Here is a 57,671-nt window from a genome sequence, read left to right on the forward strand (position 1 = left end):
CCCAAAAAAAGAAACAGACTATCTAGTTCTAGAGCAACTTCATTATCTTTCCTAAAAAAAGATGAGGTACCCTATATTTGTTCTCCTCCTATTTTTTGGATTACCGCTTTGGGCACAATCCTTAAAAGCCTATGAAAAGGCCGCTCAGGCCGCCCTAGATGGGGCCGATTACTACAATGCTATTTATTATTATGAGGCGGTCTTGCAAAGCAAACCCCAGGCTGATATTTATTGGACTGAGTTTGTTTAAAAATTTCGTTTTAGGAAAATAAGTATAAAGGCTAAATAGTGTAGACTCGCCCAGTTGTCGGCTTTTCTTTCAAAACGAATGAGTAAAATTTTGAATGCGTCAATCCATGCGTTAGTTCGCTCAACAGAAAAGCGTTCTTTGTAAAGTTCCTCATCTATAATATCTTGATAATAAGCTTTTTTCTATTTCTTTTGTTGTGGTCAATATTAGGGATAATGCCCATTTTTTGGTCAGTTTTCTCTAAGTTTTTTGCTATCAAACCCTGCATCAGCATTCATAAATAAACCATCAGGAGAGATGTCTGAAAGCTGCAGATCGGCAAGCATTTTTGGAAATGACTCTCGATTTCAAACAAATCATTATGGTTTCCCGCAAAAGGCGGAGACATAGCGATTGGCAGCCCATTTTTATCTGTGAGAAAGAGAGCATTTGTGGTTTTGGACTTTTTTCGGCCCTGATAACCCACAGCTTCGCCCCTCTTTTCGCTGGGGTATGACTTCCGTCAAGCTGTATACTAGATAAATCTAAACAAGATTTTTCATGGGCTAGAAATTGGATCCACACTTTTTGCCAAATACCAGACTCGGACCAGCTATTGAAGTAGTAATATACTGTTTGCCAGCAAATTAGAACTTCGTCAAAAAAAGATTGTATCGGTAATTCTCTCCACTGACAACCTGTTTTAAGCCTATAAATTATCGCTTTAACAATTTGCCACAGAGGCGCTTTGGTTTTTCGAGCCAATTTTTTTTCGGGAAAAAATGCTAATATTTTTTCCGTAATAAATTCTTTTGATAAATTCACAACCATGTTGCAAAGCCTTTTTTTGTTTTTGTCGTAATCAACAATAATAAGCGCTTTGCAGCATTTTTTTTTGCCTTAGTCTAGCTGCTGACTAAAAAATTTAAACAAGCTCTATATATATTTTGTTTACATTTGGGCCAAACAAGACCCTATAAGATGCAGGCCACTAAAGTTTTAAGTCGAGAACAAATTCTAGCTGACGATATGATTTTACATAGTTATGCCGATTTGATGCTTGGCCAACTTCCTCAGATTATAGATGAATTTTATGATCGGATGCTGAGCCAATCTGAGTTTAAGCATTTTTTTAGCTCCGAGCAGCAAATCAAACAGCTCAAAGCCTTACATCAAAGTTATTGGACCGACTTCTGGAGCCTAGACTTTGATGAAGCCTATCAGGAAAAGCGAAAAAATATTGGTTTGGTGCATGCGCGTATTGGTTTGCCGCTTAAATTTTATTTTGAGGGCATGGTGTTATTTGGCCACCTTTTTCGAGAAGTTTTTAGAACCCTAAAGCTAAAAGATTTTGACCTTTTAGAGGCTTTTCATATGCGTATCGAGCAGGAAATCGCCATCATTGTAGATAGCTACAACCAGCGAAAAGAGGCTGTTTTGGAAGAGGAAAATCTTCAGTTGGCGGCACCACTCTCTCAGATTTGGGACGATATTCTATTTTTGCCTTTGGTGGGTATTTTGCACAAAAAGCGGCTCAAGGAAGTCATTAAACAGGCCTTGCACAAGGTTTCTGAGGTTTCGGCCAAGGTCTTTATTTTAGATATCAAAGGCTTACATCATTTGCAATTGGATGAAGCCAAGGGCTTGTTGCAATTGCTCAAAGCTGTTCAGCTGATGGGTTGTAAACCTTTGGTCTCGGGCATTAGCCCAATTATGGCCCAAACCTTATTGGAGTTAGATATTCAGCTGAAAAAAATAAATGCCCAAAGCAGTATGAAAGAGGCTTTAAGTAAGGCTTATGCCTTTAAAAATCTAAAATTGGTTAATTTGCAGGAGTTAGCGATTTAAACTGTTCTTGCGCCCACCAAAAAATGAGCTCATCGAGCTGTTTGATTTACCCTGGAGCAATTTTAGAATTGAAAACGGCCCAAATCCAACTTTGGGTCTATCTTAAAAAAACTGCTCATCCCCCCTTATCAAAGATTTAGAAAACTGCATCAAAAAGGGGTAGACATTGCTGTATTTCGTTAACTTATTGTAGTTTTACACTCTTTTTTTAGGGGCCTCCGCAGCAAGCTGCGGCGCTACGCTACAGGGCTCGCAAGTCTGCTCGGCCCTGCACAAAATTCGCTGCGCTCATTTTGTTGGGTCTGCGGCTTCGCCGCCCCCTTCCGCATCGCTAGGCCGGCTCGACAAATAGCCCTAAAGGGCAAAAAGGGCCTTTGGCCCAAGGCTAGCTCATTAACTACAGATTTATGTCTATTACTAAAGAAAATTTTGGCCCTCTTGGCCTCTCCCCTCAATATATTAAGGCCCTAGAAGATTTGGGTTTTGAACAACCCACCGGCATCCAAGAAAAAGCAATTCCACTCATTCGTGGAGGGCAACACCTCATTGGCATTGCCCAAACCGGAACCGGAAAAACAGCAGCTTATCTCCTGCCTTCTTTGCAAAAACTGCAATATCATCAGCCCGATTTTATTCGGGCCATTATTATGGTGCCTACCAAAGAATTGGTTTTGCAGGTTTTAGAACAACAACAAGAGCTAGCCAAATATACCGACATTAAAATGGTGGGCCTTTATGGCGGCGTGGGCTGGCAAAAACAAGCCAAACAACTAGAAGCAGGCACCGATATGGTAGTTTGCACCCCCCGCCGCCTCTTCGAACTCTACGAAAGAATGAATTTGGACCTCAGAAAGGTAGAAATTCTGATCCTAGATGAAGCCGACCGCATGCTCGATATGGGCTTCCGTTCTCAAATCAATACCCTTTTGGACCTCCTGCCCCGAAAAAAACAAAATTTGCTTTTTTCGGCCACCTTCTCGCCAGAAGTGGAAGAGCTCAGCTGGAACTTTATGGATTTTCCCCATAAAGTAGAAATTACCCCAGAAGCCACCCCCGTAGAAACCGTAGAACAACGACTCTACTATACCTCGAACTTTGGAACAAAACTCAACCTTTTGGTCCACCTTTTCCAAAAAGAAGAGAACTTTAATCGAGTCATCATTTTTGTCCGCTCCAAACGTAGCGCCAACAAAGTTTTTGAGGCCTTAAAACGCGCCAAACTAGAAGGCGAAATGCGCCTGATCCACTCCAATAAGGGCCAAAATAGCCGAATCAATGCCTTTAAGGAGTTTAAAGAAGGGCTGTTGCGCATTCTTGTGAGTACCGATGTCATGGCCCGAGGTATTGATATTCCAGAAGTGAGCCATGTCATTAACTTTGAGGTGCCCCGCCTACATGAAGATTATGTCCACCGCATTGGCCGCACAGGAAGAGCCTTTCATACAGGAACAGCCATTAGCTTTGCCCAAGCGGCAGAGCAATATCACATTCAGAAAATCCAAAAGAAAATCCGAATGGCTATTCCAGTTTATGAGCTGCCTAGCAATTTGGAGATTCCAGAAACCCCCTTTGACGAACGGCAAGAAATTGCCAAGGAAATAGACCACCAAAAAAGAAAGGATGACCCCAATTTCCAGGGGGCCTTTCATGATAAAAAGGATTACAAACAGAAGCAAAAACAAAAAAGCGGCAAACGCAAACGGCAGTTTAATGGTAAGGCCAAAAGCTATATTCAAAAAACTACGCCCAAAAAGAAAACGACCTCTAAGCGCAATCGCCACAAAAAGTAATGCATTTTGGACCAGCAGAATATCCGGCTACAGGCTTGGGCGGTCCTCTTGGGGGCCTTGCTTCTAGCTGCCAAGTTTATCGCCTACTTTTACACCAACTCTAGTAGTATCTTAACCGATGCCCTAGAGAGTATTATCAACGTAGTGGCAGGAGCGCTGGGGCTATATAGCCTCATTCTAGCCGCCCGCCCCAAAGATGAAAACCATCCTTATGGGCATGGAAAAGTAGAGTTTATTTCTGCTGGGGTCGAGGGCACCCTTATCGTTTTGGCGGGCATACTTATTATTGGCCAAGGAAGTTACCGCCTTTTTGCTGGCAACTACCAACTGCAGCCTATTGATTTGGGGCTATATATTACGGCCTTTGCTGGAGCCGTCAACTACTTTTTGGGCCATTTGGCCGAAAAGCAAGGCAAAAAAACACATTCTTTGGCGCTGGTGGCCAGTGGACAACACCTAAAATCAGATGCCTACTCTACCCTAGGGCTTATTTTGGGCCTTATTCTCATCATGGTTTTGCAATATCAGGCTGCAGATAGCTTCTGGATACAATTAACCGATAATATCGTCGCTATTCTATTTGGGGGGCTCATTGCCTATACGGGCTATCATATTATCAGAAAATCTTTGGCCGGTATTATGGATGAGCTAGATTATGAGCTGGTCCATAAAATTGTACAAGATTTACAAGATAACCGAAAAGAAAACTGGATTGATGTGCACAACCTGCGCATCATTAAGTATGGGAGCGACCTACATATTGACTGTCACCTCTCGGTGCCTTGGTACTTCGATATCCGAGAAGGGCATGATGAAGTAGAAGCCCTAGAAGAACTCTTGCGCGAAAAATTATCTTCGCCTGTAGAGCTTTTTGTGCATTTAGATGCCTGCCGCCCCAGTTCTTGCCCCCTTTGCAGCAAAAAAGACTGCCCCAAACGAAGGTCCAAATTTGAGGGGCAGCTGGCCTGGACCGCAGACAATATTTTGCTCAATAAAATGCATGGCCGCTAGTCTGCCGCCCCCTAAGCAGGCGAAGCCTGCAACGGCTGAGGGATGGAAACTGGGGCGGCGAAGCCGCAGACCCAAGTTTTTGAGCGCAGCGAAAAAACTGCAGGGCCGAGCAGACCTGCGAGCCAGGACAGAGCCCGACCCGACCGAAGGGAGGGGCAGCCCCAAAAAAATAGCTAGATATAAACAATAAGTTAAGGCTTCACTTTTAGAACAATTGGGCATTGTGTATCTTGGGAGTACCCACCCTATAAATTTAGCCCAAAATGTTTAGAATCCTAATCTTGAGCCTCTTTGGCTGCTTTGCCCTTAATTTATCTTGGGCGCAGACGGTTCCTACAGATAGCCTGCCTGCTGTAGATAGCTTTAATCTTCAGCAGATTGATCGCCTTTTTGAGCATTTAGAAGAAAATTGGTCCTCATTGTCGGCAGAAAAGCAAGAAAATTTGCTCCAAGAAGCCGCTTTATATCTAGAAAGAGGGCTTTTGTCTCCTCAGAGCCATGCGCAAAAATATAGCTGGATCCAGCAGTATAAACGGATTCGAGACCGAGCTATGTTTAAGCAGCAAGCCTTGGCCCAACTATCGGATAGTCTGCAGCAGTATTCTTTAGCTGATTTGCAGGCCAATTTGCCCGATAAAACCGCTTGCCTAGAGTATTTCTGGGGCGATTTTATGGTGTATGTTTTTTATGTGGACCAGGAAACTGCGCAGTTTCTTCGCCTAGGCCTAGCCTCTGATCAATTGGCTGAAGAGCTAGAACAATTTAGGCAACAATTAAGCGACCCAAAACAACTAGAGTTAGGCGAAGCAGAACTAATCGACCCTTTTATTCAGCAATCTTCAGCTTTGTATGAGCAGCTTTTGGCCCCCTTAACGAGCTTGCTGCCTAGCAACAAAAAACTACTGATTATTCCTGATGGTCCCTTATTACAGCTTCCTTTTGAGGCTTTACTTCATCGGCCAGCGGGCAAAAGACGCTTTGGCGATCTGCCCTATTTGATAAAAGATAAAGCCATTTTTTACCACTATAGCAGTAGCCTTTTTTTAGAACAACAGAAAGACCTGCCCAAAAAAGGCGGCCAAATGTTGGCTATTGCAGGATCTTACACAGAAGGGCAAGGCCGAAAACTAGAAAGTTTGCCCAAAACACGCCTAGAAATTGGGCGACTCGCTCGGCAGTTTGAGGGCCGTTTTTTACTGGATAGCCTAGCTACCGAAGCTAATTTTAAGGCCAATATTAAACGTTATGCCGTGATTCATTTGGCTATGCACAGCCTGCAAAATAAAGCAGAACCGCTGCAGTCTGGGCTCGCTTTTTCTAATGTGCCGCAAAAGGAGGAAGACAATCTGCTGATGGCCAGTGAAATTATGAATTTGCCCATTTCTGCCGATTTGGTGGTCCTTTCTGCCTGCGAAACAGCCGTGGGCCGCTTCCAACAAGGAAATGCAACGGCCTCTTTGGCTAGGGCCTTTATGTATGCTGGCACTCCTGCCGCTCTTGTTAGTCTTTGGCAGGTAAATGACGAGAGCACGGCTATCCTTATGGAGGATTATTACCGACAAATTGCGGCTGGGGCAGATAAAAGCAGTGCCTTGCAAAGGGCCAAATTAAAATACCTTTCGGCCAGTAAAAATAGCTTGGCTGGCCACCCCATTTTTTGGGCCGCTTTTGTCCAAATTGGTATTGATCAACCGCTCTACTTAGCCGAAAAAACCATCGGAAACGCCCTGCTTTTTTTGGCCAGCATTTTTGCTGGGGGCATTGGCTTAATTCTAATTTTGTTGGTGATCTTTCGCTGGCGACGACATGCTGATGCAGAAGGAATTTACCGAAAATAACTAGCTTTTGGGGCCCGCGGCCGGCTAGCCTTCGGCTAGGTCGGCCGCCGCTATGCTGCGCGGCTCGCAGGTCTGCTCGGCCCTTCACAAAACTTCGCTAACGCTCGTTTTGCTCGGTCTGGCCTTCGGCCACCGCTGCGCAGCGCTGGGCCAGCTGGACCAAAAAAGGAGGAGCGATTTCTCGCTCCTCCCTGCTTGACAACTATTGTATTGTCCTCTTGCTATAACTAATACACTAAACCAAGGGTTCTTTTGCAGCCGTCCAGGCCTTAATTCCGCCACTAAAGTTTTTAATATTCTTAAAACCCATTTGGACCAAAATACTGTAGCCAATAGCGGCACGATCTCCAGCCTGACAATGTAGAATAATCGCTTCATTGCGGTCTACATCTTTGGCTAGTTCATAAAGTTTGCCCAAAAAGAAATGTTCTGCGCCTTCAATATGACCTTCTTTGTATTCTTTGGCCGAGCGAATATCAAAAATGCGATACTCTTCTTTTAGTGCTTTCACTTCTGCTAGCTCAATAATATCGGGCTGCTGTAGCTCTTGCGGATAGGCCGCAGTAGCAGGCAAAAATCCTTTGAAATTATCTAGGCCGATGCGCATAAGTTTTCGGCGGAGCTCATCAATTTGGTCCTCAGCGGCCAAAAGCATAAAGTCCTTATCATAATCGAGGAACCAGCCGGCCCAAGTAGAAAAGGCATTATTATGCGGAATATTTAGCGTGCCGGGAATAAAACCCTCTTTTTCGACCTCTGTTCTGGGGCGAGCATCAATTAGAGGGATGCCTGCTTGCATAGCGGCGGCTACCGTCTGCCAATCGAGTTCTTGAGCGGGGGCCAATTTGGTTAGTAAGGGGCGCTCTACTCTATTGAGCAACTTCATTTTGGCAAAATACTTTGGCGGCTCGGGTTGGTCCTCTAGCAGATAATCGGTAAAAGCTTTATCGTCATCGGCTAATTGACAGGCCCAGTTACGGATTTTCTCATAGCCTACGGTACTGCTAGGCACGGCCCCAAGGGCCTTACCACAGGCAGATCCGGCGCCATGTCCGGGCCAAAGCTGAATAAAATCGGGTAATTCTTTAAATCGGCGGACAGAAGCCAGCATTTGCTTGGCCCCTTCATCTTGGGTACCTTTAATCCCTGCGGCTTTTTCCAACAAATCGGGTCGTCCGATATCGCCAACAAAGACAAAATCTCCAGTAAAGAGCATAACGGGTTCTTCTGTTGCGGGTGTATCGGTGAGTAAGAAGCTGATACTTTCTGGAGTATGGCCAGGCGTATGCCAAACCTCAAACTTGAGATTGCCCAACCAAAATTCGTCGCCATCTTTTAAGCCTTCATGCGGAAACTCATATTCCCAGCCCTCGCCACCTTCAGCGGAGAGATACATTTTGGCCCCAGTTAGTTCGGCCAATTCTCGGCTACCGGCCAAAAAGTCTGCATGAATATGTGTTTCTAGGATATGCGTAATCGTAAAGCCCTCTTGCTTGGCAATATCTAGATAAGTATCTACATCCCGTTTAGGATCGATTACGGCGGCCACACCTGCTTTTTGGCAAGCGATCATATAGCTAGCTTGAGCTAGACTTTTATCATAAATGTGCTTAAAAAACATAGTTCGGAATATTTGGAGGATTGGCTCCTCTGGGTTGGGAAAAAATAATTGGAGTGACAAATTTGGTCCTCTACGTTTTGCAGGCCCGAAGGGCCGCAGGCTGAGCTGCCTGGCGGGTGGCCCGAAGGGCCAGACCAAGCCAGCTTGCTGGCGAAGGGCCGAGCAGACTTGCGAGCCCAGAGGGGAGCGACCCAGCCGAAGGCTGGGGCAGCCCCTAAAAAATAATCTCTTAGAGCGACTTCTTAGCGAGGTAGAAATCTACTTTTTCGCAAGAAGTATCGGCGATGCGAGCGTCCATTTCAGCCAAAGTTTTGGGTGGAGGAACGATAACCTTATCGCCTTTGCGCCAGTCTAGGGGCATAGCCACCTTATGTTCGTCAGAAACCTGTAGGGCTTCTAGTGCGCGGAGAATTTCGTCCATATTGCGGCCCACATTGAGCGGGTAATACATAATGAGGCGAATTTTTTTGCTCGGATCGATGAAGAAAACGGCGCGTACGGCAGCGGTTTCGCTTTCATTGGGCTGAAGCATACCGTAGAGCTTAGAGACCTTCATGTCGATATCGGCGATGATGGGAAAATTGAGGTAGACGCCAGTATTATTGCGTACATTATTTACCCAAGCGAGGTGAGCGTGAAGGCTATCGATGCTCAGGCCAACGAGCTCGGTATTCAGTGCTTTAAACTCCTCTTGGCGGATAGCGAAGCCACTCATTTCGGTGGTACAAACGGGGGTAAAATCGGCGGGGTGAGAAAAGAGAACGGTCCATTTGCCCTCTGCATACTCAGAGAATTTCATGGGGCCAGTAGTGGTTTGCGCTACGAAATCGGGCGCTTGGTCGCCGATACGGGGCATAGGGTTGAAGTTTACTTCAGTGGGATTTTCCATAATTGGTATTTTTATTTGATAAGTTGTACAAATTAAATTTGTTCTGAGAACAAAAGATAAGAACTAAATCTGAGCAACAAAAAAACATATTAGCTATAATAAATAATTAACGAATTATAATTTAGCTTTCCGTCCTTGTTGATACAAAGATAAGGCAAGCGATCTATAACTAAAAATGATAAAACTTATAGGCTGTATAATAAAAACTAATAACTATCTTTTGGCCTATGGCTTTCCGTCCTTGTTGATACAAAGATAGGGCAAGGAGTCCATAACTAAAAATGATAAAAACTATAGGCAATATAACAAAAACTAATAGTATGAAATTACAGCAGCTACGATACATCATTGCCGTAGATCGGCAGAAGCAATTTAGCAAGGCGGCGGAGGAACTAGATTTGAGTCAGGCCACTTTGAGCAGCATGATTGGAAAATTGGAAAAGGAATTGGGGGTGATGATATTTGACCGCAAGACACAGCCATTGGTTACGACGGATTGCGGCAAGGAGTTGATTATGGCGGCTCGGCGTATTTTGTCGGAGGCCGATAATTTTTATGATTTGGCCCGAAATGTCAAGCAAAAAGTGGCGGGGCAGCTACGTTTGGGGATTATTCCGACCATTAGTAGTAGTTTGCTACCTATTTTTCTGCGGCCTTTTTTGCTCAAGTATCCAGAGGTAGAGCTAGAGGTTATAGAGGCGCCCACGGCTAGTTTGACCGAGGCGCTCAAGCGGGGCGAATTAGATTTGGCTATTTTGAGTACGCCATTGAAGGATAGCAGCATAGAGGATTGGGTGCTCTATTATGAATTGCTTTTGGTTTATGGCAGTGCGGAGGAGCAGATTAAGCGGTATACGACTCCAGATATTTTGTTGGAGCGGCCGCTTTGGTTATTGGAAGAGGGCAATTGTTTGCGGGAGCAGATGTTGGACCTTTGTCAGTTGCGGCAAAAGGCTAGTCCTTGGCCCAACTTAAAACTGGGGGCCAACTCTTTTGATTGTTTATTGCCTTTGGTGGACCAGATGGGGGGGCTCACCTTGGTTCCGGAGCTTTATCTCCAACAACTTTCTGAAGAGCGGCAGCGGCGTTTGGCTTATTTTGAGCGGCCCGTTCCTGTTCGGGAAATTAGTTTGGCTTTTTATCGGCCCTATGCAAAACTGCGTTTGATGGAAGTTTTGCATAAGGAGATCAAGGAATTGGTGAAGCCCCTGCTCAAGAGCCAGCAGTATAAGAATAACGAAATGCGCATTACTATGCCTGAGTAATTGCAACTTTAGGATTCAACTCATAAAAAATAAAGAAGATGAAACAACTCTTATTGCTCTGTTTGCTGCTGAGCGCTCCCCTTTTTGGGCAATCCTACAGCCTATTCGAAACGCCAAATCAGCATGATTATCTAATCGAATTAGAGTGGGGAGAACAAGTCTGGATCAAAGAACAACCCCAAGGTAAAAGGCAGCTATTTCATCTAAATGGGCAGCCTGTTTTCAAGCAAACATTTGATCAAATTTGGCCTAGTAACTTCAAAGGATATCTAGAGTTGCAAGATGGGGATAAGTTTTATATTGGTAGTTTGGAGGGCGAACTTTGGCCCTTGGCTCGTACAATAGACGAACTAGGGCCTGAGATTAAAGCACTTGATTTTTCTGCAAAAAGCTTAGGTCCTGTTGATTATAGAGAGATTTCATTCCTTTTAGGTTTACCCAGCCAACTACTAGAGCAAGAACAAATTGAATTGCTGAATATTTCCATAAAAAATAGTCGACTTCATCGAGAAATTGGACAGCTAAAGAACTTGCGGATCCTCAGTTTAACTTACGGAAGGCTTCAACAACTGCATAAAGCTCTTGGGCAATTGACTAAATTGGAAGAATTATGCCTTAGCTTCAATATGTTTCATAACATCCCTGAAGAATTGGCTTTAGCTCCCAAACTGCATACGCTTTACCTAGATCAGTCGCCTATAGACAGTTTGCCTGATGACCTTTCTGTTTTGAGCAAAATTAAACGCTTGAGTTTGGCGAGGCGTAGCTGCACTAAACTTGCCCCCTTGGCCCAACTCAAGCAGCTCAAAGCTCTAAATTTAGAATATACTAATCCGTATAAATACCGTCAAATTGAGCATCATCCCAAAGCCTTTGAAGCTTTGGCCCAACTTAGCGAGTTAGAATATCTAAATTTAGGCGCTAGTGTCGAGGACAGCATCAGCCTAGATTTTTTAATCCCCCTTCAACAGCTGCGCTATCTCAACCTCTCCTCAATCAAGAGCAAAAAAATACTTGCCGATTCCCTTTGGCCCCAACTAGAACAGCTCATTTTAGATAAAACGAATTTACAATGGGATAATCAAGCTTGGAAAAAGCTGTTTTATTTTAGTGCAAATGCTGGCTACACGCCCAAAAAACTCCCCAAGGCAGCAATAGAAAAACTTCCTCATCAACTCCTTATATTAGAGTTGCAAAGTAGAATCTTTTCTTCTCAGGATGCCCAAGCCCTAAGCCAATTTAAAGACCTAGAATACCTCGATTTAGAGCAGAGCCAAATAGAGGCCTTGCCCGAAGACTTTGGCCAACTCAGCAAACTGTGCCAGTTAAATCTAGACCAATGTCAACTCAAACGTCTGCCGAGCTCTTTTGGTCAACTACAAATGCTATCTGGCCTACAGCTTTCCAAAAACCAACTGAAAGAACTGCCAGCCAACTTTTACGAACTCCAGAAGTTGCAATATCTCAATCTCGAAGGGAATCAGTTGAGCAGCTTGGCTCCTGAAATTGGCCAGTTTAAGGAACTGAAGCTACTGATCCTGGCCCATAATCAACTCAAAGAATTACCCAGTACAATAAGCAATTGTAAGAAAATTACCTACCTAAATATTCAGGATAATTTAGTTCGTCAAATTCAGTTTAATCTTGAAAAAATGAAGCAGTTGACCCTCCTCAACCTAAGCGACAACCTACTTCAAGCGTTACCCTCATCTATATTTCAAGCAAAAAAACTGCAGTTTTTACAGCTTGACAACAATAGAGATCTGCAGCAACTGAGCCCCAAAATTGGCCAACTTCAAAACCTAAAAACACTTTGGTTAAATCACTGTAGTATTCAAAAAATCCCCGAAAATATAGGGCAGTTAACACAACTACAAGAACTATATTTGAGCAACAATCAGCTCCAAGATCTGCCCATAACTATTGGGCAGCTAACACAACTACAAAAATTGCATTTAAATAACAATCAGCTCCAAAGTTTGCCCGAAAACATTGGCCAACTAAAGGCCTTAAAGACGTTGACGCTCAACAATAACCAGCTTAAAAGTCTACCAAAAAGTATCGTTCAATTAACTTTGTTAACGGATCTTGAGCTCCGTAACAATAAAGAATTCAAGGCTTTTCCAAAAGGATTTGAGCAACTGCAACCCAAGCTGCAGTTGCTACCTCTATTCGGAACTGGACTAAGCAAAGAGGAAAAATTACGCTGGGAGAAAAAATGGAGATACCAACAATACAACCTTTATTGATAAGACTTTTTTTGGGGCCTCCGCTGCGGCCTGCGGCCTTGCGGCGCTACGTTTCGCAGCTCGCTGTTCGCTCGGCCCTTCGCCGCTTTCAGCGGCTCGGTCTGGCCTGCGGCCACTGCTGCACATCGCTAGGCCAAAAAAAACTGGCCTGCGGCCAGCGGGCAAAACCAAACTAACCGCCTGAACGCAAAAAGGGCGCTTGTCTGTTACAGACAAGCGCCCTTTTCCTTGGACCAAATAGCTGCTTAGCAGCTATATTCCGAGTAATCGCCCAAGCTCAAAGCTTGTGCTTGGCCCTTGTATTTTACATGAGCGCCTAGCATCGTATCTCTCAAAACGGCATCTTCCACCTGAGAGTTTTCTTGAATCAAGCTATTTTGGACAATAGAATTGCGGATAAGGCTGCCCTTGCCAATAGAAGCATGTGGACCAACTACCGCATTTTCCAAAACTACGCCCTCCCCAATAAAGCAAGGGGGAATTACTACGCTATTAGATTGCTGCAAGTCGCTAGCAATTTGGGCCGCATCCTCCTTAATCTCTAATACACGTTGATTAGCATGAACTACCGCTTTTTTGTTGCCACAATCTAGCCACTCATCAATGCGGCTAGTAGAAAACTGGAGGCCCTTATTTTTCATATTTTCCAAGGCATTGGTCAATTGGTACTCGCCTCGGTCCATAATATTATTATCGACTAGATACTGGAGTTCTTTCTCCAAGTTTTTGGCACTTTGGAAGTAGTAAATGCCTACAATGGCCAAATCAGAAACGAAAGTGCTGGGCTTCTCGACAAAGTCGGTAACATAGCCATCTTGGTCCAATTTTACTACGCCATAAGCAGAGGGATCGGCTACTTTTTTGACCCAAATCAGGCCATCTTCTTCCATATTGAGTTTAAAATTTGATTGGAAGAGCGTATCGGCAAAAGCGACAATAACGGGCCCTTGCAAACTTTCTTTGGCGCAGAGAATAGCGTGAGCGGTGCCCAACTTTTCTGTTTGCTGATAGATGCTTCCCTTAGCGCCAAGGCTTTGGGCTAGGGCTTTGAGGTCATCTTCTACCTGCTCACCAAAGTCGCCAATAATGAAAGCAATTTCGTCAATGGGTTCTGGGCAAGCTTTGGCCAAATCTTCTACCAAGCGGGCCACAATGGGCTTTCCGGCTACAGCAACCAAAGGTTTGGGGACAGTAATAGAGTGTGGACGCAGGCGGGTTCCTCTTCCCGCCATGGGTATAATGAGTTTCATTTTTGCTTAATTTATTTCCTAGAATAGATCAGTTGAAGATAATGAAAGGACTTTATATTGGGCCAGCGGCCGGAGCCGAATAGCCATAAGTGCGCTATATGGTTGAGCTGGCCCAGCGATGCGCAGCAGTGCCGCGAAGCGGCAGACCGAGGCCGCAGGCCGAAGGGCCGAGCAGGCTTGCGAGCTGTGGAGCGTAGCGGCGGGCGCAGCCCGCGGGCCCCAAAAAAACATAAAAATTTCCGGCTTAATATAGTAAGTTTTTCAGGGAACCAAAAAGTATTTATTGGCGGCCTGTGCTACCAAAACCGCCTGTACCTCTTTCGCTTTGCTCGAGGCTTTCTACGGTTTGCCAGCTAATTTTTTGGTAGGCGGCCACCACCAACTGGGCAATGCGTTCGCCGGGGGCAATTTCGATTTCGTCCTTAGACAAATTGACAAGGATGACGCCAATTTCGCCACGATAATCGCTATCAATGGTGCCGGGGGCATTGGGAATAGAAAGGCCTTTTTTGAGGGCCAGACCAGAGCGGGGGCGCACTTGGGCCTCATAGCCTTGGGGCAATTCTATAAACAAGCCCGTAGGCACTACAGTACGCTCTAGGCTGCCTAGGCGGATAGGCGTTTTGATATTGGCTCGGAGGTCCATGCCTGCGCTACCCAAAGTTTTGTAGCTAGGCAAAGGAAAATTCGAGTGATTGATAATTTTTACTTGCATAAATTAGGCAGATTTGGGTCGGAAGATAGACAACAGCCATTGTCGATCTTTTAAGAAGACGAGGCCCAAGAACAAAAGGCAGCAAAGGGCCGAAAAAATGTATTGGATGGGGCCAGTGGGCAAAACATAGGCCTGAAGTCCCCAAAATAGACAAACGCTGCCGAGGGCTGCAAAGATATAAAAAAAGATGCTTTGCAGGGGGTAGGGAATTGGGTAGTGCTTTTGGCCCAAAAAATAGGCCGTCATGCTCATGGCAAAATAGCAGGCCAAAGTGGCCCAAGCCGAGGCCCAATAGCCCAAAATGGGAATGAGCAAAAAGTTGAGTGTGAGCGTAATTCCCGCCCCCAAAACGGCAATATAGGCGCCATATTGCGTACGGTCAGAGAGTTTGAACCAGATCGCAAAATTGTAATAGAGGCCCAAAAAGAGATTGGCCATCAGCAGGATGGGCACCACCCCAATCCCCGCTCGAAAATCTTGGCCCAAAAAGTACTGAATGAGGTCCATAAAACAGACCAAGCCCACAAAGGCCAGAGCGCCTACCAAAGTAAACAAGCGGGCCACCTGAGCATAAATGGCTTTATCTTGCTTGGCGGCGGCCTGTCTGAAAAAGAAAGGCTCGGCGGCATAATTAAAGGCTTGAGTAAAGAGATTCATAAAAACGGCCAGCTTATAGGCGGCAGAATAGACTCCCATTTGGGCCAATCGCTCGTCTATGGTACCTGGCAATAGGACCTTAAGCAAACTTCGGTCGGCCAATTCGTTAATCATGCTGGCAAAGCCTGCAAGAATGAGCGGCAGCGCGTAGCGCATCATCTTTTGCCAAAGTTGGGGATCAAAGTAAGGCTGTCCCTTGGGTTTTTGCAGCAAAAAGCGGTACTGCGGCAAAAGGAAGAGAAAACAGATCAGATTGGCCAATAAATTGGCGACAAACAAATAGCCAATGCCCAAATTGGGGTCAAACCAATAGGCGCTGCCGAGGCTACCCGACTGGGCCAAAGTTGGGCCAAGTTCCAGAAAGAAGAGCAAGGCGCCCAGATAAATCAGGAGATTTAAGATCTTCAGGGCCGCAAAGGGAATGGCTTTGCCTGCCAGACGCAAGCGGGCAAAAGGCAGGGCCATCAGGGCATCAAAGCCAATAATGCCCAGCATGAGGTAGACATAATGTGTAAATTCTGGATAAGCCAGCCAGCGGGCCAGGCTTGGCCCCAGAAGCGCTAAACTACCCAAAATAATGCTTGTATGAAAAAGGACCGAAAAAGCGGCTGTACGAAACACCTGATTTCTATTTTCGGCCTTGGCGCCAAAGCGAAAAAGGGCTGTTTCCATGCGGTGCGTAAGCAGGACCAAAAGAAAGGCCGCCCAAACATAGAGGTCCGTTTGTATGGCAAAATCGACCCGCTCAAACTTATAGGTTAGATAAGGCGTAAGGATAACAAAGGACAAAAGGCGGCTCAGGATGCTACTCAGGCCATAGATGACCGTTTGGCCCGCTAATTTTTTTAGTAAACTCAATTTGCTGTTGTTTGAGGGCCAAAGATAAAGAAGTTGTTGGAGATCTGTAGTCCTTTTTGGGTAAACAAAAAGGCGGAGTGGCAAAAGCCACTCCGCCCCTAGTAGAAAAACAAGGCGTTTATTGATTAGCCTTTTTTTCCATTAGCTGCTTAAGAATATTGGTTTTTTCATCTTTGGTCTGCATCACATACTCGATATCGCTACCTTTAGCGCTAATAGTAGCACTCTTTAGCAGTTCTGTATCATTTTGGCTACTTCCAAATGGATTGCGTTGAGCATTCATAAAGTTTGCATACTGTTGGAAATCTCTGAAGTCAACAGCCATCCAGCCTTCACTAAGCTTTTTAAATTTAGCTGACTCGAGTTGGTCGCCACTAGCCAAACCTTTTTCTACTTGCTCTAATAGAGCAGTACTATTGGAGAAAATGGCAAAATTATCTTTGAGCAAAAGCGTACCTGCCTCAGGCATATTCTCTGAGTAGATGCGGTTGTCTTTTTTAGTCAAAGGCAAACCATTCTTTTTGGCCAGTTGCATTAGTTTATCAATAATGGCCTGATCCTTAAGCTCTACAATAGTTAGTGAAGGAAGCTCACGGAAGTTGCTGCCCTTATTTTCATAAGAAGCCACAACCATATTCCCAGTCAATCCGTCCAGCATCTCCTTAGTATTTAGGCCCATTTTGGCCATTTGCATATCCGCCATAGCGCTCAATCCACGGCCCTCTAAATAGTTGTATAGCTCCTCTGTATTCAAAGAAAGAGCAAGGGCACCAATGTAATCTGTTTTGGGAATAAACTGACGGAAATCCTTGCTCACTCCTTTGGCAAAAAGTTTCCCAAACTCTTTTTCTAGCTTTTCATTGAAGTTCCCCTTGGCGTTCATGACCATTTTACCATTTTCAAAGTTCATGCTTAGGGCCAGATTGTTATCATCTAGTTTTTTGCTATCTAGGCCGACAAAAGCCAAGCCCATTACAGTCTGTTGATTACTAGGGTCTTTTTTGGCTATATCATAAAGGCCAGTACTATTCACCCAAAGGTTAATATCATTGCCTTTGCTCAACAAACTTTTGAGGTCGGCATTATTGGCCATAGATTTTTCGGGTTTGCTTCCAAAAAAGTTAGTTAGGCGAGTAGACAAATCGCCTTCCCCCCAACAAACCACTAGAAAAGCCCCATCAAAACCGACAGCAACCTCTTTTCCAGCTTTAGATTTTGTTGAATTGAGGATCGTATAGCTCTCTTTTTTTTCTGTAGATAGTGTTTTGCTTGCCGCCACAAATTCTTCAAATTTCTTTGCATTAGCAATAGGCAACATCAGAGTCCCCATAGGGTCTTCTCCATCTAGAGAAAGGTAGCCATAAGCACTTTTCTTAACATCCAAGCCCTTAGAAGCGGGGTCCTGAATCAACTCTTTGAGAATTTGAGCATCTTCCTCCTCAGATTCAGCCTTAGACTTTTCAATCGAAGCCAAAAGCTGATCTGGCCCGGCCTTGTCTAAAAGCTGTTTCCAGTTTACAGAAAACACAGCATTTTCTGAGGCCGGAATTCGGCTCAGGCTGTCTTGGTCCACTTTGCCGCCTCCGCAAGAAATAACAAAAAAGCCAAGGCTAAAGGCCAAAATAAATAAGGATAGTGATTGTTTCATAATGATTAGTATTGAGGTTTAAAAGTTCTGCTCGAACTTCTACAGATAAGATATGGGGGATACCCCTTTTACCCCTCAAAGATAGGGAAGTTGTCTGATATATACCCTTATTTTATAGCAAACAAAAAAGGCGAGCTGCTAAATGCAGCTCGCCTTCAGAATTAGTTGACTTGATTGATCAACTGCTCTAAGCCATTTGTTTTTTTATCTTTTGCCAAAAGCAAAAGCTCCATTTGGCGGCCTTGGGCCGAGAAGCTAATTCGCTCAATAGCCTTAGATAAAGCCGAACTATTATTGGCCTTAAACATATCCATATAGGGTTTGACATTTACAACATCTAGAGCCAAAGCCCCCTGATTCAATTTTTCATACTGCTTTTTAGGCAAGAGCTCACTTTTTGCCAGCCCCTCGTTAATAGCTGTCCCCAAAAAGAAATAGTTGGTAATGATCAGGTAGTTATCATGCTGAATTAGCATAACATCCAGAAACCAAGAATACTGAGCCTTGATAAAGTGCTGATCTCGCTCGACCGAAAAGTTGTTCGTAGCAAGCTGGTCCACCAACTTATCTAAATGCGCCTTATCCTTAAACTCTATAATGAGTAGAGAGCTAGGAAGCTTGTCTACAAAGGCTTCGTCAATCTCATAAGAAAGCCAAGCTACATTCCCCGTCATGGCCTCCAATAAGTTGGCCCCGCTAATACTGGTTCCCACTAAAAATTCATCAATAAGAGGACGAAGCTCTCTTGCGGCTAAATACTCACTCAGTTGCTCACTGTCCGTAGAAAGGGCAATGCCCCCAGCATAATCCTTGGCGGGAATAAAATTCCGAAAGCCTTCACCAATGCCCTCATTAAATACTGGCCCAAAAAGCTGCTCTAGCTTTTCACTGTAGTCCCCTCCTAGCTGAGCCGCCAGTTTGCCCTGGTCAAAGTTTAGGCTAATCCCCAAACTGTTGTCTGCAAACTCCTCGGCAGTAACGCCCAAAAGCCCTAAAATCATGAGATCGTCTTGCATGCTTGGACTATCTTCCCAGCTCTCATAAACACCCTTACTGCTCAGCCAAACCTTAACATCATCGCCTTTAGAGAAGAGTTTTTTCAAACTCGCATTATCAGCCATGCTGCTGGCTGGCTTTTGCTCAAAAAACTGCTTTAGATGAGCATTCAACTTAGACACCGCCCCCCAAGAAAGCACAAGATGGTCCTCATCAAAGCCTACTGCATAATTTAGCGGCTCACTGCTCTCCAATAAATGGTAAGCTTCCTTTTTCTTGAGCGAAAAACGATCGCTATCTTCAATATAAGCTTTCAATTTCTCCACCTTGGCCAAGGGAATTATCAGAGTCCAAAGCTGCTGCCCCTCAGGCAAAGAAATATAGCCGTAAGCAGGCTGCCCCTTGGCAAAACCAATGCTCTCTGGCTTCGTTTTTAGCTTTTTTATAAAGGCCTCTGTTTTACTCTTCCCTTTGCCCGCTTTCATCAGAAAGTCCTCATCTAGCTTGCTCATCAAGCCCTGCCAGTTTAGAGAAAAAACGACTTTCTCCGAGGCCGAAATACGAGCCAAGCTGTCTTGCTGCAGTTTTCCATCACCACAAGAAATAACAAAGATTCCAAGGGTAAATGCCAAAAAAATTAACGATAATTGCTGTTTCATTATAAATAATATTGAGGTGTAAAGAGATAGCTAGCATACCTCTTCAGATAAAAAATAATGGGGCTTACGTATTCCCCACTTATGTAACTGTTACAAACATATAGAAAATGAATCTTAGATGCCACCTTTTTGTCTACTTAATTGCTTTTTTTTGTATAACATCCTGTTCTAGCCCTCAAAATTCAGCGGGAGAAAATAGTACAGAAGCTAGCAGCAATCAGCCTCAGAGCGCAAAAGAGGGCTGCTACCACAGCATTGAAAAAAATTGGGAAGAAAGATTAAATATTGCCGTTTCCGATGACCGAATCTCTGGTTCTGGCTACCGCATCAACCAAAAATTCAATGACCGTTTCCAAATCGACATCCAAGGCAAAAAGATGAAAGATGGAAATTATGATGTAGAGATTATTTGCCAGTCTAAACGCCGAACCAATGAAAAGGAAACCCAATATGAAACTTGGTCCTTCCAAGGCAATAGCCTCAAAATTATTAACCGAAATACCAAGGATTTTATCGGCGACCTCAGCCTGCAAAAGGTAAATTGTGGCGCCAATAGCGCCAAAGACCCCCAATTATACGATGAGTTTCTAGGCTACAATGAAGGCTATGCCGTGGTGGCCAAAGATGGCAAATATGGCCTAGTCAATAAGGAGGGCAAACTCACGATTCCCTGCGCCTATATGGCCCTGGGCGCCGTTTCTGAAGGCACTATTATGTACTATGATGAACAAAAAGGACGTCACGGCATTCTCGATGTCAATGGCAATATTCTCATCGAACCCATTTATGATGTGATCACGCCCGTAGGCCAAGGCCTGCTCGGCTTTGTCTATGAGGGCAAATGGGGCTTTCTCAATACAAAGGGAGAAATTGTTATCGCCCCCAAGTTCTTCAATGTCAATTTTTTCCAACCCAACCCCCTCGAGCTCCCCTTCAATGAAGGCCTGGCCAATGTGGCTATCGAAGACGCAAAATGGGGCTATATCAACCCCAAAGGAGAAGTAGCGATCCCTTACCAATTTATGTTTGCTGGCCCCTTCAGAGGCGGTAAGGCTAAGGTGATGCGCCAAGGCGAAAATAAATGGATTTACATTGATAAGTCTGGACAATGTGTAGAAAATTGTAACTAGACTTTTTATTTTTTGGGGCCCGCGGCCAGCTTTGCTGGCCGCCGCTATGCTTCGCCGCTCGCAGGTCTGCTCGGCCCTGCAGCCGCCTGCGGCGGCTTGGGTCTGCCCCTGCGGGCCACGGCTGCGCAGCGCTGGGCCAAGCCCGCCCCCGGCCAAGGCTTTCCACCTAATCTATTAACTGCTCAATTATGCCCATAGAACTCATCCGCAAAAAGCAATTGCTCGGCCATAAAGGGGCCATTTATTCTCTTTTGCTGGCCCCCGATAAACAAAGCGTTTTTTCCGCCGCTGGCGATGGCTATCTGGTCCAATGGCCCCTCTTCCCCCTAGGCGATGGCCAAGTTTTGGCCCAACTAGAAGCCCCTATCTTTTCTATGGCCCTGCTCCAAGAAAATCGTATCCTTTTAGGCGACCAACATGGAGATATTCACCTTATTGACTATCCCAACAAACAGTTGCTCCAACAAAGAAGAGGACATGAAAAAGGCGTCTTTGCCTTGCTCCCTTGGTCTAGCTCTTCTTTTCTTAGCGCTGGGGCAGATGGCCAACTCTCTCGCTGGTCCATCCCCAAGTTTCGGCCAGAGGCGAGCTGGAAACTCAGCCACAAAAGCCTAAGGGCGCTCTTACTCACAACAGATCAATCTACTTTGGTAGCCGCAGGTAGCCAAGGCCATCTCTTTTTTCTAGATGCCCAAGATTTTAGCCTCCAAAAGGAAATTCCCCAAGCCCATCAATCCTCTATTTTTTCTCTGGCCCAAACGCAAGATTATCTGCTCTCTGCTGGCCGAGATGCCTTTTTTAGGGTCTGGACCCAAAAGGAAAAGGAAGAAATTCCCAGCCATGCCGCTCACCTATTTACGGTAAATGACTTGGCCATTTCGCCCAATGGCCGCTACCTGGCCAGCGCCAGCCGAGACAAAACCCTCAAAATATGGTCCCTGCCCGATTTTAAACTGCTCAAGGTGATCGATGCCCCCCGTGGCGGCCATATCAATTCGGTAAATGCCCTGCTTTGGGCCAATGACCAGCTCCTGCTCTCGGCCTCCGATGACCGCAGCATTATTGTTTGGGAGTTGGTAGAAATTGCAGCGGATTAAAAGCGGCAAAGCCGCTATGGCCGAAGGCCAAACGGCAAAGGCCAAATGAAAGCCCTGCCACTTCTATCCTTTGATTTAATTTCCTGCTATTCTGCTTTATTTTTCTCCCCCATAGCTACGGCTATGCCTTTAAAAAATGCCTTGACTAACCTGAAATTTTTATCAAAAGATGGCCGAAGCGCAGGACTTCCATTTGGCCTAGCGATGTGTAGTAGTGCGGCGAAGCCGCAGACCAAGGCCGTCAGGCCGCAGGGCCGAGCAGACCTGCGAGCTGCGAAACGTAGCGCCGCAAGGCCGCAGGCCGCAGCGGAGGCCCCAAAAAAAAAGAGACCAACTAGAGCAGTTTCTAGTTCGTCCCTTTCTTATGAGGTTATTCCGTTAACTAGCGCATTTCAATATGCACCACCACCTGAGCGTGATCAGACTGCCAATTGGGAATGCGTTCCTCCGAGATCGTTTCGTCCAATAAATGGTCGTTGAAGGTGCGGACCATCGTCACTCGGCCAATGTGATTGGGGTTCTCTCGGACCAGCTCTTGGCTCACCATAATATGGTCCAAGGCCTCATGATGCCCATTGTGCAAATGCGTATAATAGGTATCGGTATAAGAATTTCGGGCCTGAATATCTTTGGCATGATAAAGCAAAACATCCCAAATTTTGTGCTTCTTGTACATGGGCAAATAGCGGAAGGGCGCCTCGCCAGAAATGATTCGGGTGGTTACAGAAGTATGCGTATCGTTGAGGTCGCCAATTACCACCACTGGCGAATCTCGGTTTTCCAAAACCTCCATCAAAACAGTACGTACGGCTGCCGACTCTGCCGCCCGCAAGAGCAAGGATCGGGCTTGGCCTTTGGCCTGCGCCAAGGGATCATCTCGGTCCTCTCCATCTTCTAGCATGGGGCGTTTGGACTTAAGGTGGGCCACCACAACATGAAAATCTTGGCCATCAGCATATTCTATCTGGCATTTGAGCAAAGGGCGAGAAAACTCCTTGAAGGGAATCAGCAAACCGTCTACCTCCAACTGCTCGGGAAACTCCCGGATCACTTCATAATCCTTAATTGGGTAGCGGCTGGCAATAGCCACGGCGGGAGAACCGCCCTTGCGATCACTCATCACAATATGATAATCTCGGTAATAGGGATTGGAGCGGATGACCGTTTTTAGGGCCTCCTCTGAAAAGACCTCTTGAAAGCCAATAATATCGGCCTTCATGCTATTGAGTTGATGGCTAATCCAAGCCTGCTTTTTCTCAAACTCTTCATAGGTATACCTACGGTTATAATAGGGCCGCTCGGGCAATTGTAAGTTGAGCAGATTAAAACTGCCGATTTTTAGTTCTTTACTCATGGCGATATTTTGAAGGGCAAATTAGGCCCATTTATAAACATATAAGCGGTAACTAAGGTAAGCAAAAATTGGCAACAAAGGCAAAGGATAAGCCTGCCAAGCAATTAACCAATTGAGCAAGGCCAAAAGATAGCTCAGTAGTAAGAGGCCGTGAAGGAGGGTAAAAAACTTATTCGTCTTGATTTTCTTCAGGCCAAAAAGCAGGGGCAAATAGAGCGGCGAGAGCCACAAAATATTGAGATTCCACTGGGTGGCTGCATGATCGGTGCCCCACCACATAAAGCAGAGAAAAGCGCCCGCTAAGCCTACAACGGCCAGCAGCAAACGGTCGGCGATATAGGCATAATTGGGAAAGATAAAGGCGATGGCAAAAAACAAAGCTGCCAAAAGACTAAAAAGCAAAAGCGGGTAATGGTCCTTGAGGCTAGGCTCATGCACTGAAGGCCAAGGCAACAACTCTTTTTTCTTGCCCAAAAAAGGCCCCGCTGGCGTTTGGCTATTAGTAAGGTGTTGGGCCAAATAATCGGGCAAAAACATTTGTTCGCTCACGGAGGGACATTTATCTGCGCCTCGGCCCAAGATGACCTTGATGCCCAGATCTAGCCAAGGAGAGGGAGCCGTATACTCCGCCAAATAGCTTCGGAAAGAGCGGCTGCTATCGGCCTGAGGCAATTGAAACTCTTCGGCATAAAGGAGCTGGCCCAAATCACGGATTTGCGTAGCGCAATTATCATAAAAAAAGTCGTACATATAATAGCGGTCTGGAGAATTGAAGCGAGCTTCTAGGGCATCAAATAAGAGCTGCTTTTTTTCTGCCGAAAGCAAAATTTCTTGCTCATAAACGCCTCTTTTCTCATAGACATAGGTTTGCATGAAGGGAGCAAAAGGGGCCCGACTCAGGGCATACTCCAACTTTCCCCGAATAAATTTTGCGGTAAAATTGGGCGTATTAAAATCAAAGGTCCCATAATTATAGACCAGCTCAATCCCATTAGCAGGGTCACTGAGGTGCAGAGCCGAATGCCCAAACAGGCTATAGACCTCTGTACCTGGCGAGCAGGTGATTAGGCTAAATTTGGCCGATTCCGAGAGGGGGCGAGCCGCAAAACTCAGGCTGGAAAAAAGGAAGCAAAAAAGAAGCAAAAAAAATATGCGCATAAGAATCCTTATTTATTTGGGGAGAAAATCTTGGCCAATGCTCCAGCCGCCCGTCCAAGCTGCCTGAAAATTAAAACCGCCCGTAATTGCATCAATATTGAGCAATTCGCCAGCAATATAGAGGCCCTTAAAGGCTTTTGTTTCAAAGGTTTTAAAATTCATTTGGTCTAGGTTGACGCCTCCAGCGGTGACAAACTCATCTTTGAAGGTCGATTTGCCCGCTACTTTTATTTCGCAGGCCGTTAGTTCTTCTTCTAGGGCCAGGAGTTCTTTTTTCGACAAATTGGCCCAGCTTTTATCTTCCTTAATCCCGGCCGCATAGAGCAATCGCCGCCAAAGGCGGTTTGGAATTTCGCTAAAGGGACTCGTTTTACTCAGTTGTTTTCTGGCCCAATCCTTTTTGAGCAATTGCAATTCTTTGGCTAGGGCTTGGCGCTCCCAGCCCAACCAATTTACCCGCAAATTAAAACGATAATCTATAGCAAATAACTTTCTTGCGCCCCAGGCCGATAGGCGAAGAATACCGGGACCACTCAGCCCCCAATGTGTAATCAAAAGCGGGCCGCGAGCCTTTAAATTCTTTTGGCCCAATACCTCTACTTCGGCCTGAGGAACCGATAGGCCTGGCAAGCCCTTGAGGCGAAAATCTTTGGAATTAAAGGTAAACAGAGAGGGCACCGCCGGAACGATATCCAGCCCCATTTCGGCCAAGATCGCCCAAACAGGCGCACTACTGCCCGCGGCCAAAACCAATTTATCGGCCTTGTACTCGGCCCCGCCTTTGGTCGCTAAAAAATATCCGCCTTCTTCCAAAGGCTTAATTTGGCTCACTCGCTGCTGCAAATGTAGTTGCACCCCAGCCGCCTCAGCCGCCTGCATCAGGCAATCTACAATAGATTGTGAGCTATTGGATTGAGGAAAAACCCGACCGTCTTTTTCAATTTTCAGCGGCACGCCCCGCTTTTCAAACCAATCCATCGTATCGCCACAAGCAAAGCGATGAAAAGGCCCCAGCAAGGCTTTTTCGCCTCTAGGGTAATGCTTCACCAGCTCCTTGGGCGTCCAGCAAGCATGCGTCAAATTGCAACGCCCCCCCCCAGAAATCTTTACTTTTTGCAAAAAACGCTGCCCCGCCTCCAAAATATGCACCTCCGCCTCTGGGCAGTTTTCTGCAATCTGTATGGCCGAAAAAAAACCAGCAGCCCCGCCGCCAACTATATATACTTTCATTTTGTCATTTTGGCCAAAAATACAAGCTTCCCAAAGATTGCCCTAAGATTAAGGCTTTTTTTACTGTTTTTTTGGGGCGTTACTCCTTTCAGTCGTCGAACTGCGGTCTAAAGACCTTGTTGTCGCTTTGGAGCTTGCTGCTGTTTTGGGGCCTCCTGCCTTCGGCAGGCGCTACGTTTCGCAGCTCGCTATTCGCTCGGCCCTGCGCAAAAATTCGCTTTGCTCATTTTGCTTGGTCTGCCCTTCGGCCACTGCTGCACATCGCTAGGCCATAAAAACTGGCCTTTGGCCAGCGGGCGGCTCGCTTCGCTCGCTCAAGAGTCGATAAAAAGCGGCAGTTCTGCGAGCGAATTGGCCAATTCCTATTTTTAAGGCTTTTTTAAGTCCAACTAGATGTCAGTACATTTGTTTTCTAACTACTAACTTAGTTCTTTTGTGAACTCATTTAAAGGCCCAAAGGCCTATTTCGTCATTACGAACTCATTAAACGTGAAAGTATATCTAACTGCAGCGCTTGTATTTATAAGTGCTTTGGGCCTAGAGGCTCAGCAAATCTTAAGTCTAGAAGATGCTATTCAAAAAGCACTCGAGCAAAGTTATACGGCCAAAATTGCCGCCACTAACCAAAAAATTGCCGCTGTACAAAACCATTGGGGCGAGGCGGGGCGCTACCCGCAAATTACCGCTAGCCTGAGCAATGCCAATAGCTACAGTAATATACAAAACCCCACCTCTTTCCTTAGTGGCGCCCAGTTGTTGGGCACTGGTGGAACCGCAGCGGTAGATTTGCAATGGGCCCTTTATCAGGGGGGGCGCATTCGGCTAACAAAAGACCGTTTGGGCCTAGAAGAAGAGCTAGCCAAATCAGAGGCCAACCGCAGCTTGGAGAATATTAGCCAGCAGGTGGCCAAGGCCTATTTTAATGCGCAAATTCAACAAGAGCGACTCAAGTCGCAGCAAGAACTCTTGGCCCTTTCTCAAGATAAGATTAGCTATATTGAAGCGCGTAGAGAATATGGGCAAGCCACAGAATTTGACCTCCTCCAAATTCGAGATGCCTACCTCAATGACTCTATTCAATGGATGCTGCAACGCACCACTTTTCAAAATGCCCAACAAAATCTAGCCTTGGCCATGGGCCAAGATTGGGCCTCGGCCAAGGAGATTGTCCTGCCCTCAGAATTGAGCTATGAGCTCCCTACTTATACCTTTGACTCCCTCCTAGAAGTGGCCCTCCAAGCCAATAGAGAAATTGCTAGCGAACGCATTCGCCAGCAAACCTCAGCTATTGATATTTCTATTCAGGAGGCGGCCCTTTTGCCTACGGTAAGTTTGGGCGCCAATATTAGCGAACAGCTCAACCTGACGCAAATCAATGGTAAGCAACCCCAAATTTCTGACGATTGGCAGGGAGGTACCACACTCTCTGGCGCACTCAATATCAACCTCAGCTATAATATATATAATGGCGGTAAGCAAAAAAGAGCTATTGAATTGGCCAAACTTCGACAAGAAATTAGCCGCTTGAGCATTCTTCAATTAGAACAGCAGCTGGGCCAAAACCTAAAAACGGTCCTGGCCCTCTATGAAAATCAACGACAAACTTATGCACTTAGCCAGCAATTATTGGCCAACTCTAGCCGAAACCTAGAGATTGCCAGTGAGCGCTTTAAAGCCAATACCCTCAATTTCTTTGACTACCGGACCATTCAGATCAACTATATCAATGCCTACAATAATGTGCAAAATGCCTTCTTGAGCGCCAAACAAACAGAGTTTGACTTGCTCTTGCTTTCAGGGCAGCTCTTGCGCTAAATCAGGCTTTAGGGCAAAAAACAAGGGCGAGCCGCAAATTTGCGGCTCGCCCTCTCTTTTGGAGCCCAAAAACTGTTAAAAAGACTTAAAATTTGGCCTTAATTTTCTCGACTAGTTGATTTTTAATTAAACCCAAAATAAGGGTCTAAAAATAAAATAAAAATCATTAAACTAGATTTAGTTAAAACATTTTCAGCAAAATATCTATTTTCTATTTTTAGTCGAAAGTTGAGAAATCGGGTTTAGAATTGTAAAATTTTTATAATACCTTTGTACTGTCAGCAGTAAAAAAGCTAGACAATCACCAAAAATCAAGTCAAATTCTAATCCTATGAACGATCTATTTAAAAAGGCCATGCAAGCGGGTCTTGGTTTGGCCGTTGTCACTACCGAAAAGGTCAAAGATATTGTTGATGACCTTGTAGAAAAAGGCAAACAATACCAAGAAGAGCAAGACGTTATGGACCAGGAAGCTCCTGCAGCTCCCCAAGAAGGGGAAAGCGAAGTTGTAGAGGGGGAAGCTGTTGCCGATGAGGCTCAGCCTGGCCAAGCTCATAACCGCCTAGAAGAACTAGAGGGCCGTTTGCGCAAGCTAGTAGAAAATGCTATTGAGCGTTTTAACTTCATTAAGGGCGATGAGCATGAGCGCATTGAAAAGCGCATTGAGCGTCTAGAAGAGCGCCTAAGTGAACTAGTAAAAGCCAATACCGAATTGGCTGAGGAATGCGAGAGCAGCGAGCGTGTATAACAACAGCTGCATCACCAAAAATCAGTGGGGTCAGCTTCGGTTGGCCCTTTTTATTTACTATTAGAGTTTAATTTGTTATGATGGAGAAAATTGTCCGCAAGACTCTCTACACTGCTGTAGGGATTGTAGCGAGCACCACCGAGCGTTTGCAAAATGTAGTTGATGAGCTAGTCTCTAAGGGAAAACTATCTGAGGAAGAAGGCAAAAAGGTAGTAGAAGATGTAGTAAAAACTACAGAATACAGCCGAGAAAACTACGAGGGACGATTTAGAAATATGATTGATGGCGTCTTGGCCAAATTGAATTTGCCCCAGGGCGATGCTTATGAAAAGCTAGAACGCCGAGTGAAGTCGCTGGAGGTAAAACTGGGTTTGTTGGCCAAAGAGCTAGAGGCGCAGCGCAAGGCAGCCAAAGCAGAAGGAGACAAAGAGCAGTAAGCTGCAGTTTGCAAAAAATATAAAAGAAGGGCTATCGGATTTTTCCGATAGCCCTTTTGGTTTAGAAGGCAGTTTGGCCCTTATCGGGCAGCAACAATTGCATATTTTGTGGGTAGTTAATCTTAATGTGGATCTCCTCTTCTACAATACTGTTATTGAGTAATATCTGTTTATCAATTTTTGGCATATAGAGCGTTTGGCCCTTAATCTGCCAATCGTAGCGGCCCAAAACCAATAACTTTTTGAGCACATTGCCATGCTCCTCTCCTACTTTTACATAGGTATAAAGGCGGATATAATCCTCTCGCCAAGCTTCGGCCTCTAGGGTGTACTCTGTTTTTACCTCCAGCTGATCAGTTGGGTTGATAAAGGTTTGTATGATAGTGCGCTCATTTTGCCCAAATAAATATATGGGAAAGAGCAGGGCTATAAAGTAAATTAAAAAGTTTTTCATGATTGGGGAAATTTGAAATTAAAAAATGGGGGTTGTGACAGCTTTACCGTCTATATATAATACGTAAGTCAGTCCAAATAAGTTACTCTTTAGACTATGTTTAAATAAAAAAGGGCCTTAGGGGCTGGCTGGCAATTGGCCCAGCGCTGCGCAGCCGTGGCCGCAGGCCAGACCCAGGAGCGAAGCGACGCAGGGCCGAGCAGACTTGCGAGCGGCGAAGCATAGCGGCGGCCAGCAAAGCTGGCCGCGGGCCCCAAAAAAAGAAAAAAGAAAGGGCTTAGAAACTTGGGCTGATGGAAATATCTAGGCGCTCGCCCATTCCTCTGCTGGTATAAGGCAGTAGCAGCAGGCTATCGGTCTCTTGATTGGGCCAATTGAAATAGAGTTGTAAATGACAATCAGTTTCGATAGGGATCCAGACCGCCTGTTTATCTCCAGCGGCCAAGTTGGGCAATGCGTTTTGGCTACAGCCCTCCAATTGTAGATGCTCGAGTTTTTCGGTTCCATTATTTAGCAGGACCAGATAGATATAATCGGTTCTTTGCAGGGCCCAGCTCCCATAAAGCAGCAGGGGCAGCAGATGCAAAATGCCCAAACAGTAGCTCCAATTGGCCTGAACTGCGCTGAGCTTTTCTCTTTTATGTTGGCGGAAGGCCCAAAACATCAGGGGGATTTGGAAGAGGAGAAAAAGCAGGATACCCCAGATTTGTAGGCTGATGAGCTCGCCGGTCCATTGGGCCAAATAATCCCAGCAAAAGTAGCAAGACAGCCCTAGGCTAAAGAGCGGAAAAAGGAGGAAGAATCTAAAAAGCATAGCAAAAGGCTTGTTAAGTTTAGATTAAATCTAGGGAGCTAGATCCAATAGAAAAGGGCGGTAGATAGGGCATTTGCGGTTTAGCTAAATTTTAAGGGAGCCCAAAAGCTTGGCCCAGAGCTAGCTGGGGCTTTTTGCCCTAGTAGTTTTTTGTAAATTTAGCTAAGGTCGGGCAGAAATCTGGCCCAATGAAACGCTTTTCTTAACCTTTTTTTTCATTTTCTTAAGATGCGACTACTTTTCGGTTTTCTTCTTTGTTCTGCGCTATTCTCGGCCCTAAAGGCCCAAGAATTTGGCTTTGTTGGAGCCAAAGAGCAAACTGCCCATGATTTTCAGACCTTTGAGTCTTTGATGACGGCCCTCAAGCAGGCCGATCAGGTGAAAAAACTGGACCTTTATTATAAACTAGACTACAGCCAGCTGCCCCAGGCCATTGCCGAACTGCAAGAGCTGCGCATTTTGTATTTGGGCCATAACAACCTAGAGCATTTGCCGCCCACCTTTAGAAAACTACAAAAGCTAGAAGAGCTCGATTTGGGGCAAAATCCTGCTCTTTCTATACAGGAAATCTGGCCCGAAGTGCGAGAACTAAAAAATTTGCGCCGCCTGTTTATTCATCGAATTCAAATTGAGCAACTGCCCCAAGACTTTGGGCAGCTTCAGCAGCTAGAGTGGCTCAGCTTAGAGGGAAATCATCGTCTGACGGTAGAAAGTCTATCGGCCCTAGACCAATGCAAGCGGCTCAAAACACTCAATCTGGCCTGGTGCAATTTGCAAACCCTCCCTAGTAATTTGGCCAATTTTCAGCAGCTCGAAGAACTCTACCTCAACGAAAACAAACTAAATAGTATTCCCCAAGGCCTACTAGCCCTCAAGCAGCTCAAGGTACTCGACCTTAGCGATAATGAACTGCCCCTTGAAGATATAGAGACCATAAAAACAGCCCTACCCCAAACCAAGATTTATTTCTAAGTTGCACTATCTCTTCTCTTTAAGAGGCGGTAGGCAAAAGGCTTAGCGCCTTTTTCTTTGCCCAGAAAAACGATATGATTAAAACTGCTTACCACTACGACGATCTTATGATCTTACCCGCTTTAGAGGCCCATCTAAATAGCCGGACAGACTGCATTCCCCATTATGCTTCTGGCCAGTTGCCATTTTTTGCCGCCCCTATGTCTACCGTGGTGGCCCAACAAAATTATCAGTTTTTTCTAGAACAAGGCCTCAATGTCTGCTTTCCCCGATACCAAAATTTACCCCCCAATTTTTTTGACCTACAAAAGCAGTATAAGGGTCGGCTTTTTCTAGCCATGGACCTCGAAGAGTTTAATAAGGAGTTTTTGGTGCTCGGCAAAAAACTCAACCGACAACATGCCATCCTCATCGATACCGCCAATGGCCACCTCCAAAGAGTCTATGAACTCTGCCTGGCCGCCAAAAAAGAATATGGCCAACAGATGCTCCTTATGGCCGGAAATATTGGCCACCCCCAAACCTTCGAACGCCTAGCCGAAACCGGCGTCGATTATCTGCGCCTAGGCATTGGCGGTGGCCGAAACTGCAACACCAGCAGCTTTACCGGCGTGCATTACCCGCTGGCCTCTCTCATTATCGAAAGCCGAAAATTGGCCCAACAACTGCCCAAAGCCCCCAAAATTATTGCCGATGGCGGTATCGGCTCTTATGCCAATGCCATTATGGCCCTCGCCTGCGGAGCCGATTATGTCATGATGGGCAGCCTCATCAACCAAGCCCTAGAATCTGCCGGCCAAAATTATCTCTTCAAACAAATTCCCCTCTCTCAAAAATTGGCCAAACTCGCCTTCCGCCTAGGCCTCCCCCTCTACAAAGAATATAAAGCCCTGCACAGCCGCCCCGCCTCCGCCCAACAAGGCCTAATCGGAAGAAGAGCCGTAGAAGGCCGCCGAAGCCTCCAAAAAGTACAATACCAACTGCCCGATTTTCTCTTCAATTTAGGCAGCTACCTGCAATCCGCCATGAGCTATACCGGCAAAATCCATCTAGAAGACTTTATCGGACAAGTAGAACTGATTACCGACCAAAGATGAGGTTTTGGGGCCTCCGCAGCAAAGCTGCGGCGCTACGCTTTGGGGCTCGCTATTCGCTCGGCCCTGCCTCGCCTTCGGCTCCTTGGTCTGGCGCTGCGCGCCACCCCGCCGCATCGCTAGGCCGCTCATCCCCAAAGCGCTGCTTTTGGCTTTCCGCTTCGGCAAACTATGCACCAAAAATAGTTTGGTCCAAGGAAAAGCTAAAGCCCAAAAAGTCATAAAAAAAACAAAAAACCTACTATTGCCAAAATATAAGTTTAACTTAGCTCTCTGCGAACAAGTGTTCGTAGCTAAGCAGTTGATAGCAAAGCCATCAACTAAACAACACCATCAACCCCCTATTTTGGGACAATAAAAGCTAGTTTATTCATGAATTATTCAGAAGAATCACTGAAACTTCACAGCTTACTGAAAGGAAAAATTGGCATCCGCAATCAAATGGATGTGCGCACCAGTGAGCACCTTTCTTTGGTCTACTCTCCCGGAGTAGCCGCCCCTTGTATCGAAATTGCCAAAGATCCCGAGAAAGTTTGGGAATATACCCTAAAGAGTAATACCGTAGCCATCGTTTCTGATGGATCTGCTGTTTTGGGCCTCGGAAACATTGGCGCAGAGGCGTCTATCCCCGTTATGGAAGGTAAGGCCATGCTCTTTCGCCAATTTGGCCATATTAACGCCTTCCCCATTTGCCTCAATACCCAAGATGTAGATGAAATCGTGGAAACCGTCCGCCGAATCGCTCCCGTTTTTGGTGGCATCAACCTAGAAGATATTGCCGCCCCGCGCAGCTTTGAGGTGGAAGAACGCCTACAAGATTTGGGCATTCCCGTTTTTCATGACGACCAACACGGTACCGCCATTGTTGTTTTGGGCGCCCTAATTAACGCCGCCAAATTGGTAGACAAACCCCTAGAGGAATTGTCTGTAGTTATTAACGGTGCTGGCGCCGCTGGGGTGGCTATCGCTCGCCTTTTGCGCTGTATCGATAATGAAAATAATACGGCTTGTATCCCCGTCAAAGAAATTATTCTTTGCGATAGTAAAGGGATCATTAGCCGCGATAGAGATAATCTCAATAGCTCTAAGCAAGCTACCCTGGGCTATACCAACCCCAACAACAAATCGGGCTCTATTAAAGATGCTATCGTAGATGCCGACGTATTTATTGGCGTAAGTGTGGGCAATATCCTCACCGCCGATGATATCAGAACCATGGCTAAAGATCCTATTATCTTTGCCTTGGCCAACCCTACGCCCGAAATTATGCCCGAAGAAGCCTATAAAGGTGGAGCCGCTGTAGTGGGCACAGGCCGTTCTGACCTCCCTAACCAGGTCAATAATGTACTCGGTTTTCCCGGTATTTTCCGCGGAGCCCTAGATGCTCGTGCCAAGGTCATTTCTCCAAAAATGAAGTTGGCCACTGCCTATGCCATTGCCGACTGTGTGCATCCGCCCAGCCGCGATATGATTATTCCGCCAGCTCTAAATGAGGTGGTTGCCTATAAGGTGGCCAAAGCCGTTAAGGAAGCCGCCCTAGCCGAAATGGGCCTACCCGATGAGATGACTGGATACAATGGCTAAGCTGTATAGCTTTTGCCTAAATGAAAAAGACCCAATTGCCGCAGCAGTTGGGTCTTTTTGTCATAAAAAAAGTGGCCCTCTTGCCCAGAGCCACTTTTATTATTTTGCCTTTATTTCAGAAATTGTGCGAACAGTTTGCTGTAATTTCTTTCTTTTAAAACGAGCCCTTCTAAAAAACTGCTGCTTAATAGACCAAAAAAAATTGAAAAATGATTAAAAAAATTTTACCCCTCTTCTTTGGGCTCTTGGCCCTTTCGCTTTCTGCTCAGCATTGTCCAGACTGCCAAGCGCTCAAGGAAGCCGCCTGGAAAAAAGGCTGGGATGGCCAGGCTTTCCAAAAATCGAGTTTGCATCGACTAAAAGATATGGATGTACTCTCTTATGCATTGGAGCTGGAGCTTTTGGACCCTAACAAAAGATTTTTGAAAGGCAAGGCCCTTTTGCGCATTCAACTTTTACGAAAGGGCCTAAAAGAAATAGAACTGGACCTACAAGGCCTAAAGGTCCAAAAGGTAAAGGTGAATGGTAAAAAACGTGCTTTTACCCATAATGATCCCCTCTTGCTCATTCGCTTGCCCAAAAAATATAGCCTAAAAAAACCCATTGAGGTAGAAGTACAGTATGAAGGGGCTCCCCAAGAAGACAAAAGCTGGGGCGGCTTTTACTTTGAGCAAGGCTTTGCCTACAATATGGGCGTAGGCTTTGCCGACAACCCCCATAATTATGGGCGAATATGGTTTCCTTGCGTCGATAACTTTCAAGATAAATCAACTTATAGTATTTCGTTAATCACAAAAGACAGCCTTGCGGGCTATGCTAATGGTCTTTTAGTGGAAGACCGTCTATTAGCCAATGGATTAAGAAAAAGAAGTTGGGAACAAAAAGAAGCTATTCCTAGCTATTTGGCGGCTATTGCCGTGGCCAACTACAGCGATATAACTCAAACTTTTGCAGGCATAAATTCGACCATACCCATTGCGTTAGTCGTTCCAAAGGAAGACAGTCAAAAGGCGGTGGCTTCTTTTATTCATTTGCCGCAGGCGCTTTCGGCTTTTGAGTATTGGTTTGGTCCCTACCGCTGGTCCAAGGTGGGTTTTTGCATGGTTCCCTTTAAGGCGGGGGCCATGGAGCACGCTAGTTTGATTGCCTACCCCCTCTATGCGGTAGACGGGAGCTTGAAGCAAGAGCGTTTGATGGCCCATGAGCTTTCTCATCATTGGTGGGGCAATTTGGTCACCTGCGCCAAGGCTGAAGATATGTGGATTAACGAGGGTTTTGCTAGCTACTGCGAGTTTCTGTTTAAGGAGGCCTGTTATGGGCGAAAAGCGGCCTTGCCCATTTTGCAAAAAAACCTAGCCATCAGTTTGTATCAGGCGCCAAAGCGAGAGGGGGGCCATCGGCCAGTGGCGGCGGTGCCTTGGGCGCATACCTATGGCAGCCATGTCTATAAAAAGGGGAGTTTGGTGGCCCATAACTTAAGGCATTATTTGGGCGACAGTCTGTTTCGGCAAGGGATGCAGGCCGTTATGGATAGCTTTGCCTACAAAAACTTATCGACTGAAGAGTTTTGCCAATTTTTGAGTAAAGAGTTGGGGCGAGACATGCAGCCTTTTTTCAAAAATTGGTTGTGGCAGGCAGGTTGGCCCAGTTTGCATATTGTGGAGGAAGAAATTGGGGCCAATAGCATCCGGCTGAGTATTGAGCAGCAGCTTATAGGAAGAGATAGCCTCTATGAAAACCTTCCGCTAAAGGTTCGTTTATTTTTGGCCAATGGCGAATATGTAGACCGTGAAATTCTGCTTAGGGAAAAGCAGCAGCAGTTTCATTGGAAAGCGCTAGTTGCCCCTGTTGTTTATGCTTGGATCAACCCTGATCAAAGTTTGGTGCAGGCTCGTTTTGAGCATTTTTTTAAAGATTGGAACAGTCAGCAGCAGGAGCTGAGTTTGCTTCAAATAAAAGACTTTCGTTTTAATCGGCCTTGTTTAGCTGCCGAGCAATTGCATTTGGCCTATTATCCCGTAGCCGAGGGCGAAGCCTACTGGCAAATCAGAGGACGGATAAAAGGGGCTAGCGTTCCGGCCGAGCTGGCCCTAAAACAGCCCAATCCATCGGCTCGGCTCTATTATCGTACTGCTGCGGGCCAAGACTGGCTACTTTATCCACATTCTGGGAAAAGCCAGGCGGGCTACTACTATATAGAGCAAGTTCTTTTGGGGGATTATAAGTGGGTAGACTAAAATCTGCGGTTTTGCAGGGCCGAAGGCCCGCAGGCCCAGCGATGTGCAGCAGTGGCCGCAGGCCAGACCGAGCAAAAAACTTGTTTTTTGCGAAGGGCCGAGCGAAGAGCGAGCTGCGAAACGTAGCGGCGGCCAGCTTGCTGGCCGCGGGCCCCAAATCTTTATTAGATTCGTCTATAAAAAAGAGCGCTTGGACCCAAAAATCCAAGAAGAAGTTTGATAAGGCTGAAATTATTTTGGCCCTTTTGATTTAACTTGCGTTTAGCAGATAGTCGCCCCAAGATTTCATCATCAAAATTATTAAAGCATGCAATCCCTGCCTTATTTGGGCCTAGCTCTCCTTTTGTTCTGTTTTAGCAGCCAGTTGTGGAGCCAGGAAAAAGTCAGTTTATCGGGTTATCTTCGAGATGCCGAAACTGGTGAAGAATTGTTATTTGCCAATGTGGCTATTCCTGCCGAAGCCATGGGCGTGAGCACGAATGAGTATGGCTATTATGCTCTGAGTTTGCCCAAGGGGCAATATGTAGTTTCTTATTCTTATGTGGGTTATCAGACTGTTTTGGACACCATTGATTTGCAAGCGGATTTGGTTAAAGACATAGAACTTTTGCCAGAATCGACCACCGTAGATGCGGTTGTGGTGACCGATGAGCGGACCGATGAGAACGTAAAAAGTACCGATATGAGCGTACTTTCCTTGGATATGAAAGAGGCCAAAAAGGTGCCTGTTATTTTTGGGGAGCAAGACATTGTCAAAACGCTTCAGTTGATGCCTGGGGTGAGCCCTAGCAGTGAGGGCGGCAGTGGTTTTTTTGTGCGTGGGGGGAATGCGGATCAGAACCTAATTTTGCTTGATGATGCTCCTGTTTATAATGCGGCCCATCTTTTGGGCTTTTTCTCGGTCTTCAATTCGGATGCCCTCAAGGATGTGAAGTTGTATAAAGGAGGCGTGCCGGCTGAGTTTGGTGGACGGGCCTCCTCGGTGATGGATGTACATATGAAAAACGGAAACAGCAAAACCTTTTCGGGTTCTGGAGGTTTGGGCCTCATTTCTTCTCGGCTGACCTTAGAGGGGCCAATCGTAAAAGACAAAGGCTCTTTTATTGTGTCTGGTCGCCGCACCTATGCCGATTTGATGTTTCAATTGGTGGCTGATGATTTTGATGGCGGCTCGCTTTATTTTTATGATTTGAACGTTAAGGCCAACTATAAATTGGGGCAAAAGGACCGCCTCTATTTGTCGGGCTATTTTGGTCGAGATGTCTTTGGCTTTGATGGTTCGGGTTTAGATTGGGGGAATACCACCCTGACGCTTCGTTGGAACCACCTCTTTAATGAAAAGCTCTTTGCCAATACTACTTTTGTTTATAGTGAGTATGATTATGGCTTTGCCGTGCGCACCGACAACTTTGATATTGATTTATCGGCTGGAATTAACAACCTTAATCTCAAGCAAGATTATAGCTACTACCTCAACCCCAATAATAACATCAAATTTGGCTGGCAGTCGCTTTACTATAACTTCCGTCCAGGAAGCTTTGAGGCCACCGATTCAGAGACCGATGATGTTTTGGCTAACTCAAAGTTAGACCAACAGTTTGCCCTAGAAAATGCGGCTTACATTAGCAATCAGCATAAAATTACTAAGAAACTGAGCATGAACTACGGTTTGCGCCTCACTTCTTTTTCCAATATTGGCGCCGCCACCGTAAAAACCTACAATGCAGCCAATGAGGCCATTGATAGCGTGAGCTATGGCGCTGGGGAGTTTTTTAATACTTACTTTGGGCTAGAACCTCGGGTGAATGCGGTTTATTTGCTAGACGATAAGAGCTCGATCAAGGCCTCTTATAACCGCATTTATCAATATCTGCACATTTTGTCTAATGCCAGCTCTGGCACACCCACCGATATTTGGGCGCCTTCTACCCAATTGATCAAGCCACAGTATGCCGACCAAGTTGCGCTGGGCTATTTCCGAAATTTCCTCGATAATAAGCTGGAGTTTAGCGTAGAGGGCTACTACAAAAATTTGGGCAATCAGGTAGATTATGAAGATGGGGCCGAAACCTTTCTGAATGAAGACCTAGAGGCCGAATTGGTCTTTGGCCAAGGCCGCGCCTATGGGATGGAGGTCTTTTTGCGCAAACGCCAAGGCAAATTTACCGGCTGGGTTTCTTATACCCTCTCCAAATCAGAACGCCAATTTGCCGATATCAATAATGGAAACTGGTTCTCGGCCCGACAAGACCGCCGACACGATATTTCTGTCGTTGGTGTCTATGATATTACTAAAAAATGGTCACTTTCGGCCGCCTGGGTCTACTATACCGGCGATGCCATTACCTTCCCTTCTGGAAAATATGAGGTGGATGGCCAAATTGTCAATCTCTTTTCTAGCCGAAATGGCGACCGTATGCCCGATTATCATCGCCTAGATATTGGCGCCACTTATGTCTTCCGAGATAGCAAAAAATGGTATTCTGATATCAACTTTTCGGTCTACAATGCCTACAACCGAAAAAATGCCTACAGCATTTCTTTCCAAGAAAATGAGGCTGGCACAGGCACCGAAGCCGTTCGCCTAGCCCTCTTTGGCATTGTCCCTTCTATTAGCTGGAACTTCAAATTTTAATCTTATGCGCAGTTTATCATATTGCTTTTTATGCCTTTTGGCCCTTTCTTTTACCGCCTGCCAAGATGTGATTGTCCTTGATCTGGATGAAGCCGCACAGCAGACCATTGTGGAGGCCAATATCCTGAGCGATGCCCAAAGAGCAGAGGTTCGCCTTTCTAAATCTGGTAGTTTTTACCAAAGTAACGACTTTGAGATGGTCAATGGGGCCAGCATTACGCTTTCGCTCAATGGCCAAAATTATAGCTTCCAAACCGATAATAATGGCTACTATTGGGCCGATAGCCTACAAATTCAGGCCGGCGATTCTGCCTTTATGAGCATTAGCCTGCCCGATGGCCGCCAAATTTCGGCCGCAGCTGCCTGCCCCAATTCGGTCCTGCTCGATAGCCTGAGCTATGAGGAGTTTGCCTTTCCCTTTGGCGGCCAAATTGGCTACCGCCTCTATTACCATTTTCAAGATCCCGCCGATACAGCCAATTTCTACCGCACGAAGGTCTGGACCAATGGCGAAATAGAGGATAATTATATCCTCATTGAAGACGAACTCCGCGATGGCGATTATCTCGATTTGCCCTTTTTTGGCTCTCCCTTCGAGGCTGAAGATAGCATAGAACTCGAGCTCATTTCGGTCAATAAGGCCTATTACGATTACTTTGAACAGGTCGCGGAGATCAGCGAATCTGGCGCCTCGGCTAGCGTACCCTACAACCCCAAAGGCAATTGGGATGACCCCAGCGTTTTGGGCTATTTTGGCATTATTCACCGTCACCAACTCCAAATTGAAATGCCGCAATAATTCTTTTTTAAAAGGATTTGGGGCCTCCGCCTCGCTTTGCTCGTCGGCGCTACGCTGCGGGGCTCGCAAGCCTGCTCGGCCCTTCGCAAAAAACAAGTTTTTTGCTCGGTCTGGCCTAACGGCCACCCGCTCCGCATCGCTAGGCCTTTCGGGCTCGAAAAAAAAGGCTGCTGTGCTCATGCACAGCAGCCTTCCCTTATTTCAGCCTAAATAATATTAGTGCGCATGGCCCAACATCAGCAGACTAACCGCCATAACGGCCATTCCCGCCAACATTCCATAAATAGCCAAATGATGCGCGCCATAATCTCGAGCAGAAGGCAGCAATTGGTCCAATGAAATAAAGACCATAATTCCCGCTACCCCAGCCAATAAAATAGACATCACCGTCTCGTCTAAAGCATCGCCAAAAAGGGCAAAAATGAGAATCGCGCCAACTGGCTCTACCACTCCAGACAAAAAAGAATACCAAAAGGCCTTAGACTTACTGCCCGTGGCATAATAAACCGGCATAGAAACCGCAATCCCCTCCGGAATGTTATGCAAGGCAATGGCCAAACCAATGGTTAAACCCAAACTCGGGTCCTCTAAAGCCGCTACAAAAGTAGCCATGCCCTCCGGAAAATTGTGTAGGGCCAAGGCCAAAGCCGTGAGCAAGCCTACTCGCATTAGTTTACCGTTTTTGCTATTTTGCCGCTCCAATTGCCCCGGCTCCTGCTCATCTAGCTCCTCTTCAGTCATCAACTCATGAGGGTTTTCCTCATGCGGAATCATCTTATCAATTAGGGCCACCAATAACATCCCGCCAAAAAAAGCCAGCACGCCCCAATGTCGACTATGACTGTGGTCCAAATGGGCCAAAGCATGCGGAAAAATCTCCATAAAGGAAACATAGAGCATCACGCCTGCCGCAAAACCCATAGACATGGTCAAAAAATTAAAATTGCGCCCCTTAACTAAAAAAGCTATAGCGCTTCCAATACCTGTAGACAAACCCGCCAATACAGTCAGGCCAAAAGCAGCCCAAAAATGTTCGTGCATTATGTATAATGATTTATAAGAAAGTATTTATTTTAGTGTTGTCTAAAAATAAAATTTGCTAAATCTAAGGAGAAAAACTGAACTTTCTTGCAATTAGGTTGCAAATTTAGGCAAAAGGCAGGGATTATTGCAGACTTTTAAGTCTAGACTTAGACTAAAAAGCGATAAAGTCTCCCTAATAAAAAACAGTGCAATTATATTCACAGCTAGCGTCCTTCATGCTGTAGAAGCCCTCTTGGCCCCAAGCCCCCATTTTGATTTGTAGCGCTAAACCCGCAGAAAAAATTCAGGACAAGACATATCTATGCAAAAAAAAGAGAAAGGAGGAGCTCCTTTCTCTTTTTTTACATGCGGCCTCTAGCGATTTAGAGATCGCTATTATTATGGGCCAAGTTTTCAATTTCAGTAGCCACCTTTTGAGGGATATAAAGGATAAACTTCATTTCTTCCTCTAGGGCTTGGCCTCTAAGTTTAACCACCTTTTGGCCCTTGGGCATAATGATTTTATAGGCGGTGCCCATATCTTCTAGGGCAATTTCGTAGCGGCCTACGGCCACCAAACGGTCCAAAATTACTTGTTGGCAATTTTCTACCGCTACAATTGTTTGTAGACGAGCAAAATCTTTGTCCCAAACCTGAAGTTCTACTTGGCCCGGAAGGCTAGCCAAAAGCTCCAAACGCCCCTCTAGGGCAATAGAACGAACCAAAGTTTTTTGGGCCTGAGCGGCCATTTGCCCTACAAACACAAACTGAAGGGCCAAGATGCTAAGTATAAAGTATAACTTTTTCATAGGGCATATAATTTTATAGGGAATGGGAAATTATATTTCGATTCCCTTCGTTGATTTCCTTTTTTACAAAACGATCATCGGAGCCAAATAGTTGGTAGAAAATTTAATATTTTATAAAATAAGCAGCAAAATCCTTTTTTGTTAAATTAGAGAACTCTTTTAGCTGGCCCCGAAAGGCCTAAGCAAAATCCTTATCTTTAGGAGTTGGCCTGGCCTAGCGATGCGACGGGGTGGCCGAAGGCCAGACCGAGTTTTTTGAGCGCAGCGAAAAAAACGAAGGGCCGAGCAGACCTGCGAGCCCCAAAGCGACAACAAGCCCTTTAGGGCGCAGTTCGACGACCGAAGGGAGTAACCGCCGCAGCTCTGCTGCGGAGGCCCCAAAAAAATTTAATCATCATAATAAATAGCAATGCAAAAATTCAGTATTCTAGTTTGTGCCTTTTTATTGTTGGCTCCTTTGGGCTTGCAGGCGCAAAAAAGTTTAAGTTTAGAAGATGCCGTGATGCAACAATGGCGAAAATTTCGGCCAGAGCATTTGAGAGTAGCGCAATGGCGAGAAGACGGCAAGGGCTTTACGCAATCGGGGCCTCGTTATCAGGAAGTGTTTTATTATGAGGGCAAAAAGGCGCCAAAATCTTTGTTTTCGACCAAGGATTTGCAGGCTGCTTTTGGGGAGCAGGTCCCTTATATTGCCAACTTTGGCTATTTGTCTAAGACAGAGATTTTCCTCTCTTTTGGGCAGGCCTATTACCGCTACGACTACAAAAGCAAGAAAGGCAAAAAGTGGGTTTCTTATCCGCAGGAGGCCGCCAATATGGCCTTTCATGAAGAGACTGGCCGTTTGGCTTATACGATAGACAACAATATTTATTTGGCGACGGAGCAGGAGGAAAAAACGGCGGTCACTCGTTTCAACAATCCAGCAATTGTATCGGGCCAAGCCATTGCCCGCAGTGAATTTGGCATCAGCAAGGGCTTGTTTTGGTCGCCAAATGGGCAATATTTGGCCTTCTACCAAAAAGACGAGTCGGAGGTATCCGATTATCCTTTGGTCGATATTAGCAGCACCCCCGCCAAATTGCGCAATATTAAGTATCCGATGGCTGGCCAAGGCAGTGAAAAAGCTCGACTAGGCGTTTTTGATCCAGTATCTGGACAAACCGTTTACCTCAAGATTGAAGGCGATGAAGCCGATCAGTACTTGACCAATTTGGGTTGGGGGCCAAAAAGTGAAAAAATCTATTTGGCGCAGATCAATCGCGACCAAAATGCCATGCGTTTGAACGTTTATGAGGCCAAAACGGGCAAATTTATCAAAACTCTTTTCGAGGAAACGCATGAGCGTTATGTAGAGCCCGAAAAAGCCGTTTGGTTTTTGCCCAACAACCCCAAGGAATTTCTTTGGGCGAGTGAGCGAGATGGATTTACGCATTTGTATCGCTATGAGGCCGAAACAGGCAAATTGCTCAATGCCGTGAGCAAGGGAAATTGGGAAGTAGAAGAAATTTTGGGCCTAGACAGCAGCGGAAAATCTGTTATTTGTATGGGCACCGACCCTTCTGGCCTTAATTTGTATGCCTACAAGCTTGCCCTAAACGGCAAAAAGCAAACGCAACTGACTAAGGAAGAGGGACAGCACCACTGCCAATTGAGTCCCAATGGCAAATGGTTGTTGGATGAATATAGCAACATCAGTACGCCTAATGTCGCTCAATTGATCTCGACCAAAAACGGAAAACTAAAGCAGGAGTTCATCAAGGCCGAAAATCCCTTGAAAGATTATAAGGTAGGCACCACCGAGCTACTCACACTCAAAGCCGCCGATGGTACTGATTTGCAGGCTCGTTTGATTAAGCCCTCTGACTTTGATCCGAAGAAAAAATACCCCGTTATTGTTTATGTCTATGGCGGTCCACATGCCCAAATGGTGACCAATAGTTGGTTGGGCGGCGCTTCGCTCTGGATGCAACAGCAGGCCGAAAAAGGCTATTTGGTCTTTACCCTAGACAATCGCGGTTCGGCAAATCGAGGCTTTGACTTTGAGAGCATCATCCACCGCCAATTGGGCGAAGTGGAAATGCAGGACCAATTGGTTGGGGTGAATTACCTCAAGCAACAAGCCTTTGTAGATGCCGATCGGATGGCGGTGCATGGTTGGAGCTTTGGTGGCTTTATGACCACTTCTTTAATGCTTCGTCAGCCAGGCGTTTTCCGTGTTGGTGTAGCGGGTGGCCCAGTGACCGACTGGAAATTTTATGAGGTGATGTATGGCGAACGCTATATGGATCGTCCAGAACAAAACCCTGAAGGCTATGCCAAAAATCGCCTGCACAATTATGTAGATCAATTGCAGGGCGAGCTCTTATTGATTCATGGCAGTGTAGATGATGTGGTCGTTTTGCAACATAACCACAGCCTTATTCAAGCCTTTGTAGAAGCCGAAAAGCAGGTCGATTACTTTGTTTATCCGGGCCATCCGCATAATGTGCGCGGCAAGGATCGAGTGCATTTGATGCGCAAGGTATTGCAGTATATTGAAGATAAGTTGAACTAGCTTTTGGCGGAAATAAATAGAAAAGAGCGGGCAGATTTGCCCGCTCTTTTTTGGGGGGTTGCCGCCTCTAGGATGGATAGATCTACCTGTAGGTTGAAACCTACAGCAACCAAAGCAGCCACACTAAACGCAATAAAAATGAGCCGAAGGTTGAAACCATCGGCCCATATCATTTATAGCAAACAAGGGCTTTAGCCCGCCAGTTTGCATAGACCCGCAAGCATGGGCTTCAGCCCATGGCCCAAAACAAGTCCACACAAAAAATCAGGGGTAAAAACAATTGCTATGTTTACCGGTTTACCGCCCTGGGCTGAAGCCCAGGGTTGTAGCCTTGAGCGAACTAGCGGACTAAAGTCCTTGTTCGCTTTTTTTTGGGCCCTTTTTATTCACTGAAATAATCAAAAAAGTCTTCAAAAAACAGCATTCTTGCTTTAGGCTGTCCACCAAAAAACTTCATCCCCTCATGAACAAAGTCTAATCCAGGGATAACATATTCTTCTTCCCTATGAGTAGTTTTTCGAATTCCATGCTGATCAAAAAATGCAGTCAGTTTTTCATCCAAATCAAATTGTTCTTGGGTAAAGTATTCAAAGTAACTCTCTGTATCAATCCGTTTATCCCAAGCCTTAGGGTCTGGGTTTTTCACAGTACAATCAAACGTTAGGCGTACTACATCCACTAGTTTAGAAATGACTATAGTCGTACTATAGTTAATCTCTAGTTCCCCATACTTAAAGCTAGGGTGGTTAACATAAGCGCTCACCCTTGGAAGATTGAAGTTATCATAAATTTCGGCTGATGCTCCTAATTCTGCTCTCAATGCATCTATTAGCGGATAAGGCTGCATGACTTTTTCTCGGTATTCCTCCTTAGAAAGCGCCATCACACGATCAATTAAGGGGTAAAAATCATCATCCATATTTCTTACTTTTTTTCAGGTTATTTATTCTCTCCCCTTAAAGAATAATCCTAGCGCTAAGTTCCAATTAACGGCATAAAATAGGACTGCCTAAAATTTTGTGTTTGTCTTTTTTTGGGGCCTGCCGCCTGCGGCGGCCGGGCTGTGTCAGGGCTCGCAGGTCTGCTCGGCCCTGCGCGGGCTACGCCCGCTTGGTCTGCGGCTGCGCCGCCCCCTTTTCCATCCCTAGGCCGGCGGGCCTTCGGCCCTTTTTACGGTAGGTTAAAACCCTCATTAAATTTAGCCCCGCAGATTTGCTGGCCGCGGGCCCCAAATCCTCATCTAGAAAAGGAGAAGGACGGCAGAGAACAGTTTTCAAAGGGCTGCTTTGTCAGTTTGCGGTAAAAAAAGGGAGAAGCCCTCGTTTTTAAGGCGCTTATTTTTAACTTTCGGTTCAGAACAAAATGATAAAAAATGTTTCCATATAATCAAAGTCGGCCCCGCCGCAACAGAAAAAACCCAGCAGTCAGAGCCCATATTCAAGAGCATCATCTTACCGTAGATCGCTTGATGTACCCCCTCTTTTTGGTCCAAGGAGAAGGCATTAAAGAAGAAGTGAGCTCTTTGCCGGGCAACTACCGTTGGAGCTTAGAACTTCTTTTGACAGAAATTGAAAGCTGTATGAATTTGGGCCTACAAAGCTTTGTGCTTTTTCCGGCTGTCCCCGAAGATTTTAAGGATAAAGTGGCCTCTTATAGCTATGCCGAAGAGAATTTTTATCTGCATGCTTTGCGCCGCATCAAAGAGGAGTTTCCAGAAGCCTGTTTGATGACCGACGTGGCCATGGACCCCTATAGCTCTGATGGGCATGATGGTTTGCTAGATGAATTTGGCCAAATTCTAAATGATGAAACCCTGCCTATTTTGAGCAAAATGGCCTTGGCCCAAGCTCAGGCGGGCGTAGATATTATTGGCCCCAGCGATATGATGGATGGCCGTGTAGGGCATATTCGCCAGACCTTAGACCAGGCCGGTTTTGGCCATACCTCCATTATGTCTTATACCGCCAAATATGCCTCTGCTTTTTATGGCCCTTTTAGAGATGCCCTAGACTCTGCCCCAAAAGCTGGAGATAAAAAGACCTACCAGATGAGCCCCGCCAATAGCCGAGAAGCCCTAATTGAAGGCCGATTGGATGCGGCAGAGGGAGCCGATTATTTGATGGTAAAACCCGCCCTGCCTTATCTCGATATTATAGCTTTGCTTAACCAAAACTTTGAGCTGCCCATTGCCGCCTACAATGTGAGCGGCGAATGTGCCATGCTCTCGGCCGCTTGCGAAAAGGGTTGGCTGGATTTTGAAAAGGCCATGCCCGAAATGCTGATGAGCATCCACCGGGCCGGGGCCAAAGTGATTTTGAGTTATTTTGCCAAGGCCTATGCAGAAATGGCCAAGGCTGGAAAAATTAAGTTTTAATGCAACCATTAGCCGAACGCCTGCGCCCCCAAAGCCTAGATGATTATATGGGGCAAGAACATTTGTTGGGCGCAGGCGCCCCGCTTCGCAATATGCTCCAATCGGGCCAGTTGCCCTCCCTTATTCTTTGGGGACCTCCGGGTATTGGCAAAACGACCTTGGCCCGCTTGCTGGCCCAAGAATCTGGCCGAACGCTGCATAGCCTCTCGGCTGTAGATGCTGGCGTAAAAGAACTGCGGGAGCTATTGCAAAGAGCCAAAAAACAAAATCTCTTTCAACAAGGGAAAAGTCCTTTGCTCTTTATTGATGAGATTCACCGCTTTAGCAAATCGCAACAAGATGCTTTGCTCTCTGCTGTAGAGCAGGGGGTGGTTACCCTTTTGGGCGCCACCACCGAAAACCCTTCTTTTGAGGTGATTCGAGCCCTGCGCTCTCGCTGCCAGATCTATCGCCTGCGCCCCCTAACGGCCCAGCAACTACAAAGCATTGCCGAGCAAGCCTTGGCCAAAGATGAATTGCTGCAACAATATAAGGTAGAGATTGTCGATGCTGAGGCCCTGCAACAATATGCTGGCGGAGATGCCCGTAAATTACTCAATATCTTAGAGTTATTGGTCGCTAACCATAGTGACCCCAAGCAGCCTTTGCGCATTACAGCCAATCTATTGGCAGAGGTGCTCCAAGAAAATCTGGCCGCCTACGACAAAAATGGCGACTGGCATTATGCTGTGACCTCGGCCCTCATCAAATCTATTCGCGGCTCGGACCCCAATGCCGCCCTTTATTGGCTGGCGCGGATGTTGGCAGGAGGCGAAGACCTCAAATTTATTGCCCGAAGGTTAATTATTTCGGCTAGTGAGGATATTGGGCTGGCCAACCCCAATGCCATCCTTTTGGCCAATCAATGTTTTGAGGCTGTGGATCGCATTGGCTATCCCGAATCTCGGATTATTCTCTCGCAAACGGTAATTTATTTGGCCTGTTCGCCCAAAAGCAATTCCGCTTATCAGGCCATTAACAAGGCGATGGAACTGGTCCAAAAAACGGGACAGCTAGAGGTGCCATTGGCCCTTCGAAACCCTCGCTCTCAGGAGGATCGACAAGAGGGTTTTGGCGATGGCTATCTTTATTCGCATGCTTATCCTGGCCATTTTGTGGAGCAAGAATTTATGCCCGAAGCCCTGCAGGGGCACAAACTTTATGAGCCCGCTCAAAACGCTCAAGAGCATAAGTTTAAACAAAAACTCGATCAGTATTGGAAAAAATATCGCTAATTCTCTTACTGCTGCTCCCCTTTGGCCTCTTGGCCCAAAAGCTAGAATTTGAAAAGCGCTGTCGCTACGACAAGCTCCCTCCCGCTATGCAAGAAAGTCTGCAAGCACTCTATGGGCAGCTGCCCAAAAGGGCCAAATTTTACCAAGAGTACCAAAAGGAAAGCTATAGTTATGAGGCCAAATTTCGCTATCGGGGCCATTGCCATAGTGTGGAGTATAATGCGCAGGGCCAACTAGAAGATATTGAGGTTCGCCAGAAGTGGAAAAAGCTGGCGCCAGAGCTTAGGCAGCAGATGGAGCAAGCGCTAGAACAGCAATTTAAGCGTTATCGCATTCGCAAGCTACAGCTGCAACTGACTGGCCCAGAAAAAAATTTAGCCCAGCAATTGCAGGCTAAAAAACCGCTTATTCCCTCTGCTTATGAACTCATCATCAAGGGAAATGATGGCCAAAGATGGCAGCTTTGGGAGTTTCTATTTACGACAGAGGGCCAAATTCTTCGGCAAGAGCAGTTGATAGAAGCCAGTAGTTGGCAATTAGATTATTAGTATTTTTGGGGGCCCGCGGCCGGCTAGGCTTCGCCTAGGTCGGCCGCCGCTATGCTTCGGGGCTCGCTGTTCGCTCGGCCCTTCGTTTTTTTTCGCTTTGCTCAAAAAACTCGGTCTGGCCTTCGGCCACCCCTGCGCAGCGCTGGGCCAGAGAAGCCCATCCAATTTCTTTCTCTATGCGATATTTCCTTTTCTTTCTTCTCTTTAATAGTGGGTTACTTTATGCTCAAGAATTTAAGCAAGAGCAGGGTATTTTGTCTGAACTTCTGTTGCGTTATGGCCATAACAAGCAATGGCGAAGCAGCTTCAAGTTAGAGCATTTTGCTCAGTTTCCGCCTTTGGTGCATAGTAGTTTTAATGCCCAATACTTTCTCGATTACAAAACGAATAGGGGCTTTAAACTAGCTTGGGGTTATCGTTTGGCTCAGGATGCGGGGCAAGCCATCAGTCATCGTTTTATTCAGCAATTGGCTTGGGGGCAGAAATTATCGGTAGGGCAATTGGGTCATCGTTTTCGTTTGGAGGGCAACTGGGGGGCGCAGCGGCGGCCCGAATATCGCTTGCGTTATCGGCTATCGTTAGAACGGCCCTTAATGGGCCAAAAAATTGATGCAAAAGAGCTATATTGGCAGGCCTCAGAAGAGCTTTTGCCTGGCTGGCGGCCTCAGGGCGGGCAATATGAAAACCGCTTGGCCATTTCCTTGGGGTATCGATCGGCAGGGGCTTGGCGTTTACTGCTTGGAATAGAGCAGCGGCTTCGTTTTCGGCCTAGGGCGCTACGGCAGCAAATTTGGGGAAAGGTTTATTACATCTACGCTATTAACTAAGACTATGCAACTCTTTTATTGTCCAAACATTCAGGGGCAACAAGCCATACTAGAAGAAGATGAATTTCGTCATGCTTGCAAGACCTTACGCAAAAAAGAGGGGGACCAGCTTCATCTTTTTGATGGGCGGGGGCATTATTATTTGGCCCAAATTGCCAAAACGAGCAAGCGAGAAGCCCTTTTAGACATATTGGAGCAAGAAGAGCGGCCCTTGCCTTGGTCCTTTTCTTTACATTTGGCTTTGGCGCCTACCAAAAACATGGATCGTATGGAGTGGTTGGTAGAAAAGGCTGTAGAAGTGGGCGTAAATAAGATTAGTTTATTCTTGAGTCAGCAATCCGAGCGCAAAAAAGTTCGTTTGGATCGTTTGCAGCGGATTGCTCTTTCGGCGGCTAAGCAATCGCATAAATGGGTATTGCCAGAATGGGGCGAGCTAGAGAAATTTTCTGATTTTTTGCCTCAGCAAAAAGCACAGCATCGTTTTATAGCACACTGTCATTCAACAGATTTACCTTTGCTCAAAGCGGCTTGTCCAAAAACAATTGGGCCTAAGGAAGAAATTTTAATTTTATTGGGGCCAGAGGGCGATTTCTCTTGGCCAGAAGTAGAACTAGCGGAGGCCGCTGGTTTTCGGTCGGTGAGTTTGGGGCATAGTCGTTTGCGCACCGAAACGGCGGCCCTTTATGCCTGCCAGGGTATTCAGTGGGAGTTGGCTCAATAAATAGGGGGCGAAGCCCCCTTGGCCCGCAGGGCCAGTGGCCCAGCGCTGCGCAGCCGTGGCCGCAGGCCAGACCCAAGCCGCCTGCGGCGGCTGCAGGGCCGAGCGAACAGCGAGCGGCGGAGCCTAGCGGCGGCCGCCCCGCTAATTAGGGCGGCCGCGGGCCCCAAAAAAACAAAGTTTTAAAATTGAGGCGAGATTCCTTAAAATTTGAAAAAAGCCTTAGTTTTGGGCATTTGAGACAAAGCAGATGGCAAAGCCCCTATGGAATTTAGCGAGAAAACAATAGTCATTTTATCTCCCAAAGCCTGGGGCGTAGACTCTCCGGCAAGGCAACTTTATGCGCGTTTTTTAGCTCGTAGGGGGAATCAGGTATATTTTGTCAATCCACCATCTCAATTTAATTCGGTGACGCCACAGAGCGAGGAAGAGAATTTGTTTGTGGTAGATTATCGGTTGCCCAAGCCTATTTTTGGCTTGTGGGGGACCTCCTCTGAGCTTAGTCAGGCCAAGCGAATTTTAAAGCTAATAGCTAAGCCCATTGATTTGCTTTTCAGTTTTCATTGTTGTGCTTTTGGCGATCTTTCTATTTTTGAGGCGGAAAAGTCGATTTTTTATTTGGAGGAATGGCAAGAAAAGGCGGAACATGCGCAGGCTATTATGCGGACTGCGGATTTGGTTTTGGCGCTTTCTAGCCCGCTTTTGGCCTCTTTGCCTGAGGGCAAGGCCAAAAAAATGCAATTTGAGCATGCCTTGCATCCGGCCTTTATTACGGCAGAAAAGCGTTCGGAGCGGATTCGGTCCAATACGCAGTTTACGACGGGGCGTTTGCGTTGTGGTTATGTGGGGAATTTGCAAAATGAATTTATTGCCACAGAGCTATTTCAGCAACTTATACGGCAGCATCCTACTGTAGAATTTCATATGATTGGGCCATTTGTGAAGAACAGCAACTTGGCCTTAGAGGGCAACAAAACTTGGGAGGACCCCTTTGTGGAGTATTTGATGGGCTCGCCCAATGTGCGTATGTATGGTAGTTTGATGCGAAAGCGCATGACGGAATTGGCCCAAACCATGGATCTTTTTTTGGTTTGTTATGATAGTGAGCAATTTGCGGATAAGGTGGCCAATCCACAGAAAGTATTAGAATATTTGAGCACGGGAAATTTGGTAGTGGCTAGTCCCACGGCAGACTATCAAGATCGGCAAGACCTTTTGGTCATGGCAGAAAAGATGGAAGATTTGCCCGAGCGCTTTGCCCAAAGTTTGAAGAAAGTAGAGCAATTGAATAAGCCCGTCTTAAAGGCCAAGCGTTTGGCCTTTGCTCAGCAATTTCAGTATGAGCAACAGCTAGATAAGATTGCCAAATTTTTAGATTAAGCCTTATTTATGTCAGCTCCCTGCCCATTGGTGGCGATCATTATGCCCGCTTATAATGCGGAGAAATATATTGCCACAGCCATTCAGTCTGTATTGGACCAAAGTCATGCTAATTGGCAATTGCGGATTGTGAATGATGGTAGTCGAGACATGACCGAAGAGGTTGTTCTTCAATTTGACGACCCTCGAATTGTTTATTTCAGGCAAGAAAACCAAGGCGTTAGTGCGGCCCGAAATTTGGCCCTAAAAGATATGCAGGCCGATTTTTTCTGTTTTTTGGATGCCGATGATGCCCTGCCGCCCAATAGTTTGGCGGATCGTTTGGCGCTTTTTGCCCAAGATGAGCAACTTTCTTTTGTAGATGGGCGGATCTTGGTGCAAGATGAGCAGCTAGAGCAGACAATTCGAGAAGTGCAGCCCAATTGGAAGGGCAACCCTTTGATCGATTTGGTTCGTTTGGGGGGGCAATCTTTTTTTGGTCCAAGTTGGATGGTTCGCTGCCAACCAGCAAAAAGCTACCAACTCAAAATGGGCATGACCCATGCTGAGGACCTTCTATTTTATATTCAGCTAGCAGCAGAAGGCGGGCAATATGCAGCCGTTCAGACTCCCGTTTTGCGTTATCGGCAAGGAAATGCTTCTGCAATGAGCAACCTCAAAGGCTTAGAAATGGGCTATTGGGAGTTATTGGCAGAGGTAAAAAAGCTAAAAGCCGTTCCGATGCTTCATATTCGCTACCTCAAAAAGCGAATTTTGCGCATCATGTTTTTATCTTACCTTCGAGCAAAACAATTTTCGGCCCTAGGCCCAGTTTTACAACGATACTTTAAAGCATGATTCTATTTTATATCTCTTATTGGGGCGTCAAAGAGGGCCTGACCGTATCTACTGTTTATCCTCATTTGAAAATATTGGCCCAAAGAGAAGATGTAACGGCTATTCACTTTTTTACGGTAGAACGAGCAGAAGACCAGAAATTTAAGGACGAGCTGCCGCCTATTCCAAAAACCAGCCACTACCCTATTTTTTCTAAAAATATGGGGCTGCATTTACTGACCAAAGCCGCTGATTGGTGGCGAATACAGTCCACTATTCTAGCCACTGCCAAAGAACAAAAGCCCGACTTTTTAATTTGCCGCTCTTCTATGGCTAGCGGTATCGGTCATTTGGTGAAAGAGAAACTAGGCATCCCTTATATGGTAGAATCTTTTGAGCCCCATGCCGACTATATGGTCGAATCAGGCGTTTGGGCGCCCAATGGCATCAAAACCCAGTTTCAAAGAAAGAAAGAAGCCCAAACCAAAGCTACAGCCGACGCAATTGTTGGGGTGAGCTACAACTACCAGCGGCAACTCATTGAACAAGAAGGCATTTCAGCCAATAAAGTCTATACCGTTCCTTGTACGGTCCCTTTAGATCGCTTTGCTTTTGATGAAAATAAAAGAGCCGAAACTAGGGCCAAACTAGGGCTATCGGAAGATACTGTTATTGGGCTCTATTTAGGGAAATTTGGTGACAACTACTATGATGAGGAAGCCTTTCGGATCTTTAAGGCTGCCGCCGATTACTATCAAGGTCGCTTTTTCCTTTGCCTATTGAGTCCAGCCCCCAAAGCTGAGGTAAGCGAGAAACTAGCGGCCCTCAACTTCCCCAAAGATCAATATTTTCATAGCTTGGTGGCCCATACAGAAGTGCCCAATTATCTATCTGCCGCAGATTTTGCATTTTCCTTGGTCAAACCCACTCCCTCTCGCCCTTTCTGTTCTCCCATCAAAAATGGAGAATATTGGGCCGCAGGTCTTCCTATTCTCGTCTCTCTAAATGTGGGAGATGATTCCGATATTATCCAAAAAGAACAAAAAGGGGGAATTATCATTAACTTAGAAGCTCCCCAGCCCAATTATCAAGATTATTTTGAAGCTTTAGCCCCTTTATTGGCTAAGCGCGAAGAGGCTGCCGAATTGGCCCAAAAATACCGCTCGCCGGTCCAAGTCGCAGAAGTCTATGATCAGATTATTCGCAAATTATCGCTATGATTAACGTAACCAAACCTTTTTTGGCCCCTCAGGCCGAATATGAAGCCTACCTTTCTGGTATCTGGCAAAGAGGCTGGCTCACTAATAATGGTCCTTTGGTCAATGAACTAGAGTCCGAGCTTAAAAACTATTTGCAATTGCCCCATTTGTACTTTTTAAGCAATGGAACAATTGCCCTACAAATTGCCATCAAGGCCCTAGATCTGCAAGGCGAGATTCTGACCACGCCCTTTTCTTATGTGGCCACAACTAGCAGTATCGTTTGGGAGAACTGCCGGGCCGTTTTTGTCGATATTGATGCCGAAACGCTCAATATTGACCCCAATTTATTGGAACAGCATATTGGTCCAAATACTTCGGCTATTTTGGCCACCCATGTCTATGGCAATCCCTGCGATATTGACGCCATTCAAAAAATTGCCGATAAACATAACCTAAAGGTTATTTATGATGCCGCTCACTGCTTTGGTAGCGAGTATAAGGGCCAATCGGTCTTCGCTTTTGGCGATGTGAGTACTTGTAGCTTTCATGCCACCAAGCTCTTTCATACCATTGAAGGAGGGGCCCTGATGAGCCCTTCCGAAGAAATTGCGCAGCGCCTTGGCTATATGCGCAACTTTGGCCATGATGGTCCAGAAAGCTTTGCGGAAGTGGGTATCAATGGCAAAAACTCTGAGTTTCATGCCGCTATGGGCTTGGTCAATCTCAAACATATTAGCCGCATTCGCCAATCTCGTTTGGACCAAAAAGCCTATTATGATAAGGCCCTCAAAGGCCTTCCTCTTAGCCAACCCAAAATTCTGGCCCAAGCTCAACCCAATTATTCTTATTATCCCATCATTTTTGAGACAGAAGAAGCCCTGCTCCAAACAGTCAAAGCCCTAAATAGCCACTGGATTTACCCCCGCCGCTATTTTTATCCCGCCCTCAATTCCCTAAATTATGTGGACCAACAAAGCTGTCCTATTGCCGAGGATTTCTCGAAAAGGGTGCTTTGCCTGCCCATGTATGTAGAGCTTTCTGAGGCCGAAATGAAGCTGATTAGCAATGTGATTTGTCAATCTATAAAGTAGACCTATGATTATTATGGGGGCTGGAGGGCATGCACTCGAAATCCTAGAGCTGGCCGCCCAAAATGGGCAGTTGGAGGGCCTTTGCTTTTTTGACAATACCCGCAAGGCGCCCTCTTGGGTCTATGATCGCTTTCCCGTTTTCTACCAAGAGGAGCAGCTGCGGGCGCATTTTGCCCAAGACCCAAATTTTGTTTTGGGGGTGGGTAGTCCTAAAGTACGCCGTATTTTGGCCCAAATTGGCCGAGCCGCAGGCGGGCAGCTCCAAAGCATTCAGGCCCAAGATGTCTATATTGGCCAGTTTGATAACCAATTGGCCCAGGGCCTCAATCTGATGCAGGGCGTTTGGATTAGCAATTCGGTGCGCATTGAGGAGGGCGCCCTGATTAACGCGGGGGCGCAGCTGCATCATGAGGTGAACCTGGGGGCTTATACGGAGATTTCGCCTAAGGCCCTACTTTTGGGGGCGGTCCAAATTGGCCAAAATTGCCGAATTGGGGCCCATGCGACGATTCTGCCAGGCATCAAAATTGCCGATGAGGTGGTGGTTGGCGCTGGGGCGCTGGTCCATAAAAATTTGCCCAAAGGGGTAACGGCTGTTGGCGTTCCGGCCAAAATTATTAAGGGAGCTACTGTTTTTTAGGGGCATCCCGCAGCCCTATTGTTTGGGGCTGCGGGCGCTAGGTTGCACAGCTCGCTGTTCGCTCGGCCCTGCAGCGGCTTTGCCGCTTTGGTCTGGCCTTCGGCCACTGCTCCACAGCGCTATGCCGTTCGGCCTACGGCCGGGCGGGCTCCGCCCGCCATTGGACCAGAGTCCTCGGCCAGCCAGCCCGAGGGATTCCGTAAGGAATCCCGTGGAGGGGTGGGTGGGCGGGGACATATAGACGAATGAGGAGCGCAGCGAGGAATACCGCTTTTGGATCTAGTATGGCAGGGCCTAGCGCTGGTAGGCAGTGGCCGCAGGCCAGACCGAGCCAGCGAAGCTGGCGAAGGGCCGAGCGAACAGCGAGCTGCCGAACATAGCGGCCACCAAAGGTGGCAGGCCCCTAAATCATCCTAAACAAAAAGAAATGAGAATTTTAGTTTTTATGCTCTTGCTTTGCAGTAACCTGCAAGCGCAATATTATGGCCGCCATATTCCAGTAGCCAGCCAACTCATTTTACCTCCAGAAGAATTTGGAGAAGGCCCCTATCCCCTTTTGGTCATGCTGCCCTTTACGAGCGGCAATGCCCGCTATATGTTTGAGGCCTATGCCAAAGCTGCGGGCAGCGAAAAAAGCGATTCGGACCAAGAAAAACTGGCCAGCATTATTGCCGCCCTGCCCGCCCCCGGCGAACAAGCCCAGCCCTTTGCCCTTATGTTGCCTGCAGGAAAAGGCAGCCGCAGAGATCACTCTTGGCGAGGATTTAAGGCCTGTTTTGAACGCTATGAAAGTCGTTTGGAAAAAGACATTAAGCGCAATTTGGGCCGCTACCCTATTGACAGCCAACGCATTTACCTGACGGGCGTCTCTTTGGGCGGCGATTTGAGTTGGGCCATTTCTCAACGGCAGCCCCAGCGCTACCAAGGCGCCTTGGTGATGGGCAGCCGTTGTAGCTACCCCACCACCGCCCCAACCCTAAGGCTTTTTAAGGAAAAAGACTATCGCTTTTTTATGACCATGGGCATGCAAGAAGCGCCCGACCGCCTCAATGGGATGCGTTATGCCCGCCGTTTGCTTGATAGTGCGGGCGTGGACCATATTTATAAGGAAATGCCCGAGCTGCGGCACAACAAAGCCGAACTCTGGCTATTTTTGGAGGGATTGCGCTATCTTTTGGCCCCAAAAGCTACTAGCCAATTGGTCCAAAAAGAACAAGCCCTGCCCTTAGATAAAATAGTAGGAACTTGGTCTAATGGCGAAATTGAACAGAGCCAATTTGTGGCCGAAGAAAAAAGTCAGATTAGCAAAGGCGATGAACTCTTTGTGGTACAAGAAGAAACTTTTTTAGAAAATCAAAGCCTAAAAATAGAGCGCTTATCCGAGCAATCGGTCCGTTTAAAACTACCTAATTTACCGGCCATAGATGCCTATTTGGCCTGGGGGGAGCTAGAAGGAGAAGCGGCCATAGAACTACGGATTCCGGAGCAGCGCAAAGGCCAATACTACTATCGGGGCAGTAATTTGGGCCTAGAATACGAGCAAGCAGCGGGTTATATCAAACTAGATGGAGAGTTTCCGCACATTAGCTTTAGTGTAGAGCAATTTGTTGGGCGATCGGCCAAGGGCTTTGAGCGCTATTCCTTTTTTTTATTGCTAGAATAGATGTAGTTTTGAGGCCACAAAACTACGATGCATTATGTCTACAACATGGTTTGCCGATTGGTTTGACTCGGCCTATTATCACTTACTATACAATAACAGAAACGAAGCTGAAGCGCAGGAATTCATGCGTAATCTTTTGGCGCATTTGAACTTAGAGAAAGGGAGTCGCCTATTAGATTTGGCCTGTGGCAAGGGCCGTCATTCTATTTATTTGCATAGCCAAGGCTATGAAGTTTTGGGCGTAGATTTGGCTCCAGAAAGCATTGCCGCCGCCAATGAGCAGGCCCAAGAAGGCCTCAGCTTTGCCGTGCACGATATGCGGGAGACTTTAAATATGGGCCAATTTGATGCGGTGCTCAATCTCTTTACCAGCTTTGGCTACTTTGAAAGTGAAGAAGAGCATCTGCAAACCCTAAAAGAGGTCCGAAACATGCTGCCCAAAGATGGCTTTTTTGTGATGGACTTTATGAATGCACATAAAGTTATTCAAAATCTTGTTTTGGCCGAAGAGAAGCAAGTAGGAGATGTTCTTTTTCATCTTCGTCGCTATGTAGAAAACGGCTACATTGTTAAGGATATTCGCTTTGAGGCCGAGGGACAAAACTTTAACTTTCAGGAGCGGGTACGTGGCTTTTTGTTGGCCGATTTGCAAGCTCTTTTTGCTCAGGCGGGACTAGAAATTGTAGCCCAATTTGGCAACTATCAACTGGCTCCTTTTGCCGAAGAAAGCGCTAATCGTTTGATCTTAATTGCTAAAGCATGCTAGCCGAACTCATTGCTTGGGACCAACAGCTATTTACGACCATAAATGGGGGCTGGCACAGCCCCTTTTTGGACCAAATTTTTCCAATTTGGCGAGAAAAAACGACTTGGATTCCCTTATATATTCTCATCTTAGCCAGCCTCATCTATAAGCGCAAAAGCAAAGTTTGGCAGCCCCTTTTGCTCTTGGGGCTAGGCCTGCTCCTCTTTGATACCTTCAGTAGCCAATTGCTCAAAAAGAATGTAATGCGCTTGCGGCCCTGCCGCACGGCCAGCCTAGAAGAAGAACTGCATTTACTGGTAACCTGCGGCAGCGGCTACAGCTTTACCTCCTCTCATGCAACCAATCATTTTGGCTTGGCCTATCTCTTTGCCCAACTTCTTTCTACGGATTACAAAGCCTATAAAACCTACTTTTGGATCGGCTTTTTGCTTTGGGCCTTTAGCATTGCCTATGGGCAGCTCTATGTGGGCGTTCACTTCCCCTTAGACCTCCTTTGTGGCGCTTTTTTGGGCCTGAGTTTATCGGCGGTATTGTATTGGGGGTATAAGCGTTTGGGTTGGGGTTGAGTTATCTCTCACTTTAAATAAATTGACTATCTTTATCATAAAAATGAGCTATGATTTTTCCTAGAACTGTAGATAACCGCTTTAGCAATTACTTAGAAGCTAGCCTTTTCCAAACATTTAGTGAATTGGGCGAACACTACAGTGTTTTTTATAAAGTTTGGTTACAAGATTCAAAAACAGAAAATAGTAGTGGATCATCTGTGATGTCTTTTATCCTCTTAGATAAGAGAGCGGGAATCATTATATTAGACATAAATCAAGGAGGAATTATTAACACTAATTTCCAAAATATAGAACCACTGCTAAAGGAAGAACTTCTTCAGCAACTCCCCTCAAAGA

At 46.2% G+C, this 57,671-nt stretch carries 49 protein-coding genes (1 of these 49 running past the window's edge); 33 read left to right on the forward strand and 16 right to left on the reverse strand.

Annotated elements, in window-relative coordinates:
• The first annotated feature begins 61 nt into the window (after positions 1-61).
• Positions 62-250 carry a hypothetical protein gene (locus SAPGRDRAFT_RS18640; RefSeq protein ID WP_002661003.1) on the forward strand — a complete coding sequence of 63 codons (189 nt, stop codon included), beginning with the start codon at positions 62-64 and terminating at the stop codon, positions 248-250.
• A 288-nt stretch (positions 251-538) separates the two neighbouring features.
• On the opposite strand, the gene SAPGRDRAFT_RS23690 is transcribed toward SAPGRDRAFT_RS18640, so the two are convergent.
• Positions 539-1,060, reverse strand: a complete 522-nt coding sequence (locus SAPGRDRAFT_RS23690; protein ID WP_253271375.1) for a transposase — start codon at positions 1,058-1,060, stop codon at positions 539-541.
• A gap of 198 nt (positions 1,061-1,258) precedes the next feature.
• Here SAPGRDRAFT_RS23690 and SAPGRDRAFT_RS18650 point away from each other — a divergent pair, with 198 nt between their 5' ends.
• From SAPGRDRAFT_RS18650 to SAPGRDRAFT_RS18670, 4 genes are all read left to right on the forward strand, one after another.
• Complete coding sequence (locus SAPGRDRAFT_RS18650) at positions 1,259-2,077, forward strand: protoglobin domain-containing protein (RefSeq protein ID WP_253271376.1); 819 nt, start codon at positions 1,259-1,261, stop codon at positions 2,075-2,077.
• A gap of 407 nt (positions 2,078-2,484) precedes the next feature.
• Positions 2,485-3,867 carry a DEAD/DEAH box helicase gene (locus tag SAPGRDRAFT_RS18655; protein WP_002661005.1) on the forward strand — a complete coding sequence of 461 codons (1,383 nt, stop codon included), beginning with the start codon at positions 2,485-2,487 and terminating at the stop codon, positions 3,865-3,867.
• A 6-nt stretch (positions 3,868-3,873) separates the two neighbouring features.
• Complete coding sequence (locus SAPGRDRAFT_RS18660) at positions 3,874-4,878, forward strand: cation diffusion facilitator family transporter (RefSeq protein ID WP_002661006.1); 1,005 nt, start codon at positions 3,874-3,876, stop codon at positions 4,876-4,878.
• Positions 4,879-5,141: 263 nt separating this feature from the next.
• A complete protein-coding gene (locus SAPGRDRAFT_RS18670) occupies positions 5,142-6,716 on the forward strand; it encodes a CHAT domain-containing protein (protein WP_002661007.1) in 1,575 nt (524 codons plus the stop codon).
• A 235-nt stretch (positions 6,717-6,951) separates the two neighbouring features.
• Here the strand turns inward: SAPGRDRAFT_RS18670 and SAPGRDRAFT_RS18675 are convergent, their stop codons facing one another.
• Both SAPGRDRAFT_RS18675 and SAPGRDRAFT_RS18680 read right to left on the reverse strand, forming a co-directional pair.
• On the reverse strand, positions 6,952-8,337 hold the full coding sequence (locus SAPGRDRAFT_RS18675) for an MBL fold metallo-hydrolase (protein ID WP_002661008.1): 1,386 nt from the start codon (positions 8,335-8,337) through the stop codon (positions 6,952-6,954).
• Positions 8,338-8,566: 229 nt separating this feature from the next.
• Entirely contained in the window at positions 8,567-9,226 is a 660-nt protein-coding gene (locus tag SAPGRDRAFT_RS18680) for a peroxiredoxin (RefSeq protein ID WP_002661009.1), read from the reverse strand.
• 320 nt (positions 9,227-9,546) lie between these two features.
• Here SAPGRDRAFT_RS18680 and SAPGRDRAFT_RS18685 point away from each other — a divergent pair, with 320 nt between their 5' ends.
• Both SAPGRDRAFT_RS18685 and SAPGRDRAFT_RS19960 read left to right on the forward strand, forming a co-directional pair.
• Positions 9,547-10,491 carry a LysR substrate-binding domain-containing protein gene (locus SAPGRDRAFT_RS18685; RefSeq protein WP_002661010.1) on the forward strand — a complete coding sequence of 315 codons (945 nt, stop codon included), beginning with the start codon at positions 9,547-9,549 and terminating at the stop codon, positions 10,489-10,491.
• A 38-nt stretch (positions 10,492-10,529) separates the two neighbouring features.
• Positions 10,530-12,740, forward strand: a complete 2,211-nt coding sequence (locus SAPGRDRAFT_RS19960; RefSeq protein ID WP_002661012.1) for a leucine-rich repeat domain-containing protein — start codon at positions 10,530-10,532, stop codon at positions 12,738-12,740.
• A gap of 245 nt (positions 12,741-12,985) precedes the next feature.
• On the opposite strand, the gene SAPGRDRAFT_RS18695 is transcribed toward SAPGRDRAFT_RS19960, so the two are convergent.
• The 5 genes from SAPGRDRAFT_RS18695 to SAPGRDRAFT_RS18715 form a co-directional block, all read right to left on the reverse strand.
• A complete protein-coding gene (locus SAPGRDRAFT_RS18695; protein ID WP_002661013.1) occupies positions 12,986-13,990 on the reverse strand; it encodes a sugar phosphate nucleotidyltransferase in 1,005 nt (334 codons plus the stop codon).
• 280 nt (positions 13,991-14,270) lie between these two features.
• Positions 14,271-14,705 carry a dUTP diphosphatase gene (dut, locus tag SAPGRDRAFT_RS18700; protein ID WP_002661015.1) on the reverse strand — a complete coding sequence of 145 codons (435 nt, stop codon included), beginning with the start codon at positions 14,703-14,705 and terminating at the stop codon, positions 14,271-14,273.
• A 3-nt stretch (positions 14,706-14,708) separates the two neighbouring features.
• Positions 14,709-16,220: a lipopolysaccharide biosynthesis protein gene (locus SAPGRDRAFT_RS18705; RefSeq protein ID WP_002661017.1), complete on the reverse strand. Its 1,512-nt coding sequence runs from the start codon at positions 16,218-16,220 to the stop codon at positions 14,709-14,711.
• A gap of 118 nt (positions 16,221-16,338) precedes the next feature.
• The gene (locus SAPGRDRAFT_RS18710; protein WP_002661018.1) at positions 16,339-17,868 is read right to left on the reverse strand and encodes a DUF4836 family protein; all 1,530 of its coding nucleotides are present in this window, start codon (positions 17,866-17,868) and stop codon (positions 16,339-16,341) included.
• A gap of 161 nt (positions 17,869-18,029) precedes the next feature.
• Positions 18,030-19,523: a DUF4836 family protein gene (locus SAPGRDRAFT_RS18715; RefSeq protein ID WP_002661019.1), complete on the reverse strand. Its 1,494-nt coding sequence runs from the start codon at positions 19,521-19,523 to the stop codon at positions 18,030-18,032.
• A gap of 107 nt (positions 19,524-19,630) precedes the next feature.
• Between SAPGRDRAFT_RS18715 and SAPGRDRAFT_RS18720 the strand changes: the two genes are divergently transcribed.
• Both SAPGRDRAFT_RS18720 and SAPGRDRAFT_RS18730 read left to right on the forward strand, forming a co-directional pair.
• Positions 19,631-20,653, forward strand: a complete 1,023-nt coding sequence (locus tag SAPGRDRAFT_RS18720) for a WG repeat-containing protein (protein ID WP_002661021.1) — start codon at positions 19,631-19,633, stop codon at positions 20,651-20,653.
• Between the two features lie 188 nt (positions 20,654-20,841).
• Complete coding sequence (locus SAPGRDRAFT_RS18730) at positions 20,842-21,750, forward strand: WD40 repeat domain-containing protein (protein WP_002661023.1); 909 nt, start codon at positions 20,842-20,844, stop codon at positions 21,748-21,750.
• Between the two features lie 382 nt (positions 21,751-22,132).
• Here SAPGRDRAFT_RS18730 and SAPGRDRAFT_RS18735 read toward each other — a convergent pair whose 3' ends face one another.
• From SAPGRDRAFT_RS18735 to SAPGRDRAFT_RS18745, 3 genes are read right to left on the reverse strand one after another with little or no spacing between them, the layout of a single operon-like run.
• Positions 22,133-23,104: an endonuclease/exonuclease/phosphatase family protein gene (locus tag SAPGRDRAFT_RS18735; protein WP_002661025.1), complete on the reverse strand. Its 972-nt coding sequence runs from the start codon at positions 23,102-23,104 to the stop codon at positions 22,133-22,135.
• 21 nt (positions 23,105-23,125) lie between these two features.
• Positions 23,126-24,262 (reverse strand): lipoprotein N-acyltransferase Lnb domain-containing protein, encoded by a 1,137-nt coding sequence (locus SAPGRDRAFT_RS18740; protein ID WP_002661026.1) that lies wholly within the window; start codon positions 24,260-24,262, stop codon positions 23,126-23,128.
• A 12-nt stretch (positions 24,263-24,274) separates the two neighbouring features.
• Entirely contained in the window at positions 24,275-25,492 is a 1,218-nt protein-coding gene (locus SAPGRDRAFT_RS18745; protein ID WP_002661027.1) for an NAD(P)/FAD-dependent oxidoreductase, read from the reverse strand.
• A 435-nt stretch (positions 25,493-25,927) separates the two neighbouring features.
• Here SAPGRDRAFT_RS18745 and SAPGRDRAFT_RS18750 point away from each other — a divergent pair, with 435 nt between their 5' ends.
• From SAPGRDRAFT_RS18750 to SAPGRDRAFT_RS18760, 3 genes are all read left to right on the forward strand, one after another.
• Positions 25,928-27,307 (forward strand): TolC family protein, encoded by a 1,380-nt coding sequence (locus SAPGRDRAFT_RS18750; protein WP_002661029.1) that lies wholly within the window; start codon positions 25,928-25,930, stop codon positions 27,305-27,307.
• A gap of 331 nt (positions 27,308-27,638) precedes the next feature.
• Positions 27,639-28,055 (forward strand): phasin family protein, encoded by a 417-nt coding sequence (locus SAPGRDRAFT_RS18755; protein ID WP_002661030.1) that lies wholly within the window; start codon positions 27,639-27,641, stop codon positions 28,053-28,055.
• A 77-nt stretch (positions 28,056-28,132) separates the two neighbouring features.
• Positions 28,133-28,492 (forward strand): phasin family protein, encoded by a 360-nt coding sequence (locus SAPGRDRAFT_RS18760; RefSeq protein WP_002661032.1) that lies wholly within the window; start codon positions 28,133-28,135, stop codon positions 28,490-28,492.
• A gap of 61 nt (positions 28,493-28,553) precedes the next feature.
• Here SAPGRDRAFT_RS18760 and SAPGRDRAFT_RS18765 read toward each other — a convergent pair whose 3' ends face one another.
• Positions 28,554-28,946, reverse strand: a complete 393-nt coding sequence (locus tag SAPGRDRAFT_RS18765) for a hypothetical protein (protein ID WP_002661033.1) — start codon at positions 28,944-28,946, stop codon at positions 28,554-28,556.
• A 277-nt stretch (positions 28,947-29,223) separates the two neighbouring features.
• A complete protein-coding gene (locus tag SAPGRDRAFT_RS18770; protein ID WP_002661035.1) occupies positions 29,224-29,760 on the reverse strand; it encodes a hypothetical protein in 537 nt (178 codons plus the stop codon).
• A 228-nt stretch (positions 29,761-29,988) separates the two neighbouring features.
• Here SAPGRDRAFT_RS18770 and SAPGRDRAFT_RS18775 point away from each other — a divergent pair, with 228 nt between their 5' ends.
• The 6 genes from SAPGRDRAFT_RS18775 to SAPGRDRAFT_RS18810 all read left to right on the forward strand — a co-directional run bounded on the left by SAPGRDRAFT_RS18775 (position 29,989) and on the right by SAPGRDRAFT_RS18810 (position 39,081).
• On the forward strand, positions 29,989-30,732 hold the full coding sequence (locus SAPGRDRAFT_RS18775) for a leucine-rich repeat domain-containing protein (protein ID WP_002661036.1): 744 nt from the start codon (positions 29,989-29,991) through the stop codon (positions 30,730-30,732).
• Positions 30,733-30,806: 74 nt separating this feature from the next.
• The gene (locus SAPGRDRAFT_RS18780; protein ID WP_002661038.1) at positions 30,807-31,829 is read left to right on the forward strand and encodes an IMP dehydrogenase; all 1,023 of its coding nucleotides are present in this window, start codon (positions 30,807-30,809) and stop codon (positions 31,827-31,829) included.
• Positions 31,830-32,198: 369 nt separating this feature from the next.
• Positions 32,199-33,410: an NAD(P)-dependent malic enzyme gene (locus SAPGRDRAFT_RS18790; protein ID WP_002661040.1), complete on the forward strand. Its 1,212-nt coding sequence runs from the start codon at positions 32,199-32,201 to the stop codon at positions 33,408-33,410.
• 209 nt (positions 33,411-33,619) lie between these two features.
• Positions 33,620-35,647, forward strand: coding sequence for a M1 family metallopeptidase (locus SAPGRDRAFT_RS18800; protein ID WP_002661042.1), 2,028 nt, complete (start codon positions 33,620-33,622; stop codon positions 35,645-35,647).
• Between the two features lie 307 nt (positions 35,648-35,954).
• The gene (locus SAPGRDRAFT_RS18805) at positions 35,955-38,282 is read left to right on the forward strand and encodes a TonB-dependent receptor (protein ID WP_002661043.1); all 2,328 of its coding nucleotides are present in this window, start codon (positions 35,955-35,957) and stop codon (positions 38,280-38,282) included.
• 4 nt (positions 38,283-38,286) lie between these two features.
• Positions 38,287-39,081: a DUF4249 domain-containing protein gene (locus SAPGRDRAFT_RS18810; RefSeq protein WP_002661044.1), complete on the forward strand. Its 795-nt coding sequence runs from the start codon at positions 38,287-38,289 to the stop codon at positions 39,079-39,081.
• A gap of 216 nt (positions 39,082-39,297) precedes the next feature.
• On the opposite strand, the gene zupT is transcribed toward SAPGRDRAFT_RS18810, so the two are convergent.
• Both zupT and SAPGRDRAFT_RS18825 read right to left on the reverse strand, forming a co-directional pair.
• Positions 39,298-40,122 (reverse strand): zinc transporter ZupT, encoded by an 825-nt coding sequence (zupT, locus tag SAPGRDRAFT_RS18820; RefSeq protein WP_002661046.1) that lies wholly within the window; start codon positions 40,120-40,122, stop codon positions 39,298-39,300.
• A gap of 365 nt (positions 40,123-40,487) precedes the next feature.
• Complete coding sequence (locus SAPGRDRAFT_RS18825; RefSeq protein WP_002661048.1) at positions 40,488-40,913, reverse strand: hypothetical protein; 426 nt, start codon at positions 40,911-40,913, stop codon at positions 40,488-40,490.
• A 409-nt stretch (positions 40,914-41,322) separates the two neighbouring features.
• Between SAPGRDRAFT_RS18825 and SAPGRDRAFT_RS18830 the strand changes: the two genes are divergently transcribed.
• Entirely contained in the window at positions 41,323-43,467 is a 2,145-nt protein-coding gene (locus SAPGRDRAFT_RS18830; RefSeq protein WP_002661049.1) for a S9 family peptidase, read from the forward strand.
• Positions 43,468-43,849: 382 nt separating this feature from the next.
• Here SAPGRDRAFT_RS18830 and SAPGRDRAFT_RS18835 read toward each other — a convergent pair whose 3' ends face one another.
• Positions 43,850-44,386, reverse strand: a complete 537-nt coding sequence (locus SAPGRDRAFT_RS18835; protein WP_002661050.1) for a hypothetical protein — start codon at positions 44,384-44,386, stop codon at positions 43,850-43,852.
• Between the two features lie 453 nt (positions 44,387-44,839).
• On the opposite strand from SAPGRDRAFT_RS18835, the gene hemB reads away from it, so the two are divergent.
• From hemB to SAPGRDRAFT_RS18905, 14 genes are all read left to right on the forward strand, one after another.
• Entirely contained in the window at positions 44,840-45,841 is a 1,002-nt protein-coding gene (gene hemB, locus SAPGRDRAFT_RS18840) for a porphobilinogen synthase (protein WP_002661051.1), read from the forward strand.
• Positions 45,841-47,115, forward strand: a complete 1,275-nt coding sequence (locus tag SAPGRDRAFT_RS18845; protein WP_002661053.1) for a replication-associated recombination protein A — start codon at positions 45,841-45,843, stop codon at positions 47,113-47,115. The genes hemB and SAPGRDRAFT_RS18845 overlap by 1 nt, the downstream gene beginning before the upstream one ends.
• On the forward strand, positions 47,097-47,663 hold the full coding sequence (locus SAPGRDRAFT_RS18850) for a hypothetical protein (RefSeq protein WP_002661054.1): 567 nt from the start codon (positions 47,097-47,099) through the stop codon (positions 47,661-47,663). The genes SAPGRDRAFT_RS18845 and SAPGRDRAFT_RS18850 overlap by 19 nt, the downstream gene beginning before the upstream one ends.
• 176 nt (positions 47,664-47,839) lie before the next feature.
• Positions 47,840-48,490: a DUF2490 domain-containing protein gene (locus SAPGRDRAFT_RS18855; RefSeq protein WP_002661056.1), complete on the forward strand. Its 651-nt coding sequence runs from the start codon at positions 47,840-47,842 to the stop codon at positions 48,488-48,490.
• Positions 48,491-48,494: 4 nt separating this feature from the next.
• Positions 48,495-49,211 (forward strand): RsmE family RNA methyltransferase, encoded by a 717-nt coding sequence (locus SAPGRDRAFT_RS18860; protein ID WP_002661057.1) that lies wholly within the window; start codon positions 48,495-48,497, stop codon positions 49,209-49,211.
• A gap of 261 nt (positions 49,212-49,472) precedes the next feature.
• On the forward strand, positions 49,473-50,588 hold the full coding sequence (locus tag SAPGRDRAFT_RS18865) for a glycosyltransferase (RefSeq protein ID WP_002661058.1): 1,116 nt from the start codon (positions 49,473-49,475) through the stop codon (positions 50,586-50,588).
• 9 nt (positions 50,589-50,597) lie between these two features.
• Positions 50,598-51,425 carry a glycosyltransferase family A protein gene (locus SAPGRDRAFT_RS18870; protein ID WP_002661060.1) on the forward strand — a complete coding sequence of 276 codons (828 nt, stop codon included), beginning with the start codon at positions 50,598-50,600 and terminating at the stop codon, positions 51,423-51,425.
• Positions 51,422-52,624 carry a glycosyltransferase gene (locus tag SAPGRDRAFT_RS18875; RefSeq protein WP_002661061.1) on the forward strand — a complete coding sequence of 401 codons (1,203 nt, stop codon included), beginning with the start codon at positions 51,422-51,424 and terminating at the stop codon, positions 52,622-52,624. Before SAPGRDRAFT_RS18870 ends, SAPGRDRAFT_RS18875 begins: the two co-directional genes overlap by 4 nt.
• Entirely contained in the window at positions 52,621-53,697 is a 1,077-nt protein-coding gene (locus SAPGRDRAFT_RS18880) for a DegT/DnrJ/EryC1/StrS family aminotransferase (protein ID WP_002661063.1), read from the forward strand. Before SAPGRDRAFT_RS18875 ends, SAPGRDRAFT_RS18880 begins: the two co-directional genes overlap by 4 nt.
• A gap of 4 nt (positions 53,698-53,701) precedes the next feature.
• On the forward strand, positions 53,702-54,337 hold the full coding sequence (locus SAPGRDRAFT_RS18885) for a NeuD/PglB/VioB family sugar acetyltransferase (RefSeq protein WP_002661065.1): 636 nt from the start codon (positions 53,702-53,704) through the stop codon (positions 54,335-54,337).
• Positions 54,338-54,764: 427 nt separating this feature from the next.
• Positions 54,765-56,000 (forward strand): hypothetical protein, encoded by a 1,236-nt coding sequence (locus SAPGRDRAFT_RS18890; RefSeq protein ID WP_002661066.1) that lies wholly within the window; start codon positions 54,765-54,767, stop codon positions 55,998-56,000.
• A 34-nt stretch (positions 56,001-56,034) separates the two neighbouring features.
• Entirely contained in the window at positions 56,035-56,766 is a 732-nt protein-coding gene (locus SAPGRDRAFT_RS18895) for an SAM-dependent methyltransferase (protein WP_002661067.1), read from the forward strand.
• Positions 56,760-57,332, forward strand: coding sequence for a phosphatase PAP2 family protein (locus SAPGRDRAFT_RS18900; protein ID WP_002661068.1), 573 nt, complete (start codon positions 56,760-56,762; stop codon positions 57,330-57,332). The genes SAPGRDRAFT_RS18895 and SAPGRDRAFT_RS18900 overlap by 7 nt, the downstream gene beginning before the upstream one ends.
• Before the next feature lie 50 nt (positions 57,333-57,382).
• On the forward strand, positions 57,383-57,671 hold the 5' end (the start) of the coding sequence (locus tag SAPGRDRAFT_RS18905; RefSeq protein ID WP_002661069.1) for an AAA family ATPase. 1,283 nt of this gene lie beyond the right edge of the window; the window shows 289 of its 1,572 coding nt (coding positions 1-289); it begins with the start codon at positions 57,383-57,385; its stop codon lies off the right edge, out of view.

The sequence above is a fragment of the Saprospira grandis DSM 2844 genome, assembly GCF_000275825.1.
In the GTDB taxonomy this organism is placed as follows: domain Bacteria; phylum Bacteroidota; class Bacteroidia; order Chitinophagales; family Saprospiraceae; genus Saprospira; species Saprospira grandis_A.

Bases quoted from the DNA above. Each gene is read 5' to 3' on its own strand.
- SAPGRDRAFT_RS18640 (WP_002661003.1), top strand. From the start codon at position 62: ATGAGGTACCCTATATTTGTTCTCCTCCTATTTTTTGGATTACCGCTT.
- SAPGRDRAFT_RS23690 (WP_253271375.1), bottom strand. From the start codon at position 1,060: ATGGTTGTGAATTTATCAAAAGAATTTATTACGGAAAAAATATTAGCA.
- SAPGRDRAFT_RS18650 (WP_253271376.1), top strand. From the start codon at position 1,259: ATGATTTTACATAGTTATGCCGATTTGATGCTTGGCCAACTTCCTCAG.
- SAPGRDRAFT_RS18655 (WP_002661005.1), top strand. From the start codon at position 2,485: ATGTCTATTACTAAAGAAAATTTTGGCCCTCTTGGCCTCTCCCCTCAA.
- SAPGRDRAFT_RS18670 (WP_002661007.1), top strand. From the start codon at position 5,142: ATGTTTAGAATCCTAATCTTGAGCCTCTTTGGCTGCTTTGCCCTTAAT.
- SAPGRDRAFT_RS18675 (WP_002661008.1), bottom strand. From the start codon at position 8,337: ATGTTTTTTAAGCACATTTATGATAAAAGTCTAGCTCAAGCTAGCTAT.
- SAPGRDRAFT_RS18680 (WP_002661009.1), bottom strand. From the start codon at position 9,226: ATGGAAAATCCCACTGAAGTAAACTTCAACCCTATGCCCCGTATCGGC.
- SAPGRDRAFT_RS18685 (WP_002661010.1), top strand. From the start codon at position 9,547: ATGAAATTACAGCAGCTACGATACATCATTGCCGTAGATCGGCAGAAG.
- SAPGRDRAFT_RS19960 (WP_002661012.1), top strand. From the start codon at position 10,530: ATGAAACAACTCTTATTGCTCTGTTTGCTGCTGAGCGCTCCCCTTTTT.
- SAPGRDRAFT_RS18695 (WP_002661013.1), bottom strand. From the start codon at position 13,990: ATGAAACTCATTATACCCATGGCGGGAAGAGGAACCCGCCTGCGTCCA.
- dut (WP_002661015.1), bottom strand. From the start codon at position 14,705: ATGCAAGTAAAAATTATCAATCACTCGAATTTTCCTTTGCCTAGCTAC.
- SAPGRDRAFT_RS18710 (WP_002661018.1), bottom strand. From the start codon at position 17,868: ATGAAACAATCACTATCCTTATTTATTTTGGCCTTTAGCCTTGGCTTT.
- SAPGRDRAFT_RS18715 (WP_002661019.1), bottom strand. From the start codon at position 19,523: ATGAAACAGCAATTATCGTTAATTTTTTTGGCATTTACCCTTGGAATC.
- SAPGRDRAFT_RS18720 (WP_002661021.1), top strand. From the start codon at position 19,631: ATGAATCTTAGATGCCACCTTTTTGTCTACTTAATTGCTTTTTTTTGT.
- SAPGRDRAFT_RS18730 (WP_002661023.1), top strand. From the start codon at position 20,842: ATGCCCATAGAACTCATCCGCAAAAAGCAATTGCTCGGCCATAAAGGG.
- SAPGRDRAFT_RS18735 (WP_002661025.1), bottom strand. From the start codon at position 23,104: ATGAGTAAAGAACTAAAAATCGGCAGTTTTAATCTGCTCAACTTACAA.
- SAPGRDRAFT_RS18740 (WP_002661026.1), bottom strand. From the start codon at position 24,262: ATGCGCATATTTTTTTTGCTTCTTTTTTGCTTCCTTTTTTCCAGCCTG.
- SAPGRDRAFT_RS18745 (WP_002661027.1), bottom strand. From the start codon at position 25,492: ATGAAAGTATATATAGTTGGCGGCGGGGCTGCTGGTTTTTTTTCGGCC.
- SAPGRDRAFT_RS18755 (WP_002661030.1), top strand. From the start codon at position 27,639: ATGAACGATCTATTTAAAAAGGCCATGCAAGCGGGTCTTGGTTTGGCC.
- SAPGRDRAFT_RS18760 (WP_002661032.1), top strand. From the start codon at position 28,133: ATGATGGAGAAAATTGTCCGCAAGACTCTCTACACTGCTGTAGGGATT.
- SAPGRDRAFT_RS18765 (WP_002661033.1), bottom strand. From the start codon at position 28,946: ATGAAAAACTTTTTAATTTACTTTATAGCCCTGCTCTTTCCCATATAT.
- SAPGRDRAFT_RS18770 (WP_002661035.1), bottom strand. From the start codon at position 29,760: ATGCTTTTTAGATTCTTCCTCCTTTTTCCGCTCTTTAGCCTAGGGCTG.
- SAPGRDRAFT_RS18775 (WP_002661036.1), top strand. From the start codon at position 29,989: ATGCGACTACTTTTCGGTTTTCTTCTTTGTTCTGCGCTATTCTCGGCC.
- SAPGRDRAFT_RS18780 (WP_002661038.1), top strand. From the start codon at position 30,807: ATGATTAAAACTGCTTACCACTACGACGATCTTATGATCTTACCCGCT.
- SAPGRDRAFT_RS18790 (WP_002661040.1), top strand. From the start codon at position 32,199: ATGAATTATTCAGAAGAATCACTGAAACTTCACAGCTTACTGAAAGGA.
- SAPGRDRAFT_RS18800 (WP_002661042.1), top strand. From the start codon at position 33,620: ATGATTAAAAAAATTTTACCCCTCTTCTTTGGGCTCTTGGCCCTTTCG.
- SAPGRDRAFT_RS18805 (WP_002661043.1), top strand. From the start codon at position 35,955: ATGCAATCCCTGCCTTATTTGGGCCTAGCTCTCCTTTTGTTCTGTTTT.
- SAPGRDRAFT_RS18810 (WP_002661044.1), top strand. From the start codon at position 38,287: ATGCGCAGTTTATCATATTGCTTTTTATGCCTTTTGGCCCTTTCTTTT.
- zupT (WP_002661046.1), bottom strand. From the start codon at position 40,122: ATGCACGAACATTTTTGGGCTGCTTTTGGCCTGACTGTATTGGCGGGT.
- SAPGRDRAFT_RS18825 (WP_002661048.1), bottom strand. From the start codon at position 40,913: ATGAAAAAGTTATACTTTATACTTAGCATCTTGGCCCTTCAGTTTGTG.
- SAPGRDRAFT_RS18830 (WP_002661049.1), top strand. From the start codon at position 41,323: ATGCAAAAATTCAGTATTCTAGTTTGTGCCTTTTTATTGTTGGCTCCT.
- SAPGRDRAFT_RS18835 (WP_002661050.1), bottom strand. From the start codon at position 44,386: ATGGATGATGATTTTTACCCCTTAATTGATCGTGTGATGGCGCTTTCT.
- hemB (WP_002661051.1), top strand. From the start codon at position 44,840: ATGTTTCCATATAATCAAAGTCGGCCCCGCCGCAACAGAAAAAACCCA.
- SAPGRDRAFT_RS18845 (WP_002661053.1), top strand. From the start codon at position 45,841: ATGCAACCATTAGCCGAACGCCTGCGCCCCCAAAGCCTAGATGATTAT.
- SAPGRDRAFT_RS18855 (WP_002661056.1), top strand. From the start codon at position 47,840: ATGCGATATTTCCTTTTCTTTCTTCTCTTTAATAGTGGGTTACTTTAT.
- SAPGRDRAFT_RS18860 (WP_002661057.1), top strand. From the start codon at position 48,495: ATGCAACTCTTTTATTGTCCAAACATTCAGGGGCAACAAGCCATACTA.
- SAPGRDRAFT_RS18865 (WP_002661058.1), top strand. From the start codon at position 49,473: ATGGAATTTAGCGAGAAAACAATAGTCATTTTATCTCCCAAAGCCTGG.
- SAPGRDRAFT_RS18870 (WP_002661060.1), top strand. From the start codon at position 50,598: ATGTCAGCTCCCTGCCCATTGGTGGCGATCATTATGCCCGCTTATAAT.
- SAPGRDRAFT_RS18875 (WP_002661061.1), top strand. From the start codon at position 51,422: ATGATTCTATTTTATATCTCTTATTGGGGCGTCAAAGAGGGCCTGACC.
- SAPGRDRAFT_RS18880 (WP_002661063.1), top strand. From the start codon at position 52,621: ATGATTAACGTAACCAAACCTTTTTTGGCCCCTCAGGCCGAATATGAA.
- SAPGRDRAFT_RS18885 (WP_002661065.1), top strand. From the start codon at position 53,702: ATGATTATTATGGGGGCTGGAGGGCATGCACTCGAAATCCTAGAGCTG.
- SAPGRDRAFT_RS18890 (WP_002661066.1), top strand. From the start codon at position 54,765: ATGAGAATTTTAGTTTTTATGCTCTTGCTTTGCAGTAACCTGCAAGCG.
- SAPGRDRAFT_RS18895 (WP_002661067.1), top strand. From the start codon at position 56,035: ATGTCTACAACATGGTTTGCCGATTGGTTTGACTCGGCCTATTATCAC.
- SAPGRDRAFT_RS18900 (WP_002661068.1), top strand. From the start codon at position 56,760: ATGCTAGCCGAACTCATTGCTTGGGACCAACAGCTATTTACGACCATA.